The organism is Streptomyces sp. NPDC007905, from assembly GCF_042959345.1.
Classification (GTDB): Bacteria; Actinomycetota; Actinomycetes; order Streptomycetales; family Streptomycetaceae; genus Streptomyces.
In genome coordinates, this window is the sequence record NZ_JBIBKS010000018.1 from 114,325 (window position 1) to 154,701 (window position 40,377).

The 40,377-nt window shown below is 72.9% G+C and carries 33 protein-coding genes (1 of these 33 only partly in view); 14 read left to right on the forward strand and 19 right to left on the reverse strand.

Translation table 11 applies throughout. The features are described from left to right. From ACFZDC_RS29310 to fxsA, 3 genes are all read left to right on the forward strand, one after another. Positions 1 to 1,036: the 3' portion of an amidohydrolase family protein gene (locus ACFZDC_RS29310; RefSeq protein ID WP_391328687.1), read on the forward strand. It extends 578 nt beyond the left edge of the window; only the last 1,036 of its 1,614 coding nucleotides appear in the window; its start codon lies beyond the left edge, outside the window; its stop codon occupies positions 1,034 to 1,036. A 535-nt stretch (positions 1,037 to 1,571) separates the two neighbouring features. Next, positions 1,572 to 2,366 carry a glycosyltransferase gene (locus ACFZDC_RS29315; protein WP_391328689.1) on the forward strand — a complete coding sequence of 265 codons (795 nt, stop codon included), beginning with the start codon at positions 1,572 to 1,574 and terminating at the stop codon, positions 2,364 to 2,366. An 83-nt stretch (positions 2,367 to 2,449) separates the two neighbouring features. After that, positions 2,450 to 2,998 carry an FxsA family membrane protein gene (gene fxsA, locus ACFZDC_RS29320; protein ID WP_391328691.1) on the forward strand — a complete coding sequence of 183 codons (549 nt, stop codon included), beginning with the start codon at positions 2,450 to 2,452 and terminating at the stop codon, positions 2,996 to 2,998. 113 nt (positions 2,999 to 3,111) lie between these two features. On the opposite strand, the gene ACFZDC_RS29325 is transcribed toward fxsA, so the two are convergent. The 4 genes from ACFZDC_RS29325 to ACFZDC_RS29340 form a co-directional block, all read right to left on the reverse strand. Further along, complete coding sequence (locus tag ACFZDC_RS29325; RefSeq protein WP_003977404.1) at positions 3,112 to 3,486, reverse strand: RNA polymerase-binding protein RbpA; 375 nt, start codon at positions 3,484 to 3,486, stop codon at positions 3,112 to 3,114. A 267-nt stretch (positions 3,487 to 3,753) separates the two neighbouring features. Next, positions 3,754 to 5,100, reverse strand: coding sequence for an MFS transporter (locus tag ACFZDC_RS29330; RefSeq protein WP_391328693.1), 1,347 nt, complete (start codon positions 5,098 to 5,100; stop codon positions 3,754 to 3,756). A 61-nt stretch (positions 5,101 to 5,161) separates the two neighbouring features. Then, complete coding sequence (locus tag ACFZDC_RS29335; RefSeq protein ID WP_391328790.1) at positions 5,162 to 5,929, reverse strand: glycerophosphodiester phosphodiesterase family protein; 768 nt, start codon at positions 5,927 to 5,929, stop codon at positions 5,162 to 5,164. A gap of 5 nt (positions 5,930 to 5,934) precedes the next feature. Continuing rightward, complete coding sequence (locus tag ACFZDC_RS29340) at positions 5,935 to 6,588, reverse strand: YitT family protein (protein WP_391328694.1); 654 nt, start codon at positions 6,586 to 6,588, stop codon at positions 5,935 to 5,937. 102 nt (positions 6,589 to 6,690) lie between these two features. On the opposite strand from ACFZDC_RS29340, the gene ACFZDC_RS29345 reads away from it, so the two are divergent. Next, positions 6,691 to 8,199, forward strand: a complete 1,509-nt coding sequence (locus tag ACFZDC_RS29345; protein WP_391328696.1) for an aminotransferase class I/II-fold pyridoxal phosphate-dependent enzyme — start codon at positions 6,691 to 6,693, stop codon at positions 8,197 to 8,199. Between the two features lie 266 nt (positions 8,200 to 8,465). Here the strand turns inward: ACFZDC_RS29345 and ACFZDC_RS29350 are convergent, their stop codons facing one another. Next, a complete protein-coding gene (locus ACFZDC_RS29350; RefSeq protein ID WP_391328698.1) occupies positions 8,466 to 10,091 on the reverse strand; it encodes a hypothetical protein in 1,626 nt (541 codons plus the stop codon). Positions 10,092 to 10,124: 33 nt separating this feature from the next. After that, the gene (locus ACFZDC_RS29355; protein WP_073899278.1) at positions 10,125 to 10,319 is read right to left on the reverse strand and encodes a hypothetical protein; all 195 of its coding nucleotides are present in this window, start codon (positions 10,317 to 10,319) and stop codon (positions 10,125 to 10,127) included. 264 nt (positions 10,320 to 10,583) lie between these two features. Between ACFZDC_RS29355 and ACFZDC_RS29360 the strand changes: the two genes are divergently transcribed. The 5 genes from ACFZDC_RS29360 (at position 10,584) to ACFZDC_RS29380 (ending at position 16,177) form a co-directional block, all read left to right on the forward strand. Beyond that, on the forward strand, positions 10,584 to 10,976 hold the full coding sequence (locus tag ACFZDC_RS29360; RefSeq protein WP_391328701.1) for an ankyrin repeat domain-containing protein: 393 nt from the start codon (positions 10,584 to 10,586) through the stop codon (positions 10,974 to 10,976). Positions 10,977 to 11,274: 298 nt separating this feature from the next. Further along, positions 11,275 to 12,693 (forward strand): HEAT repeat domain-containing protein, encoded by a 1,419-nt coding sequence (locus tag ACFZDC_RS29365; RefSeq protein ID WP_391328703.1) that lies wholly within the window; start codon positions 11,275 to 11,277, stop codon positions 12,691 to 12,693. Positions 12,694 to 12,918: 225 nt separating this feature from the next. Then, positions 12,919 to 14,049: a glycosyltransferase gene (locus ACFZDC_RS29370; RefSeq protein ID WP_391328704.1), complete on the forward strand. Its 1,131-nt coding sequence runs from the start codon at positions 12,919 to 12,921 to the stop codon at positions 14,047 to 14,049. Next, entirely contained in the window at positions 14,046 to 15,224 is a 1,179-nt protein-coding gene (locus tag ACFZDC_RS29375; protein WP_391328706.1) for a glycosyltransferase, read from the forward strand. Before ACFZDC_RS29370 ends, ACFZDC_RS29375 begins: the two co-directional genes overlap by 4 nt. Next, positions 15,221 to 16,177, forward strand: coding sequence for a GDSL-type esterase/lipase family protein (locus ACFZDC_RS29380; protein WP_391328708.1), 957 nt, complete (start codon positions 15,221 to 15,223; stop codon positions 16,175 to 16,177). Before ACFZDC_RS29375 ends, ACFZDC_RS29380 begins: the two co-directional genes overlap by 4 nt. Here ACFZDC_RS29380 and ACFZDC_RS29385 read toward each other — a convergent pair. From ACFZDC_RS29385 to ACFZDC_RS29405, 5 genes are all read right to left on the reverse strand, one after another. Then, positions 16,078 to 16,947, reverse strand: coding sequence for a 5-oxoprolinase/urea amidolyase family protein (locus ACFZDC_RS29385; RefSeq protein WP_391328710.1), 870 nt, complete (start codon positions 16,945 to 16,947; stop codon positions 16,078 to 16,080). The two genes, ACFZDC_RS29380 and ACFZDC_RS29385, sit on opposite strands and share 100 nt — an antisense overlap. Continuing rightward, the gene (locus ACFZDC_RS29390; protein ID WP_391328712.1) at positions 16,944 to 17,561 is read right to left on the reverse strand and encodes a carboxyltransferase domain-containing protein; all 618 of its coding nucleotides are present in this window, start codon (positions 17,559 to 17,561) and stop codon (positions 16,944 to 16,946) included. Before ACFZDC_RS29390 ends, ACFZDC_RS29385 begins: the two co-directional genes overlap by 4 nt. After that, positions 17,558 to 18,316, reverse strand: a complete 759-nt coding sequence (locus tag ACFZDC_RS29395; RefSeq protein ID WP_391328713.1) for a 5-oxoprolinase subunit PxpA — start codon at positions 18,314 to 18,316, stop codon at positions 17,558 to 17,560. The genes ACFZDC_RS29390 and ACFZDC_RS29395 overlap by 4 nt, the downstream gene beginning before the upstream one ends. Positions 18,317 to 18,397: 81 nt before the next feature. Next, entirely contained in the window at positions 18,398 to 19,228 is an 831-nt protein-coding gene (locus ACFZDC_RS29400) for a putative hydro-lyase (RefSeq protein WP_391328792.1), read from the reverse strand. 5 nt (positions 19,229 to 19,233) lie between these two features. After that, positions 19,234 to 20,553, reverse strand: a complete 1,320-nt coding sequence (locus tag ACFZDC_RS29405; RefSeq protein ID WP_391328715.1) for an MFS transporter — start codon at positions 20,551 to 20,553, stop codon at positions 19,234 to 19,236. Positions 20,554 to 20,708: 155 nt separating this feature from the next. On the opposite strand from ACFZDC_RS29405, the gene ACFZDC_RS29410 reads away from it, so the two are divergent. The 5 genes from ACFZDC_RS29410 to ACFZDC_RS29430 all read left to right on the forward strand — a co-directional run bounded on the left by ACFZDC_RS29410 (position 20,709) and on the right by ACFZDC_RS29430 (position 28,746). Then, complete coding sequence (locus ACFZDC_RS29410; RefSeq protein WP_391328717.1) at positions 20,709 to 21,416, forward strand: FCD domain-containing protein; 708 nt, start codon at positions 20,709 to 20,711, stop codon at positions 21,414 to 21,416. A 69-nt stretch (positions 21,417 to 21,485) separates the two neighbouring features. Further along, the gene (locus ACFZDC_RS29415) at positions 21,486 to 23,015 is read left to right on the forward strand and encodes a hypothetical protein (protein ID WP_391328718.1); all 1,530 of its coding nucleotides are present in this window, start codon (positions 21,486 to 21,488) and stop codon (positions 23,013 to 23,015) included. Then, positions 23,012 to 23,146, forward strand: a complete 135-nt coding sequence (locus ACFZDC_RS29420; RefSeq protein ID WP_391328720.1) for a hypothetical protein — start codon at positions 23,012 to 23,014, stop codon at positions 23,144 to 23,146. The genes ACFZDC_RS29415 and ACFZDC_RS29420 overlap by 4 nt, the downstream gene beginning before the upstream one ends. After that, positions 23,143 to 24,021 (forward strand): hypothetical protein, encoded by an 879-nt coding sequence (locus ACFZDC_RS29425; RefSeq protein WP_391328722.1) that lies wholly within the window; start codon positions 23,143 to 23,145, stop codon positions 24,019 to 24,021. The genes ACFZDC_RS29420 and ACFZDC_RS29425 overlap by 4 nt, the downstream gene beginning before the upstream one ends. A 66-nt stretch (positions 24,022 to 24,087) precedes the next feature. After that, positions 24,088 to 28,746, forward strand: a complete 4,659-nt coding sequence (locus ACFZDC_RS29430) for a hypothetical protein (protein ID WP_391328723.1) — start codon at positions 24,088 to 24,090, stop codon at positions 28,744 to 28,746. A gap of 3 nt (positions 28,747 to 28,749) precedes the next feature. On the opposite strand, the gene ACFZDC_RS29435 is transcribed toward ACFZDC_RS29430, so the two are convergent. From ACFZDC_RS29435 to ACFZDC_RS29470, 8 genes are all read right to left on the reverse strand, one after another. Next, positions 28,750 to 30,300 carry a GMC family oxidoreductase N-terminal domain-containing protein gene (locus ACFZDC_RS29435; RefSeq protein ID WP_391328725.1) on the reverse strand — a complete coding sequence of 517 codons (1,551 nt, stop codon included), beginning with the start codon at positions 30,298 to 30,300 and terminating at the stop codon, positions 28,750 to 28,752. 26 nt (positions 30,301 to 30,326) lie between these two features. Beyond that, positions 30,327 to 31,895 carry an amino acid permease gene (locus ACFZDC_RS29440; RefSeq protein ID WP_391328727.1) on the reverse strand — a complete coding sequence of 523 codons (1,569 nt, stop codon included), beginning with the start codon at positions 31,893 to 31,895 and terminating at the stop codon, positions 30,327 to 30,329. A 78-nt stretch (positions 31,896 to 31,973) separates the two neighbouring features. Further along, positions 31,974 to 33,440, reverse strand: coding sequence for an aldehyde dehydrogenase family protein (locus ACFZDC_RS29445; RefSeq protein WP_391328729.1), 1,467 nt, complete (start codon positions 33,438 to 33,440; stop codon positions 31,974 to 31,976). Beyond that, entirely contained in the window at positions 33,433 to 34,563 is a 1,131-nt protein-coding gene (locus ACFZDC_RS29450) for an SRPBCC family protein (RefSeq protein WP_391328730.1), read from the reverse strand. The genes ACFZDC_RS29445 and ACFZDC_RS29450 overlap by 8 nt, the downstream gene beginning before the upstream one ends. 124 nt (positions 34,564 to 34,687) lie before the next feature. After that, complete coding sequence (gene solA, locus ACFZDC_RS29455) at positions 34,688 to 35,842, reverse strand: N-methyl-L-tryptophan oxidase (protein ID WP_391328732.1); 1,155 nt, start codon at positions 35,840 to 35,842, stop codon at positions 34,688 to 34,690. A 9-nt stretch (positions 35,843 to 35,851) separates the two neighbouring features. Further along, on the reverse strand, positions 35,852 to 38,377 hold the full coding sequence (locus ACFZDC_RS29460; protein WP_391328734.1) for an FAD-dependent oxidoreductase: 2,526 nt from the start codon (positions 38,375 to 38,377) through the stop codon (positions 35,852 to 35,854). A 56-nt stretch (positions 38,378 to 38,433) separates the two neighbouring features. Then, complete coding sequence (locus ACFZDC_RS29465) at positions 38,434 to 39,060, reverse strand: MBL fold metallo-hydrolase (protein WP_391328735.1); 627 nt, start codon at positions 39,058 to 39,060, stop codon at positions 38,434 to 38,436. Further along, on the reverse strand, positions 39,057 to 40,142 hold the full coding sequence (locus ACFZDC_RS29470) for an S-(hydroxymethyl)mycothiol dehydrogenase (RefSeq protein ID WP_391328737.1): 1,086 nt from the start codon (positions 40,140 to 40,142) through the stop codon (positions 39,057 to 39,059). The genes ACFZDC_RS29465 and ACFZDC_RS29470 overlap by 4 nt, the downstream gene beginning before the upstream one ends. Between the last annotated feature and the right edge of the window lie 235 nt (positions 40,143 to 40,377).

The following is a 40,377-nucleotide window of genomic DNA, read 5'->3' on the forward strand; positions in this document are numbered from 1 at the left end:
GCGCGCCGAGGCCCAGCGCACCGCCCTGGCGCACGCCGCTTCCCTCGGCATCGGCTCCGTGCACGAGTGCGGTGGCCCGCAGATCTCCTCCGAGGACGACTTCACCGGCCTGCTGAAGCTCGCCGCCGAGGTGCCGGGGCCGCGGGTCGTCGGCTACTGGGCCGAGCGGGCCGATGAAGGTGTCGCCAGGGCTCGCGAGCTGGGCGCGCGCGGCGCCGCCGGCGACCTCTTCGTGGACGGCTCGCTCGGCTCGCACACCGCCTGCCTCCACCAGCCGTACGCCGACACCGGCAGCACCGGCACCGCCTACCTGGACGCCGACGCCGTCGCCGCCCACGTCGTCGCCTGCACCGAGGTGGGCCTCCAGGCGGGCTTCCACGCCATCGGCGACGCCGCCGTGACCGTCGTCGTGGAGGGCGTGCGCGCCGCCGCGGAGAAGGTCGGCCTCGCCCGCGTCCGGGCTGCCCGGCACCGCGTCGAGCACGCCGAGATGCTCACCCCCGAAACCGTCGCCACCTTCGCCGAGCTGGGCCTGATCGCCTCCGTCCAGCCCGCCTTCGACGCACTCTGGGGCGGCGAGGAGGGCATGTACGCCCGGCGCCTGGGCGTCGAGCGGGCCCGCTCCCTCAACCCGTTCGCCGCCCTGCTGCGGGCCGGGGTGCCCCTCGCGTTCGGCTCGGACAGCCCCGTCACCCCGCTCGACCCCTGGGGCACGGTCCGCGCCGCCGCCTTCCACCACACCCCCGAGCACCGGGTCTCCGTACGCGCCGCGTTCACCGCGCACACGCGCGGCGGCTGGCGGGCCGTCGGCCGCGACGACGCCGGTGTCCTGGTGCCCGGCGCGCCCGCCGACTACGCCGTCTGGCGGACCGACGAGCTGATCGTCCAGGCCCCCGACGACCGTGTGGCCCGCTGGTCGACCGACCCGCGCTCCGGCACCCCCGGCCTGCCCGACCTGACCCCGGGCCGCGACCTGCCGGTCTGTCTGCGGACCGTGGTGGGCGGCCGGACGGTGTTCGTACGGCCGGGCGAGTGATCTCCCGGGGTGGCGCGGCGTTGATCGTCCGCCGCCGCCGCGACGCCCGACCTGCGCATCCTCCCTGCTCACCGTGGTCGGCAGGGAATCGGCGCAGCTCAGGAGGCTGTTGACAGTCGACGGCCGGGGGCCGGTAGGTTCGGCCGAGTCCACCACCGGACGCCCGACCGGGGAGTGTTCACGCAACTCGTCGCAGCGCTGCTGGGTCAGGGACGGTGTGCCGCACCGGGGCACCGCCACTGGGAGCCAGGCTCAGCGCCCGCGCCGACGAATGAACGCTCCGGCCGGTCGGCAAGGTGTGACCCGGGTGGGGCCCGGGCGCTCAGTAGACAACGGCTTTCGGTCGATCCGCAGCCAGCGGGTCCCAGGTCGGCCCGAAGGGCGCCGGGCCCCCATCCGTCGTGGAACGCAGGTGCCGAAAACGGTGTTCTTACCCCACTCTTGTGGAATCGACACCCCCGTACGAACGAGCGGTCACGTCATCCCAGGCCGGGGTCACTATGGTGGACCCTGCGGACGACATGAAGGGGCAGCAGTGAACGACGGCGACGGGACCCTCGCGGCCAAGGCCCAGGGGAGGCAGTTCGGTCCGCTCGGCACGGCCTTGGTGATCATTCCGACCTACAACGAGGCGGAGAACATCAAGACCATCGTCGGCCGGGTGCGCAGGGCCGTCCCCGAGGCCCACGTTCTGGTGGCCGACGACAACAGCCCGGACGGGACGGGCAAGCTCGCCGACGAGCTCGCCGCCGAGGACGACCACGTCCAGGTGCTGCACCGCAAGGGCAAGGAGGGCCTGGGCGCCGCCTACCTCGCGGGCTTCCGCTGGGGCCTGGAGCGCGGCTACGGCGTGCTGGTCGAGATGGACGCCGACGGCTCCCACCAGCCCGAGGAACTGCCCCGGCTGCTCACCGCCCTCAAGGGCGCGGACCTGGTGCTCGGCTCGCGCTGGGTGACCGGCGGCCGGGTGGTGAACTGGCCCAAGTCCCGCGAGTTCATCTCCCGCGGCGGCAGCCTCTACTCCCGCCTGGCCCTCGACCTGCCGCTGCGCGACATCACCGGCGGTTACCGCGCCTTCCGCCGGGAGACGCTGGAGGGCCTGGGCCTGGACGACGTCGCCTCGCAGGGCTACTGCTTCCAGGTCGACCTGGCCCGCCGCGCGGTCAAGGCCGGCTACCAGGTGGTCGAGGTCCCCATCACCTTCGTGGAGCGGGAACTCGGCGACTCCAAGATGAGCCGCGACATCCTCGTCGAGGCCCTGTGGCGGGTCACCGCCTGGGGAGTCGGAGACCGCGTCGGCAAGCTCACGGGCAAGGGCAAGCGGACCTAGGGCTTTTCCGCTCCGGGCTTTGCTCCGGTGGCCCGATGATCCCGCTTATCCCGCGCTGAGGCGCGTCCAGGCACACTGGAAGCATGACGAGCGCTCCCACCACTCCGTCCACCGCCCGGCCCCGGCGCTCCCGGCTGCGCAGGTATCTGCCGCTGGGGATCGCCGCGTGGCTGGTGCTGGAGATCTGGCTGCTGACCCAGGTCGCGGGCGCGGCGGGCGGCCTCACCGTGTTCCTGGTGCTGGTGGCGGGCGTGGTCGCCGGGTCCGTGGTCATCAAGCGGGCGGGCCGCCGGGCCTTGCGGAACCTCAACGAGGCACTGCAGCGCGGTGGTTCACCGGCGCGTGGCGGCGGCAACGGCCTGACGATGCTCGGCGGCCTGCTGCTGATCATCCCGGGTCTGATCTCCGACGCGGCCGGCCTGCTCCTGCTGCTCCCGCCGGTCCAGAAGGCCGTGAGCCGCTACGCGGAGAACGCCCTGGAGCGCGGGCTCCGCCTGGCCGCCCCGGGCAGCCTGGGCGACGCCTTCCAGCAGGTCCGCATGCACCGTCCCGACGGCAAGGTGGTGCCGGGCGAGGTCATCAGGCAGGCCGGCCCCGAGCCGGAGGAGCAGTGGCCGCCACTCACCCGTTGAGACCGGGTACTCCGGTTGAGACCGGGTACTCCGGGGCCGTCTCCGGACACACCGAACCGCGGGCGCCGTACGTCTTCACGTACGGCGCCCGCGGTTACTCGTGTGTTCGTGCGCTACGCGCTCTTGCGGCTGTCCCTGGGGTGAACCGCGATGTTCATCGCCCCCGAACGCAGAACCGCCAGACGCTCCTCGAGGACCTCTTCGAGTTCCTCGCGGGTGCGTCGCTCCATCAGCATGTCCCAATGGGTACGCGCGGGCTTGGCCTTCTTCTCCTCAGGGCCGTCGCCGTCCACCAGGAGTGCCTGGGCTCCGCAGACCTTGCACTCCCACTCCGGCGGGATCTCCGCCTCGACCGAGAAGGGCATCTCGAAACGGTGCCCCTTCTCGCATGCGTACTCCACGGCCTGGCGTGGAGCCAGGTCGATACCGCGGTCCGTCTCGTAGCTGGTCACTACGAGGCGCGTACCGCGAAGAGCTCGCTCACTCATGAATCGTGCCTCCCGGGCTTGTCGCCCACAGGACAGGTGTCGCTGTCGTCGTCATCCGGTCAACGTCCGGTCGGCGGTAAAGATTCCCGTTCCGTGTCCCGTTCCGGGTTATGCGTCGCCGTCGTAGCCGCCCCTTGTTCTACCCACAGGCACCCGGTTTGTCACATCTGCTAGCAGATGTCACCCAGCGCTTCGGCATCTTTGACGCGCAGTAACGGTACGCCTGACAGGCCAAACGCGTACACTACCGCCCTTTCGTGCCGAGCGCTAAATCCTGTCCGGAACCGGGTTGCCCGCCGCCTCGATCGCCCGCCGCACCGGAACCCGGGCGAGCAGGGCGAAGCCGATGACGAAGAAGGCCACCAGCGAGATGATCGCGGATCGATAGCTCCCGGTCAGCTGGTAGGTCACGCCGAACAGCAGTGGCCCGAGCCAGCTCATCCCGCGGTCGCTCATCTCGTACGCGGAGAAGTACTCGGCCTCCTTGCCCGGCGGCACCAGATGCGAGAACAGCGACCGGGACAGCGCCTGGCTGCCGCCGAGGACCAGCCCGATCCCGGCGGCCAGCACGAAGAACCACACCGGCGCCCCGGCGGGCAGGAAGTAGCCCGCCCCGAGCGTGACCGTCCAGGCCACGAGGGAACCGAGGATCGTCCGCTTGGCGCCATACGTCCGCGCCAGCCGCCCCATCGCCAGCGCGCCGGCCACGGCCAGCACCTGCACCAGCAGCACCGCCCCGATGAGGGTCGTCTGCCCCAGTCCCAGCTCCTCGGAACCGTAGACCGAGGCCTGGGAGATCACCGTCTGGATGCCGTCGTTGTAGACGAGGTACGCCAGCAGGAAGGCGAGCGTCAGCGGATGGCGGCGCATGTCCCGGACGGTCGCTACCAGCTGCCGCGGCCCGGGGGCGGTGGCACGCTCCACGCGCGCGTGTCGGTCGCGCAGCCGCCGCAGGGGTACGAGCGTGAAGGCGCCCCACCACAGTCCGGCCGAGGCCAGGCAGACACGGACCGCGGCGGTCGCGGAAAGACCGAAGGAGTCGTGCGCCGAGTACAGGACGAGGTTGGCGACGAGGACCAGCGAGCCCGCCGCGTAGCCGAAGGCCCAGCCCCGGGACGAGATCGCGTCCCGTTCCTCGGGCGGGGCGATCTGCGGCAGGTAGGAGTTGTAGAGCATCATCCCCACGGACTGCGCCGCGTTGGCCACCACGAGGAGCAGCCCGCCCAGCAGATAGCGGTCGCCGTCGAGGAAGAACAGGCCCGTCGTCGCGGCCGCCCCCGTGTACGCCGCCGCCGCGAGCAGCGGCTTCTTCCGGCCGGTGCGGTCCGCCGCCGCGCCCACCAGGGGCATCAGCATGACGGCCACGACCACCGACAGGGACACCGAGTAGGCGAAGAAGGACCCCGCACGGACCGGCACCCCCAGGGGGTGCACGTAAGCGTCGGCGTCCGCCGCCTTCTCGGCGACCGACGTGAGGTACGGACCGAGGAAAACGGTCAGGACGCTCGTGGAATAGACCGAGCACGCCCAGTCGTAGAAATACCAGCCGCGCTGCTCGCGCCGCAGTCCCGCGGCCTCCTCGGCCGTCTGTGCCCGCACGGTGCCGGTGCCCACCCGTGCCCTCGCTTCCCCGCTGAAGTGCCGTGCGAAGGCGCGGCCCGGTCGCTCCGGGCGCTCAGACCCAGACGCCGCGGTCCTCCATGACCTTGCGCAACATGTCGATGTGATCGGTCATGATGCCATCGACACCCAGGTCCAGGAGCCGGTGCATCCGCTCCGGGTCGTTGATCGTCCACACGTGCACCTGCAGTCCGCGCGCGTGGGCGGCGCGGACGAAGCGGTGGTCGACCACCGGGACGCCCGACTGGGCCTCGGGCACCTGCGCGGCGACGGCGGATCTGCGCACCGCGGCCGGCAGCCCCCAGGAGCGCAGGCGCAGGTTGAGTACCCCGCGCGTGCCGAACGAGGTGGCCAGGCGAGGCCCGGCCAGCCGCTGTGCCCGCAGCACCCGCGCCTCGGAGAAGGAACCCACGCAGATCCGGTCCCAGGCCTCCGTGCGCTCGACCAGCTCCAGCAGGGGCCGCAGGGCCGGTTCCGCCTTGACGTCCACGTTCCAGCGGACCTCGGGGAAGGTCTCCAGCAGCTCTTCGAAGAGCGGTACCGGTTCCCGCCCTCCCACGCGCGCGTGCCGTACGTCCTCCCAGGGCAGGTCGGCGATGCGGCCCGCCCCGTCGGTGAGCTGGTCCAGGGTCGCGTCGTGGAACGCGACGAGCAGTCCGTCCGCCGTCGCGTGCACGTCGGTCTCGATGTACCGGTAGCCCATCTCGACCGCGCGCCGGAACTGGGCCACGGTGTTCTCCAGCCCGTCGGCGGCCCCGCCGCGGTGGGCGAAGGCGATCGGGCCGGGGTGGTCCAGGTAGGGGTGGCGTACGGGCGGCGTCATGGTGCTCACGAACGCAGTATCACCCCTCCCGGTGGCCGCTCGGCAACGACCGTGCTGCCGCCCGATGCCGCGGGAACGGCGAACATGCGCAGGAACAGCTGGGCCAGCGGCCCGATGGACAGCGCGTAGAGGAGGGTGCCGAGACCGATCGTGCCGCCCAGGACGAAGCCGGTGACCACCACCGCGACCTCGACCGCCGTCCTCATCAGGCGGACCGAGCGGCCGGTGCGCCGGTGCAGCCCGGTCATCAGACCGTCGCGTGGACCCGGCCCGAAGCTCGCCGCGATGTACAGGCCGGTCGCCACGCCGTTCAGGACGATGCCGGCCACCAGCAGCGGGATCCGTACGGCGAGGCCGTGCACGTCCGGGAGCAGGGCGAGGGTGCCGTCCATGGCGAGGCCGACGACGAAGACGTTCGAGACCGTGCCGAGGCCGGGCCGCTGGCGCAGCGGGATCCACAGCAGCAGTACCGCCGCCCCCACGACGATCGACACCACGCCGATGGTCGTCCCCGTGAGTTCGGCCAGCCCCTGGTGCAGCACGTTCCAGGGCTCCAGGCCCAGGCCCGACGCCACGAGGAGGGCGGAACTCGCGCCGTACAGCGCGAGCCCTGCGTACAACTGCGTCAGCCGTCGTCCGAGACTGCCGGAAGCGGACACGACATACCCCCCTGGGTGGTGGCGGTGGCCTGATGCATGACACTCTGTGGCGTGGGATGAAACCACATCCAGGGCCAATTCTGGGAAGGTGGACTGATCGTCATGGCGCAGTGGACCTCGGCCGTGGGAGCCGCACAGCTCGCGCGGCAGCTCAGCTCCCAGCAGGACCGCCCGGCCGGCCCTGGCACGCGCCGTCCGCCCGCCTACCGCGCCCTCGCCGACGGCATCCGGCTCCTGGTGCTCGAGGGCCGGGTCCCCGTGGCCGCCCGCCTGCCCGCCGAACGCGAACTGGCCCTGGCCCTCTCCGTCAGCCGCACCACGGTCGCGGCCGCCTACGAGGCACTGCGCAGCGAGGGGTTCCTGGAGTCCCGGCGCGGCGCGGGCAGCTGGACCGCCGTGCCGGCGGGCAACCCGCTTCCCGCGCGCGGTCTGGAACCGCTGCCCCCGGAGGCCCTCGGTTCGGTGATCGACCTGGGCTGTGCCTCGCTCCCGGCCCCCGAGCCGTGGCTGACCCGCGCGGTCCAGGGCGCCCTCGAGGAACTCCCGCCCTACGCCCACACGCACGGCGACTACCCGGCCGGGCTGCCGGCCCTGCGCTCGATGATCGCCGAGCGCTACAGCGCGCGCGGGATCCCCACGATGCCCGAGCAGATCATGGTGACGACCGGCGCGATGGGCGCCATCGACGCGATCTGCCACCTGTTCGCGGGCCGCGGTGAGCGCATCGCCGTCGAGTCGCCGTCCTACGCGAACATCCTCCAGCTGATGCGGGAGGCGGGGGCGCGCCTCGTGCCGGTCGCCATGGCCGAGGGGCTGACCGGCTGGGACATGGACCGCTGGCGCCAGGTCCTGCGCGAGGCCGCGCCCCGGCTCGCCTACGTGGTCGCCGACTTCCACAATCCGACCGGCGCGCTCGCCGACGAGGACCAGCGGCGCCGGATGGTGGACGCGGCGCGTTCGGCCGGGACCGTCCTCGTGGCCGACGAGACGATGAGCGAACTGTGGCTCGACGCGGAGGTCGGGGACGGCGGGATGCCGCGCCCGGTGTGCGCCTTCGACCCGGCCGGCTCGACCGTCATCACGGTCGGCTCGGCCAGCAAGGCGTTCTGGGCCGGCATGCGGATCGGCTGGGTGCGTGCGGCCCCGGACGTGATCCGCAGCCTGGTCGCCGCCCGCGCGTACGCCGACCTCGGCACCCCGGTGCTGGAACAACTGGCCGTGAACTGGCTGTTCAGCACCGGTGGTTGGGAACAGGCCGTCGATCTGCGCCGCGCCCAGGCCCGCGAGAACCGCGACGCGCTGGTGGCGGCGGTACGCCGTGAACTCCCCGACTGGGAGTTCGAGGTCCCCAGGGGCGGCCTGACGCTGTGGGTCCGCGCCGGCGGGCTCTCGGGCTCGAGACTCGCCGAAGTGGGGGAGCGGGTCGGGGTCCGCGTCCCCTCGGGACCGCGCTTCGGCGTCGACGGCGCCTTCGAGGGCTACGTCCGCCTTCCGTTCACCGTGGGAGGTGCGGTGGCCGAGGAGGCGGCGGTACGACTGGCATCCGCGGCCCGCTTGGTGGAGACGGGCGCGAGCGGGGGCACGGAGGCGCCGCGGACGTTCGTGGCGTAGCGGTCGTGGCCGCGCCCGGCCCGCGCTTCGACTGCGGCCGGTGGTTGCTGGTCGGGCCGTTCACCAGGCTCCCGGGAGGTGCAGGGGACCGGCCGGCCGCCGCTGGTCGGCCGCCGGCCTCGGCCCTCCTCGACGAGCTGTCCGGGCCGGCCGAGCACCCCGAGGGGCGCGGCCACATCGTGGTGGACGAGGCGCAGGACCGCTCGCCGATGGAGCGCCGGGCGATCGGCCGCCGGGCCGCCTTCGGATCGCCGACGCTGCGCCGCTCACGAACTCTCGGCCGCCACAGCCCCCGCGGCCAAGGGCGCCGCCTCGACGGACTCGACCGGCGCCGCCTCGACGGACTTCACGGGCGCCGCATCGACGGGGGCCGTACGCGGCGGCAGCAACGACTGAACCGCCTGCCGATCCGCCTCACTGGTCGCGTCATCGTAGGGATCCGGAGTCGACGGCACCTGAAGCCGGTGCACCGGCCCCCTTCCCAGCCGCGCGTACCCCCGCCCGGGCGGCACCTGTGCCAGCGGCGTCGTGTGGGGCGGCGCCCCCAGCACCGCCCGCACCTGATCGGGCGCCGCCGGTCCCAGCACGACACGCGCGCGCGTGTGCTGCCGCACCGCGTCGCTCAGAACCTCCGCGCTGTCGAACTGCTCGGCCACGGCCACGGTCACGTTCGCCGCGCGCCCGTGCCGCAGCGGCATCTGCAGCAGCGTCTGCGGGTCCCGGCGCCCGTCCGCCGCGGTGAGGTGGGTGAAGACGGTCGGCCGGTCCAGGAGGAGCCACAGCGGGCGCCGGGTGTCCTCGGGCGGTGGGTCGCCCGCCTGCCGGGCCCGGTTGATGGCGATGAGCCGCCGCTCGGTCTCCTGCGCTGCCCACTCCAGGCTGGCCAGCGCACCGGCCGGCGAGCACTCCACGGCCAGCACGCCGTCCCGGCCGATCAGGCAGGTGTACTCGCCGGTGCCGCCGCCGTCGACGATCAGCACGTCGCCGTACTGGAGCGCCTGCAGGGCGATCGAGCGCAGCAGCGTCGAGGTGCCGCTGCCGGGGTGGCCCATGGCCAGCAGGTGCGGCTCGGTGGAACGCAGGCCGGTCCGCCAGACGACCGGCGGGATGTCGCGCTGTTCGTCCCCGTAGGAGAGGGGCAGCGTGCGCTGGACCTCGCTCGGGTCGGTGAAGCCGAGGACCGTCTCGCCCGGCGCGGTGACGAAGCGCTGGGCGGCGATGTCGGTGGGCAGGGGTGCCAGGACGGTCACCGTGAGCCGGTTGCCCTCCTCGTCCCACGCGAAGTGGTACTCGCGGCCCCGTCCGGCCTTCGCGGTGAGCAACTGCTCGATCCGCGCGCGGGCCTCGGGCTCGCCGTCCGGGAAGTACGCGGGGTAGCGGATCACGAGGTGGCCGACGCGCCCGCCGTCGTCGAACTCGTGTGTCTCGAAGGCCTTCTCCCACTCCCCGCCGTGCGCGTACAGCGGCGCCGGGTCCTCGGCGGTGGTGAAGTAGGGCACCAGCGCCTCGTACAGGGACCGGAGCCGCTCGGCCTGCGACTCGTCCGGCCCTTCGGGCGCCGGTGGGGTGCGGTCGCGGCCCTGCCAGGCCGCCGCCGCCATCAGGGTGATCGCGGCGAGCAGCGGTCCGTAGGGCACCAGTGCCACGACCAGGACCAGGGAGGCCGCCAGGAACAGCAGCGGCCCACGCTTGTCCTTGGGCGTCTCGGCCCACCTGCGCCGTCCGGCCGAGGCCAGCCGGCGCAGCCCGCGCGAGACGGTGATCAGCGGGTGCAGGACGTCGGTGGCGCTGTCGGCCGCCGTCCGGGCCAGCTCCCGGCTCCGGGCGATCTGCGTCCGGGCGATCTGCGCGCTGTCTTTGCTCAGAATGCGGGGGAGAGGGCGCCGGGCCACTGCTGTCTCCTGATGGTGCGTCGGGGGTGGGCGTCAGAACTTGAGGCCGCCGAGGAGGCTCGCCAGACTCTCGCCGCCGGCCTTGATGCTCGGAGCGATGGCCGTGCTCGACAGGTAGAACCCGAACAGGGCCGAGACCGTGGCGTGCGAGCCCTTGAGGCCGTCCTTGCGGAAGAAGAGGAAGACGATGACGCCGAGCAGGAACACGCCGGACAGGGAGAGGATCATTTGGGGCCTCCTGGTGTCGAAGGGGACAGTCACCCTGAGTTCTTCCAGGATCACAGCATGTGTCTATACGATAAAAGGTGCAACTGGGTGAATTTCTTTCTATTTCCGCCAGGTGGGGGAGTCCCTCAGTGGGCCGGTTGAGCAGGGCGCTTGCGTCCTGCGGGGTCAGCGATGATCTTTACCTCGGGCACATCGGGTCATGTGAGGCGCGAGCCAGTACCCTTGCGATTCACCTGAACGGTTGTAGGAGAGGTGGTCCGGCCGATGAGTGAAGCCCCCGACCCCGAGGTCGTGGAGCTGGCGACCAAGATCTTCGATCTGGCCCGGAAGGGGCAGACGGAGGAGCTCGTGGCGTACGTCGACGCGGGCGTTCCGGCCGACCTCACCAACGACCGTGGCGACACTCTGGTGATGCTCGCCGCCTACCACGGTCACGCCGACGCGGTGCGTGCCCTGCTCGCCCGGGGCGCGGAGGCCGACCGGATCAACGACCGGGGCCAGACCCCGCTCGCGGGGGCCGCCTTCAAGGGTGAGACGGAAGTGATCAAAGCCCTCCTGGAGGGTGGCGCCGATCCCGCCGCGGGTACTCCCTCGGCCGTCGACACGGCGCGCATGTTCGGCAGGACGGAACTCCTGGAATTGTTCGGCGCACACTGATGCGAACGTCCTGACCAGGTACGACAAGGAAAACGGGGGAGGCGGTAAAGGGCCGCCGGAAATACGGTCGCGGCAGCTCACAGCGCGGGTCATCATGACGACGTGATTCACGGACGCGATGGCCGGGCAGGTGTTGCCGCACCGCGCGGGCCGTGATGCGGTCCGCATGGGCCACCGACGAGAGGCAGAGAGATGGTCTACAGCAAGCAAGAGACGGCGGGCCCTCCGACGTTGTGTCACGCGGCCAGGTAATGCGTGTTTCCCGGTTGCGTCGACGCTTGATGTGAGGCTGTTTCCCATGTTCGATCCGGTCATAGCGCCCAGCGGTACGCTGCTCGGCCTGCTTCAGCGGGGCCGCGGCGACGGCACGCTGCACGCGCTCACCGCCCCGCGCGCGGAAGCGCTCGCGGCCCTGAACCACTGTGTGCTCCGCGACCCCCGCCACGACTGGCAGGTGGAGAACCGCTCCCTTTACTACGCCCGGCTCTACCTCGACCTGAACGGCGAGCTGGACGCCATCGAGGCGCACCTCTTCGACTCCGAGGACGTCCTCGACGACGACGAGTCCCGTACCGGTCTCGCCCTGGCCGTCCTCGGGCACCTCGCCTCCTACGGCAGGCGGGACGCGCTCCACATGCTGCGCAGGTACGCCGCCCACGGATCCAACTGGGCCTGGGCCCTGGACGAGCTGGCCCTCAGGGACGACGACGCGGGCCTGCGCGCCCTCGCCGCCCCCGTACTGGCCCGCTTCCCCACCGACCCCGAGGGCGAGGCCGAGCTGGCCGCCGCCGTACGCGACGCCTTCGAGCCGAGGCCCTGGCGGCTGTGGGCCGAGGATCCGCGCGAATCGATCGCCACGCGCGTGCGTGCCGCTCATGAAACCGGCTGTTTCGACCGCTGGCAGCGCCAGATGCGGCCCACCGGGCCCCGCCCGGGGTGGAGCGTGCGAGCGGTCTTCGAGTGGGCCCAGCAGGGCCTCGAACGCGGTGCCGCCCTCCATGTGCCGGCCGCCCGCTGCCTGGTCGCCGTGGCCGGCCCCGAGGACCGGCCGGAGATCCTCCTGGCCGCGAGGGCAGGCACCGACGGCGCCCGCTGCACGGCACTGCGCTACCTCGCCGACAGCAACGACCCCGGCGCCCTCCACCTGATCGAGGCAGCGGTCGCCGACGGGCCGACGGTCGTCGTGGAGGCCGCCGTCGACGCCTTCGAACGGATGCGCAGCATCGCCGCCGTCAACCGCGCGCGCGGCTGGGCCCAGCGCCCCGACGCCCTCGGCGCCGCCGCCGGACGCATGCTCGCCTGCCGCGGCGGAGCCAAGGACCGCGCCCTCGTCCTCGGGGCCCTGCGCGAGGCCGTACGCGGCGAGGGCCCCGATGCGCCCACCCTGTGGACGCTGGTCGACGGCACCGGACGCCTCGGCATCGCCTGCGCGGCCCCCGTGCTGCGCCACATCTACCGGGAGACGGCCTCCTCCCATCTCCGCGGCCGCGCCGCCCGCGCCCTGGCCGCCACCGACCCCTCCTTCGCCACCGGATTCGCCGTCGAGTGCCTGTGGGACTGCGAGGAGACCACCCGGGAACTTGCCGCCCGGCACGCCGAGACCGGTGACGCCCGGGTCGTCGAACGACTCCGCCGACTCGCCGCCGACCCGGCCGAGGAGGCCGAGGTACAGACAGCGGTCCGCAGCCGCTTCGGACCGGACGCACAGACCATGTGACCCCGGCCGGGCATCGCTCTGCCCACGTCTCGCACGTCTGCGCAGGCCAACGCACCCGGACGCGCCGGAGTCCGCCCGGAGCGTGAACACGGGGCGACCCGCAGGTCAGGCGGACATGGCGGCCGTCTGACCTGCTCGGGTGTGCAGTCCAACGCTCATGGGACGTTCCCCGTCCGGAAAGATCGACGTTGACGCGCCCACGTCCAGCGCGGCGACAACACCCGTATGCGTGTCGTCATAGTGACCGAATCCTTTCCCCCCGATGTGAACGGCGTCGCCCACTGCGCGCTCCAGACCGCCCGGCACCTCGTGGATCGCGGTCACCTCCCGCTCGTCGTCGCGCCGGCCACCGCGCCCGGCACCAAGGTCGACGCCCTCGAGGCGCCGTGCCCCGTCGTCCGTGTCCCCTCACTCCCGCTCCCCGGCTACCCCCAGGTCCGCGTCGCCCTCCCCAGCCGGCGCCTCGCCGCTGCGCTCACCGAGCACCGCGCCGACGTGGTCCACCTGGCCAGCCCCTTCGTCCTCGGCGTCCGCGGCATGGCGGCCGCCGCCCGGCTCGGCATCCCGGCCGTGGCCGTCTACCAGACCGACCTGGCCGGATACGCCCGTACGTACATGGGCGCCGGAGAGGCGGCCGCCTGGCGCCGGATCCGCTCCGTGCACGCCGCCGCCGACCGCACCCTCGCCCCGTCCAGCGCCGCCGTGCACGACCTGGAGGCGCACGGTGTGCCCCGGGTGCGGCTGTGGCCACGCGGCGTCGACACCGTCCGTTTCCGGCCGGACCACCGCGACGAGGCGCTGCGCCGCGAACTGGCCCCGAACGGCGAGCTGATCGTCGGCTACGTCGGCCGACTGGCCCCCGAGAAGCAGGTCGAACTCCTGGCGGGCGCCTGCGGGCTGGACGGCGTCCGGGTCGTGGTGGTCGGCGACGGCCCCAGCCGGGCCCATCTCACCGAGGCCCTGCCCGGCGCGGTCTTCCTGGGCCGCCGGACCGGAGACGAGCTCGCCCGGATCTTCGCCTCGCTCGACCTGTTCGTGCACACCGGCCCCTTCGAGACCTTCTGCCAGACCGTCCAGGAGGCCATGGCCAGCGGGGTGCCGGTGGTCGCGCCCGCCGCCGGCGGCCCGCTCGACCTGGTCGCCCACCGCCGCACCGGACTGCTCGTCCCGCCGCGCGACGCGGTCGTCGTACAGGAGGCCGTGGGCACCCTGGCCGCCGACCCGGCGCTGCGGACCGCGTACGGCGCCGCCGGGCGGGCCATGGTCGAGGGGCGTACCTGGGCCGCCGTCGGCGACCAGCTGATAGCGCACTACGACGACGTGCTCGCGGCACGGAGGACGGCGGTGGCGGCATGACCGGCGCATCCCTGCGCATCGTCCGGCTCGCCAACTTCGTCACCCCGGCCTCCGGCGGCCTGCGCACGGCCCTGCGCGAACTGGGCCGGGGTTTCCGGGCCGCGGGCCACGAGCCGGTGCTGATCGTGCCGGGCGAGCGGCACACCGACCGCGACACCGAACAGGGACGGGTCATCACCCTGCCCGGACCGGTGCTGCCCGGCACCGGCGGCTACCGCGTCCTGGCCGACAAGCGGCGCGTGGCCGCCCTCCTGGAGGACCTGGCCCCCGACCGCCTGGAGGTCTCCGACCGCACCACCCTGCGGTGGACCGGCCGCTGGGCCCGCCGCGCGCGCGTGCCCTCCGTGATGGTCTCCCACGAGACCGCCGACGGCGTGCTGCGCACCTGGGGCCTGTCCGAGAACCTCGCCCGGCGGACCGCCGACACCCTCAACACCCGTACCGCACACGTCTACTCGAGGGTCGTGTGCACGACGGAGTTCGCCGAGCGCGAGTTCGTACGAATCGGCGCGCGCAACGTCGTACGCGCTCCCCTCGGCGTCGACCTGATGGAGCGCCACCCCGCGCTGCGTGATCCGGGGCTGCGCGCACACCACGCGGGCGGGGACGAGGCGCTCCTCGTGATGTGCTCCCGGCTCTCCGTCGAGAAGCGGCCCGGCACGGCCCTGGACGCCCTGGAGGCGCTGCTGCGGCGCGGGCGGCGGGCGGTGCTCGTGGTGGCCGGGGACGGCCCGCTGCGGGCGCGGCTCGAGCAGCGCGCCCGGCAGCGCGGGCTGCCGGTGACCTTCCTCGGTCACGTCTCCGGCCGGGCCGTGCTCGGCGCGCTCCAGGCGTCCGCCGACGTCTGCCTGGCGCCCGGGCCCGCCGAGACCTTCGGGCTGGCCGCACTGGAGGCCCTGGCGTGCGGGACGCCCGTGGTGGCGAGCGCGTCGTCGGCGCTGCCCGAGGTGATCGGCTCCGCGGGGGCGGCGGCCGCCGACCGCGCCGAGGCGTTCGCGGACGCCGTCGAGATGATCCTGTCGCGCTCCGAGCACGAGCGCAGGGAGGCGGCACGCGCGCGTGCGGAGTGCTTCGGCTGGGGAACGGCGGTCGAGGCGTTCCTCGCGGCGCACGACGCGGAGGTCCTCGGGCGGCAGGACGCGCCGGCCCGGCCCGGCGCCCGGGAGGGCGTATGAGACCCGTCCGCTTCGTGGCGCTCGGGGACTCGCTGACCGAAGGCGTGGGCGATCCCGCCGGGGACGGATGGCGGGGCTGGGCGGTGCTGCTGTCCGGTGGCCTCGCCGAGGACGCCGGACAGGTGGAGTTCACCAACCTCGCGGTCAGCGGGGCGCAGACCCGCGACGTACTCGAACGGCAGACACCGGCCGCTCTCGAGCTGCGCCCGGATCTGGTGTCGGTGGTCATCGGCGTCAACGACACGCTGCGCCGCACCTTCGACATCCAGGCGGTGGCCACTCGGCTCGACGCGGTGTACGCGGCCGTCACGAGCCAGGGCGCCACTCTGCTCACCGCCTGCCTGCCCGACCCCGGCGCGATGCTGGGACTCCCCGGCGCCCTCGCCCGCCCGCTGGCCCGCCGGCAGCGGGCGGTCAACGCGGTCGTCCACGCGCTGTCCGACCGGTACGGGGCCGTCCACCTGCACGCCTCGCAGGGCGCCTGGCTCACCGACCGCGCCCTGTGGAGCGCGGACCGGCTGCATCCGGGTGAGCGCGGCCACCGGCAGTTCGCCGTCCGCTTCCACGCCCTGCTCACCGCGGCCGGCCTGGCCACCGGGTCGCCGCCGTCGTCCGAGCCGGAGTTCCCCGTCCCGACCCGCTCGGCGAGCCTGTGGTGGCTCGCCACCGCCGGCACCGGCTGGGTGGTCCGGCGCTGCAACGATCTGCTGCCACAGCTGCTGCGGCTGGCCGCCGACGAACTGCGGCACCGGGCGCGCGGCACCAGCGTCCGCCTCGACCTGCGCGCGTCCGCCGCGGTGTCCGAGGCGCTGGCCACGCTGTCGATGGCGGAGCCGGGCTCCGGCGCCGAGGCTCAGCGGCGCCGCACCGGCACGAACCTGACCGGGGTGCCCGGCACCGCCTGCGCGGCCGCCGGGAGGTCGGCGGTGCGGACCACCGCGATCACCGGGTAGCCCCCGGTGGTCGGATGGTCGGCCAGGAAGACCAGCGGACGGCCGTCCGGCGGGACCTGGACCGCGCCGAGCACCATGCCCTCGCTGGGGAGTTCACCGGTCCTGGCCCGTTCCAGGGCGGGCCCCTCGGTGCGCAGGCCGATCCGGTTGCTCGCCGGGGACACCCGGTACGGGCACGTGGTGAGATTCCGGACCGCCCGCGCCGTGAACCAGTCGTCGCGCGGTCCCAGGGTCACCCGGAGCACGAGTTCGGCCGGCGGACAGGGCTGCGGGACGGCGTCCACGCGCGCGGGAGGGCCGGCCGGGGCGCCGAGCGGCAGGACCGTGCCGTCCGTGAGCGGGGCGGGGCCGAGGCCGGACAGCAGGTCCGTGGCACGGCTGCCGAGGACCGGTTCGACGGCGATGCCGCCGGACACGGCCACATAGGCGCGTACGCCGGCCACGGCGGCCCCCACCTCCAGCAGCGCACCGGCGGGTACGGCGACCGGGGTGGCCCAGGCCGCCGGGCGGCCGTCCACCGTGACGGGGCAGGGTGCGCCCCCGACCGCCACGGTGACCGTCGAACGGGGGCGCAGGGCACAGCCGTTGAGCGTGGTCTCCAGAACGGCCGCGTCCGGCGGATTGCCGGCCAGCCGGTTGACGAGGGCCGTCGTGTGCGGGTCGAGCGCCCCGGAGCGGGGCACGCCGAGATGCGCGTACCCGGGCCGCCCGCGGTCCTGCACGGTGGTCAGCGCCCCGGCCCGTACGACGACGAGCGCACGGTCGGTCATGCGTGCTCCGCCGGTACGAAGCGCACGCGGGTGCCCGGTGAGAGCAGCGCGGCCGGTACGCGCGCGTGGTTCCACAGCACCGCCTCCGTCGTGCCGATCAGCTGCCAGCCGCCGGGCGAGGAGCGTGGGTACACGCCCGTGTACGGCCCTGCCAGCGCCACGGCACCGGCGGGGACGGAGGTGCGCGGCGTGGCCCGGCGCGGGACGTCGTAGCGCGCGGGCAGCCCCGTGAGGTACCCGAAGCCGGGCGCGAACCCGCAGAAGGCCACGGTGAACTCGGTGCCCGCGTGGATCCGGGCGGCCTCGCGCTCGGACACCTCCCAGTGGGCGGCGACCTCGGCGAGGTCCGGGCCGTCGTAGCGCACCGGCAGTTCGATCAGCTCCCGCGCGCGTGAGGGAGAGGGCGGAACCACGGAGGACGCCAGTTCGGATGCCCAACGGACCGGATCGGCCAGGCCGTCGAGCAGGACCGTACGCGCCGCCGGGACGATCTCGCGGACGGCCAGTGAGCCCTCCGCACGGCGGCGCAGCAGCTCCGCGTGCAGGGCCTGCGCCTCCGCGCCCGAGGCCAACTCCACCAGCAGCGCGTCGTCGCCGACGGGCAGCGCCCTCATGCGAAGGCCTCCACCCGCACGCCGGCCGCCACCAGCCGCTCGCGCACCCGGCGGCCCAGTTCCACCGCGCCCGGCGTGTCACCGTGCAGGCACAGCGAGCGGGCGCGGACCTCGATGCGCGCGCCGGAGTGTGCGATGACCGCCCCGGAGCGCGCGAGGCTCACCGAGCGCTCCACCACGGTGTCGGGATCGGTCACCACGGCACCGTCCGTGCCGCGGGGCACCAGCGTGCCGCGGTCGGTGTAGGCGCGATCGGCGAACGCCTCCGTGACGGCCGGCAGACCCGCCTTCGCGGCCAGCTCCAGCAGCCGCGAGCCGGGCAGGCCGAGCACCGGCAGCGAACCGTCGGCCAGGAGCACGCCGTCGACCACCGCCGCCGCCTGCTCCTCGTCTTCCACGACCCGGTTGTAGAGCGCGCCGTGCGGTTTGACGTACGCCACGCGCGCGCCCGCCGCCCGGGCGAACACCTCCAGGGCGCCGATCTGGTAGGCCACTTCGGCCGCCAGCTCGGCGGGCGGCACGTCCATCGCGCGCCGCCCGAACCCGGCGAGGTCCCGGTAGGAGACCTGCGCGCCGATCGTCACCCCGCGTTCGGCTGCCAGCTCGCAGACCCGGCGCATGGTGGCCGCGTCCCCCGCGTGGAACCCGCAGGCGACGTTGGCGCTGCTGACGACGGACAGCAGCTGCTCGTCGTCGGTCAGCCGCCAACGGCCGAAGCCCTCGCCGAGGTCGGCGTTCAGATCGATCGCGGTCATGGTCTTCCGTGTCTCCGGTCCTCGTGTGCTGGGTGGTGCGCGGTCGGTGTCAGTCGACGCCGACCACGCGGTATTTGCTCGTCAGTCGACGCCGACCACGCGGTACTGCTCGTCGCGCGCGTCGGTCAGGAACATCTGGCCCGGGGCGTGGGTGATGGCGAACGGCGGCCGGGAGGCCATCACCGCCGCCTGCGGGGTGACCCCGCACGCCCAGAACACCGGGATGTCGTCGGGCGCGGCGTCGACCGGGTCGCCGAAGTCGGGACGGCCGAGGTCCTCGATGCCGAGGGCCGCCGGGTCGCCGCAGTGCACCGGGCCGCCGTGCACGGCCGGCAGCAGGCCGCTCTCCCGGATCGCCGTGCCCAGGTGCTCCGGCGGCACCGGGCGCATCGACACCACCATCGGACCGTGCAGCCGGCCCGCCGGACGGCACTGTCTGCTGGTCACGTACATCGGCACGTTGCGGCCCTGCTCCACATGCCGGATCGGCACCCCGGCCCCGGCCAGCGCCCACTCGAAGGTGAAGCTGCACCCCAGCAGGAACGACACCAGGTCGTCGCGCCAGTGCGCACGCACGTCGGCCGGCTCCTCGACCAACTCGCCGTCCCGCCACACCCGGTAGCGCGGCAGATCGGTGCGCAGGTCCGCGCCCTCGGCGAGGACGGTGGTGGCGGAGCCCGCGTCCGTGACGTCCAGCACCGGACACGGCTTCGGGTTGCGCTGACAGAACAGCAGCATCTCGTACGCCCAGTCGGCCGGCACCGAGATCAGGTTGGCCTGAGTGTGGCCCGCCGCGACGCCGGCCGTGGGACCTGCCAGGCCCTCGCGGAAGCGGGCCCGTGCGGTTTGGGGGCTCCACGCGTGCGCGTGCTCGTGGACAAGGGTCACGGGCCGGTCCTCGGTACGGTGCACCCGCGTCACGCCAGCTCCTTCCCGCGCGTCTCCGGCAGCCCGAGCAGCGCCAGTGCCGCGAGGCCGTAGCCGATCGCGCCGAAGACCAGCGCACCGCCCACGCCCCAGCCGTCGGCCAGGAAGCCCACCAGGGTGGGGAACACCGCGCCCACCGCGCGGCCCGTGTTGTACGTGAATCCCTGCCCGGTGCCGCGCACCGCCGTCGGGTACAGCTCGCTGAGGTAGGAGCCGAAGCCGCTGAAGATCGCCGACATGCAGAAGCCGAGCGGGAAACCGAGCACCAGCAGCAGCGTGTTGGCGCCGTGCGGGATGTTCGCGTACGCCAGGACGCAGACGGCGGAGAGCAGGGCGAACAGCCAGATGTTGCGCCGCCTGCCGAGGCGGTCGGTGAGGTGGCCACCGGTCAGATAGCCGAGGAAGGCCCCGGAGATCAGGAAGGTCAGATAGCCGCCGGTGCCGACGACGGACAGGCCGCGTTCGGTCTTCAGGTACGTCGGCACCCAGGTCGCCAGCGTGTAGTAGCCGCCCTGCACACCCGTGGACAGCAGGCCCGCGAAGACCGTCGTGCGCAGCAGCCCCGGGTCGTCGGCCGTGCCGGGCCGGAAGATGGCCGCGAACGAGCCGCGCTGCGGGCTGCGTTCGCGGGCCGCGGCCGCCTCGGGCGCGTCGTGCACGCGGCGGCGCAGCCACACCACGAGCAGCGCGGGCAGCGCTCCGGTCCAGAACATGATGCGCCAGGCCAGGTCGTCGCCGGCGAAGGAGAAGACCAGCGTGTAGACGATCGCGGCCAGCGCCCAGCCGACCGCCCAGGAACTCTGGACCGCGCCGAGCGTACGGCCCCGGTGCCTGGCGCTCGCGTACTCGGCGACCAGGATCGCCCCGACCGCCCACTCGCCGCCGAAGCCGAGGCCCTGGAGGGCGCGGAAGACCAGCAGCGTCTCGTAGTCGGGAGCGAAGCCGCACGCCACGGTGAAGACGGCGTACGTGACCACGGTGATCATCAGTGCCCGGACCCGGCCCACCCGGTCCGCGACGACGCCCGCCACGGCACCGCCGACCGCGGAGACCACCAGCGTGACGGTGGTGAACAGGCCGGTCTGGCCGCTGTCGAGGCCGAAGTGGGCCGCGAGCGCCACCATGCTCAGCGGCAGCGTGAAGTAGTCGTAGGAATCCAGGGCATATCCGCCGAAAGCTCCGGCGAAGGCGCGCCGACCGCGCGGGCCGAGGGCGCGCAGCCAGCCGAACGCGCCGTCCTCGGCGGCGCGTTCACCTGGTGCGGGGCGTACGCCTGGCGGAGCGGACCGGGGCGGAGGAGTCGTGCTCATGGGCACCTCGCAGAGAGGGGACGGAGGGTGCGGGGAACTGAGCAGTGCCGTGCGGAAGCCGGCAGGTGTGCCGTGCGGAGCACCGTAGAGGATCGTTCAACGATCCTTCAATACCCACGTTGTTTCGTTCCTGGGTCTGCGATTGAATTCCGGGCATGGCAGAGCAGCTGTCGGGACTGGCCGACGACCGCGCCCTCCTGGGTCGGACCAGCACCGCCGAACGGGTCTCCGACATCCTCCGCAGCCGTATCGCCGAGGGCTATTTCCCGCCGGGGACCCGCCTGTCCGAGGACGCCATCGGCGGCGCGCTCGGGGTCTCCCGCAACACCCTGCGCGAGGCGTTCCGGCTGCTCACCCACGAGCGGCTGCTGGTCCACGAACTCAACCGCGGTGTCTTCGTCCGGGTTCTGACCGTGGAGGACGTCGAGGACATCTACCGCACCCGGGCCCTGGTCGAGTGCGCGGTCGTCCGGGGCCTCGGCGAGCCGCCGTACGGGCTCGACGGCCTGGCCGCCGCCGTCACCGAAGGACAGCTGGCCACCCATGAGAATGACTGGAAAGCACTGGGTACGGCCAACATCCACTTCCACCGGGAACTGGTCGCGCTGGCCGGCAGCGAACGCACCGACGAGCTGATGCGCAGTGTCTTCGCCGAGCTGCGGCTCGCCTTCCACGTCGTGGACGACCCGCGCCGGCTGCACGAGCCGTACCTCGCCCGCAACCGTCAGATCCTGCAGGCCCTCCAGGCCGGGGACCGGCGCGGGGCGGAGCGGCTGCTGCAGACCTATCTCACGGACTCGCTGGAGCGGGTCGTCGAGGTGTACCGGCGACGGGTCGGTGAGGACGGCGCCGGCGCCTCCTGAGCCTCTGTGACGACCGTCGCTTCTGCGTCGTTTGGGTCGTTGTCAGACCGAGGACCTAGTCTGTGCACCGTGACTTCGCCTGCATCGACGGACAGCGTTCCGCCCCAGCTCAGCGCGGGGCCGCGCCCGGCGCCGGGCCCGGCCGCCGACGAGGGGCTGGCGCGGCGGCTGCGCGCGCTCGCCTGCACCGCGCCGCTGCACGACCTCGACGCGCGCAAGGCCAACCTGGCCGGCGAGTACTCGGTGTACGGCATGGCCGAGGTGGCCCTGGCCGCCATCGACCTGGTCACGCTGAACATGGACTTCGACACGGGCGCCGACCACGAGCAGATCGTCGCCCGGCTGATCCCGCGCATCGCCGCCCAGGCTCCGCACCGGCCCGTTGCCGAGCACGAGCGCGTGGCCCGCTGGGTCCTGGAGAACCTGATCAACGTCGGCAGCGTGGACCGGGGCTTCCGCGCGGTGTACGGCACGTTCGAGCCGGACGGCACCTACGTCCGCCGTGACTACGACTTCAAGCTCATCGAGGAGGTCCCCGGCCCTGGCGGCACGGTCTACCTGCGAACGACGGACGAGGCGGTCAACGTCCTCGTCGGCGCCCTGGACACCGACGTCACCAGCGCGCAGATCGCCGCCGAGGTCAAGCTGGAGGTGCTGATCAACCGCGGCCGCCTCGCCGACGCCCAGCTCGCCGCCGAGCAGGCCCGGTACCGCACGGTGCAGTACTCGGAGACCCTGCGCCGCGCCCTGGAGGCCACCCGGCGCAACGTCCGCGCGGTCGACTGGCTCAACGCCGTGCCCGACATGATCGCCGAGGCCCTGGACCACGTGGCCGACCGCTACCGCCACGAGAACGCCATCCTCACCAACATCCGCAGGGCTCGCGACGAGACCGAGGACCCCGAGCACAAGCGCCGCGCCGCCGAACTGGTGGACATCGTCAAGGACTGCATCCGGCGCCACACCCAGCTCCAGTCGCGCCTGCTGGAGGCCGGCCCCCTGTTCCGCGCCGAACAGGACCGGCAGGCCTTCGCCACGCCCACCACGACCTCCGGCATAGACCTGTACGGCCACCTGGTCGCGCCGGTGCTCCCGCTGCCCCTGGAGCGGGCGATCCGGGTGACGGACGCGTTCTTCACCCAGGGCACCGGGCTGCGGACGCCGGTGTCCGTGCGGGTCGGCGACCTCGTCGAGATCCTGCTGACCCCGCCGGTGGAGCGCGAGCACCTGGGCGCCGAGATGCCCGAGCCCGACCTGATCGCGACGCCGGACGACAGCCGGTTCAGCGAGGAGCAGCTGGCTGCCGCCATGGAGCTGCTGGACCTTCCGCCGGACGCGCCGCGCAGGTTGTCCGGGCTGTTGGCGGAGGCCCGGCGGACCGGCGACCCGGATCTGGCCTACCTGGTGGCCCTCCTGGCGGTGCACGCGGCCAGCCCGGCGGTGGGCACCGCCTACCGTCAGGGCGAGGAAAAGCTGCTGTTCGCCGTGGACGACGGGACCGAGCTGGACGATCCCGAGTTCGGTGGGGCCGACCTGATCGTGGGGACCGCTTTGCTGGATGCGGCCGGGATGACCGCGGATCGGACGGAGGCGGCGTGACCCGGTCAGCCGAGTGCGGGTCCGTCGTGGCCGGTCGCGCCCCGCGGCGGGACCGCACCGGGATGCGGCTCCGCGCCCCCGAGGGAGTCGCCCACCCCCACCCTTCCGAGACCGAGGAGTTGCAGTCGTGAGCGAGCACGTCGAGTGGAGCGAGGCCGAGGCCCCGGCCCCGTCGGTGACCAGCGCGGTCACCCCCGCCGACGCCGCCGACGCGGCGCGGCTCGTTGCCTTCGGCTTGCAGCCCAAGCTGCAGCCCGCCCGCGACCAGGAGTACACGGAGCTGCTGCGCCGCTACCGTGACGACCCGGCGTTCGCGCGGCTTTGCGACGCCGTCGCCGCCGGGCTCGGGCTGGTGGTGCTGGAGGTGTCCCCGCGCGCGGGGATGGCCGTGACGGCCGCCGAGGACTCGGTGTTCGCCGTCCGCATGGGCGACTACGCGCGTCGCACCGCCGCCGACTCCGCAGACCGGTTCCTGCACGGGCTGGCCCATCTCGCCCTGGCCGCACTGGCGTTCCCGCGCCCCGAGGACCTGGCCGACGACTCCTACATCGGCCGGATCACCGTCAACGGCGTCGACGCCTTCGTACGGCAGGCCTGCCGCCGTCTGGAGGAGCGCGCGGAGGAGCAGGGCGAGAACACCGATCCGGCGACCGACGCGCCCGGCCTGGAGGCCGCCTGGCGGATCTGGGCCAGACGCAGCGCGACCGGCGCCACCAAGGACGCGCGCCGGCCGGCCGCTTCCACCACAGGCATCGTGGCGAAGGCCGCGGCCTTCCTCACCGACTCGGGCTTCCTGCAGCGCACCGGGGACGACCACGGCGGCACCTACCGCACCACGGCGCGCTACCAGCTCCAGGTGCGCGACATGGCCGGCAGCGCCGCGATGGCCGAGCTGCTTGAGCTGGGCGTCGTCCCGGTCACCGACGGCACGGCCAGCCTGCTGGCCGCCGAGGACACCGAGGACCTGGAGCTGGTGGCCGACGCCGGGCTGCCGTTCCACTCCTGACGCTCCGAAGCCGCCACCGTCCCTGAACCACCGCACACTTCCGAAGACTTAACGCGAGAGTCCGCCATGTACGAGCTGTCCCGGGTCCGCCTCTACTCCATCGGGCCCGCCGGTGCGCGCTACGCCGACACCGTGCTTGACCTGCGGGGCGTGGGCGAGCCCGTGCCCGACCCGGCACCCACACAGGCGGAGTTCTTCGAGGACGAGCCGGCCGGCCCGCCGCGTCGGCCCGCGCCCGCGGGCGTGCTGTTCCTGGAGAACGGCGGCGGCAAGTCGGTGCTGCTCAAGCTGATCTTCTCGGTGATGCTGCCCGGCCACCGCAACACCCTCGGCGGCGCCAGCTCCGGCGTGCTGCGCAAGTTCCTGCTCGCCGACGACTGCGGGCACGTGGCGCTGGAGTGGCAGCACGTGCAGACCGGCGAGTGCGTGGTCGTCGGCAAGGTCAGCGAGTGGCGCGGACGCCAGGTCTCCAACGATCCGCGAAAGTTCGCCGAGGCCTGGTACTCCTTCCGGCCCGGTCCCGGCCTGAGCCTGGACAACCTGCCCGTCGCCGAGTCCACCGCCGTACGGCCGTCCGTGGAGGGCTCCTCGGGCGCCCAGGGCCGCCGCCGCACCATGAAGGGCTTCCGCGACGCCCTCACGGAGGCCGGCAAGGCGTACCCGCATCTGGAGGTGCACTGGGAGGAGATCCACGACCGCTGGATCGAGCATCTCGGCGACCTGAGCCTCGACCCCGAACTCTTCCGCTACCAGCGGGAGATGAACGCCGACGAGGGCGAGGCGGCCGGTCTCTTCGCGGTCAAGAAGGACGCCGACTTCACCGACCTGCTGCTGCGCGCGGTCACCGACACCCGCGACACCGACGGTCTCGCCGACCTCGTCAGCGGCTTCGGCAACAAACTGGGCCGGCGCGCCGAACTGATCGCCGAACGGGACTTCACGGCCGGCTCCGTGGACCTGCTCGGGCGCATCGTCGAAGCCGCCGACGCACGCTCACGCGCGCGTGACATCCACACCGGTGCCGAGCGTCGCACCCGCACACTGGCCCGGCGGCTGTCCGCACGGGCCGTGCAGGAGCGGGTGCGGGCCGCCGACCTGGCGCAGCGCGTCACGGCCGCCGCCTACGCCGTCACGCACTGCGAGGGAGCACGCGAGCGCAGCGCCCTGATCGCCGCCGAACTCGCCTACCGGCACGCCTCCCTGGCGCTCGCCGCCGCCGAGAAGTCCGCCGCCGCGCAGAAGCGCGAGCTGGCCGACGCGCGCACCCTGCACTCCGCCTGGCAGGCCGCCGAGGCCGTGCTGCGCCACCGTGCCGCCGCCGACCGGGTCGCGCGCGTGTCCGCGGCCATCCAGGAGGCCGAACGGGACGCGGCCCCGGCGCTCGCCGCCCGCGCCAAGGCCGCTTGGGACCTCGTACGGGCCCTGCACTCGGCCGCCGAGAGCGCCGAGGCCCTCGCCAACGAGGAGGAGGAGCGCTCCGCCGCGCTCCAGGAGGTCGGCGACTCCGCCTACCGCGACTCCACGGCCGCCGCCACCGAGGCCCAGCGTGCCCGCAGTGACAGCGGGCATCTGCGCCAGCGTCTCGCCGAGGTCGAGCAGGAGACGGCCGAGGCGGTGCGGGCGGGCTGGCTCGACGACAGCACGCCGGACGCCGACCCGGCCCGTGCCGCGCTCGCCGCGAGCGACGCCGAGAAGACCGCCGTGGCCGCCTGGGACGCGGCCCGTGAAGCCGCCCGCAAGGCGACCGAGCACGCCCGTGAGGCGGCCTCAGCCGAGTCCCGCGCGGAGCTGACCGCGGCCCGCGCGGCGGACGCGGCGACCGCGGCCGAGCGGTCCTACGAGGCCGAGCGGCGCCTCGCCGAGGCTCTGGCCGCCGAGGAGCGGCTCGCCGAGCTGCTGAGCCTGCCGGGCGCAGCCGCCACGGCACGGGCCGGCGTGCCGGGACCCAGGACGGCGGACGCCGACGCCTCGCCCCCGCGCGCGTCCGACTCCGCCGGGGGCACCCGTTCCCTCGCCGAGGGCCCGCTCGGCCCGGAGGAACTCGACCGTTTCGCGGACGAGTTGCGCGCACTCCTGGACGACGCCGTCTCGACCGCCGAACGCCACCTCTTCGAGCTGCGCACCGCGGCCGCCGACGACGCCCGCATCCTCGGCGCCCTCGGTGACGGCGGGCTGCTGCCGCCCGGCCCGGACGTGCTGGCCACCGTGGAGTTCCTCGGCGAGCACGGCATCCCCGCGCTGCCCGGCTGGCGCTACCTCGCGCAGGCCGTCGACCCCGCCGACCACGCGCGCGTGCTGGCCGCCCGCCCCGAACTGGTCGACGGCGTGATCATCACCGACCCGGACACGCACGCGCGGGCTCGCGAGGCGCTCCGCGACGCCGCCCTGCTGCCGCGCTCCGCCGTGGCCGTCGGCACGGCCGCAGCCCTGCTCGCCCCGACCCCGGCGCCCGACGCGACCCCCGGTGACGTCTTCCTGGTGCCTCCGAACCCGGCCATGCACGACGAGCACGCGGCCGACGAGGAGCGGCAGGCGCTGCGCGCGCGGGCCACCGAGCGCGACGAGGAGATCCGCGGTCGCGCCGCCCGCCTCGGCAAGGACCGGGAACTGGCCGCACGGCTCGCCTCCTGGCGCACCGGCTGCCCGGCCGGACGGCTCACCGAACTCGCCGAGGCCGCCCAGGCGACCCGGGAGTTCGCCGAGGAGGCCGAGGCCGAGCTGGCCGAGGCGCGCACCACGCGCGCGGAGGCCGACGAGGCCGCCGCCGAGGCCACCCGGGTCCGCGACGAGCGGCAGGAGGCCGCGCAGAAGGCCCGCCGTGCCGCCGACGCCCTCGCCGGGCTCGCCCACCGGCTGCGCGAGCGCGCGGGCTGGCAGGCCAAGCTGCGCGAACTCGCCGACGAGGCGGCCGAGTCGGAGGCGCGCGCCCAGGTCTGCCTGGACCGCGCCCGCGCGGCCGACGAGGACCGCCGCGCCGCCCAGCGCGCTGCCGACGACTCCCGCCGCACCGCGCGCGCCCTGCGCGCCGAGCGCGCCGAGATCGCCGGCGCCCCCGACGACGTACCGCAGGAGGAGGTGGACGCCCCGGAGGCGTCCCTGCCGGCCCTGCGCGAGGCCTACCGTGCCGCCTCCCAGGTGTACGAGAAGGTCGGCGTCGGAGCCGACCTGCGCGCCGAGCAGGCCCGCGCGGAGAGCGACGAGAGCGCGGCCCGCGCCGAACTCGACCGGCTCAGCAACAAGGTCCGCACCCGCGCCGAGCAACTGCTCCAGTCGCCCGAGGGATCGGACGGCCCCTCCCGGCAGGCCGCCGCGGCGCGCGCGGAGGAGCTGGTGCAGCTGCTGGAGACCCGGATGTCGACGGCGAGCGAGCAGCTCGGCCGGCTGCGCGGCGAGGTCGAGCGGCACGCACCCGAGGACGGCGAGGCCCACACCGAGCTGCCCGAGGAACTCGTGCCGCGCGACGCCGAGCACGCCCAGGCCCTCCTGCGTACCGCCACGGCCGAACTCGCCGCCCGCACCGAGGCGCTGGCCGAGGCCCGGGAGGCCCATGCCGAGCTGCTGGAGGCCCACCGGGCCGCCGAGGACGCGGCCGGCGGGTTCGACGAGATCGCCGCGATGCTCCGCGACCTGCTGCGCGAGCACATCCCGGAGGAGGAGCAGGAGCAGCCGGAGCCGTACCCCGGCAGCCTTGAGGAAGCCAGGCACTCGGCCGCCGAGGCCCGCCGATCGCTGCGCGGCTGCGCCGCCGACCTGTCCGCCGCCGAGGCCGCCGTGCGCGAGGCGAGCGACGTGCTCGTGCGGCACGCCAACTCCACGCGCTACGAGCAGGTCCGCACGCCCGCCCGCCAGCAGATCCGCGAGCTGCCCGCCTCCGCGCTGCCCGAGCACGCGCAGAGGTGGGCGGACGCCTTCGCGCCCCGACTGCGCGTCCTCACCGACGAGTTGGCGCAGCTGGAGCGCAACCGGGACTCGATCGTGGACCGGCTCAGGGGTCTGGTCGAGTCGGCCCTCGCCACCCTGCGCTCCGCCCAGCGGCTCTCCCGCCTCCCGGAAGGCCTCGGCGAGTGGTCGGGACAGGAGTTCCTGCGCATCCGCTTCGAGGAGCCCGACCGGGCCACGCTCACCGAACGGCTCGGCGAGGTCATCGACGAGGCGACGCGCGCGGCCGTCAAGAAGAACTCCGACCTGCGCCGCGACGGCATGTCCCTGCTGCTGCGAGGAGTCGCGGCGGCGCTGCAGCCGAAGGGCGTGGCCGTCGAGATCCTCAAGCCCGACGCCGTACTGCGCGCCGAACGCGTGCCTGTCGGCCAGATGGGCGACGTGTTCTCCGGTGGCCAGCTCCTGACCGCCGCCATCGCCCTGTACTGCACGATGGCCGCGCTCCGGTCGAACGACCGGGGCCGTGACAAGCACCGGCACGCGGGCACGCTGTTCCTGGACAACCCCATCGGCCGCGCCAACGCCACCTACCTGCTGGAGCTTCAGCGGGCCGTCTCCGACGCCCTCGGCGTGCAGCTGCTGTACACCACCGGCCTGTTCGACACGACTGCGCTCGCCGAGTTCCCGCTGGTCATCCGGCTGCGCAACGATGCCGACCTCAGGGCCGGGCTGAAGTACATCAGCGTGGAGGAACACCTCCGGCCCGGGCTGCCTCAGCAGCCCCGGACCGGAGAAGCGGTGCACAGCGAGATCACGGCGACACGGATGTACAAGCGGCCGGCCTGACCGTCAGGCGTCCTCCTTGATCAGGTCGGCGCACTTCTCGCCGATCATCATGGTCGTGATGCACGGGTTGACGGCGATCAGGTCCGGCATCACCGACCCGTCGGCGACCCGCAGCCCCTCGACCCCCTTGACCCGCAGTCGCGCGTCGAGCGGGGCCGAGGGGTCGTCGTCCCCGCCCATCTTCACGGTGCAGGACGGGTGGTAGACCGTGTTGTGCGTCCTGTGGATGTAGTCGAGGAGATCCTCGTCCGTCCGGACGTCCGGACCCGGAGCCAGCTCCGCCCCCGCCCAGCCGCTCAGCGCGGGCTGCGAGGCGATGCGGCGCGCCAGCTTCAGCCCGTACGTCATCACGCGCACGTCGTGCTCGTGCGTGAAGTACCGCGGATCCACCTTCGGCTTGTCCCGGTAGTCGCGCGTCCGCAGCCGCACGGTGCCGCGCGACTTCGCCTTCGTCACGTTGGGCGTCAGGCAGAACGCGTTCTCCGAGGTCGGGTAGCCCCACCGTGCGGTGTTCATGTCGAACGGCACCGAGCCGTAGTGGAACATCAGGTCGGGTCGGTCCAGGCCGGGTTCGGTGTCGTAGAAGATGCCCGCCTCCCACCACTGGGTGGACGTGGTCGTCATGGGCTGCTTCGCCTCCCACATGATCACGCCCTCCGGGTGGTCCTGGAGGTTCTCGCCGACCCCTGCCGAGTCGACCACGACGTCGACGCCGACCTCGCGCAGATGCTCGGCCGGGCCGATGCCCGACAGCATCAGCAGCTTCGGGGAGTCGATCGAGCCGCAGGAGACGATCACCTCGCGCCGGGCCCGTACCGTGCGTGTGTGCACCAGGTCGGGGTCCAGGTACTCGGCGCCCACGCACCGCCGCCCCTCCAGCACCAGCCTCTTGGCCCGCACCCCTGTCCGCACGTCGAGGTTCGCCCGTTTGCCCAGGACCGGGTGCAGATAGGCCACGGACGACGACTGGCGGACGTTGTTCTCGTCGGAGTTGATCTGGAACCAGTTGGCCCCGCGCACCACCGTCCTCCCGGCGTTGAACGGGACCGTGGGTATGCCCGCCTGCGCGCACGCCTCCAGCAGGGCCGTGCCGCACGGGTCCCCGCCCTTCAGGGTGCGCAGTTTCACCGGGCCGGTGCGCCCGTGGTGCTCGCCCGGGGCATCGTTGTTCTCCAGCCGCCGGTACAGCGGGAACAGGTCCGCCGCGCTCCAGCCGGTACACCCCTGGGCCGCCCAGTCGTCCAGGTCCTCCGCCGGAGCCCAGAAGGCGATACAGGAGTTGTGCGACGAACAGCCGCCCAGCACCTTCGCGCGCGCGTGCCGCATAAAACTGTTGCCGCTGGCCTGGGGTTCGACCGGATAGTCCCAGTCGTAGCCGGACTCCAGCAGGCCCATCCAGCGCTCCAGTTTGAGGACGTCGTCGTCGCCGACGTCACTGGGGCCCGCCTCCAGGACACACACCGTCACGGACGGGTTCTCGGAGAGCCGCGCCGCCACGACGTTGCCCGCGGTGCCGCCGCCGACCACGACGTAGTCGAACTCATCGATGCTCATGAGCAGTGACCTCCTTGGTGCCGGGATCAGTCGGCCGCGGGGGCGGCGAGGGGAGCGGCCGGGGCGGGGACGGCCTCCAGACGGTGCTCGGCGAGCACGCCGGTCCGGTGCCGCTGGACGAACCAGTAGTAGGCGTAGCCGCCACCCGCGATGACGGCGACGAACAGCACGGCGCCCCAGCGCAGGTACCAGTGGTACGGCGCGCTCGCGTTGTAGACGGCGGCCCGCGGCCAGATGAGGTTGATCGTCATGGCCGCGCCCCACACCACCGCGACGATGTTGACGAGCAGGCCCCAGCGGCCGAGCGAGAACCTGCCCGCGCCCGCCGGCTGCCACTTCCCGCGCAGCCGGGCCACCAGCATCGGCGCGGTGACGCCCAGGTAGGCGAGGTAGATCATGATGATGCCGATGCTGGTGACGACCGTGAAGATCTGCGGCTGGCGGATGTTGACCACGAGGATCGCCAGCGCCAGCACGCCGATGATCACGGCCGGCAGGACCGGGGTCTGGAAGCGCGGGCTGACCCGGGCCATCAGCGAGGACGCGGGCAGGTTGTTGTCCCGGGCCATCGCGAAGGCCAGCCGGATCGCCGCCGTGTGCACGGCCAGCGCGCACACCGTGACGGCGATGAACACGCACCACAGCATCGCCTTGCCGGCCGTCGGGCCGAGCACGTCGAGCACGATGTACTGCAGGCCGTCCGTGGACAGTTTGTCGCCCTTGAGGCTGGAGACGCTCATCAGGGCGAGCAGCAGCACCAGTCCCCCCAGGACGAAGGAGGCGACGATCGCGCGGATGATGGCTCGCGGTGCGTTGCGGGACGGATCCAGGGACTCCTCGCCGAGCGAGGCCGCCGTGTCGAAGCCGTACATGACGTACGCCGACGCCAGGGAGGCCACCAGGAACGCACCCAGATAGCCGGCCCCGTAGCCCGTCCCGGTCCCGTTCGTCTGCATGACGACCTGAGGGCCCCGGGTGATGTGGACGGCGAACAAGACGATCAATACAACGGTGGCGATCAACTCGATGAAGACGCCGGCCGTGTTGATCGTGGCCATCAGCTTGACGCCGAAAGCATTGACGAGCGTGGTGAACAGGATCAACACGGCCGCGAGGATCACCGCGTTGGTCGCCACGTCGTACTTGCCGGTGCCGTCCCCGACGAACTGGAAGGCGGACGAGATCTGCGGCAGCGTCAGCTGGTAGGCGAGCGCTACCGCCGAGATGGACACGATGGACGCGATCAGCATCATCCACCCGGCGAGCCAGCCGAGATGCGGATTGCCGATCTTCTTCGACCAGTTGTAGACCGATCCCGCCACCGGGTAGCGGGCGGCCAGTTCGGCGAAGCACAGGGCCACCGTGAACTGGCCGACGAACACCATCGGCCACGACCACCAGTAGGCGGGGCCGCCGCTGCCGTAGCCGAAGTAGAACAGCTGGAAGGTGCCGGTCAGGATCGAGATGTAGCTGATCCCGGCGGCGAAGGTGTGGAAGTTGCCGAGGGTGCGCTTGAGTTCGGGTTTGTAGCCGAACTCGGCGAGTTCGGCGTCGTCGTGGTGATGTGGACCTGGCGATTGCTCGGTGGTTGTCATGAGCGGACTCCTCGTGGGCCTGGGGGAGGGAAGGGAGTGGCTCGTGCGGGTGCCGGGGTCAGAGGGACATGCCCAGGGTCAGTCGAACCAACCCTGTGGCGACGGCGCGGTGTTGCGCCAGATGTGCTTCGTCTCGCGGTACTCGGCGAGCCCCGAGGGTCCGAGCTCACGCCCGAACCCGGACTGCTTGTAACCACCCCATTCGGCCTGCGGCACGTACGGGTGGTAGTCGTTGATCCAGACCGTGCCGAGCCGCAGCCGCGCCGCGACCCGGGCGGCCTTGCCCTCGTCGCTGGTCCACACGGCGCCGGCGAGGCCGTAGACGGTGTCGTTGGCGAGCCGGACGGCCTCCTCCTCTCCGGTGAACCGCTCGACGGTCAGCACGGGCCCGAAGGACTCCTCCTGGACTACGGTCATGCTGCTCGTGCACTCGTCCAGAACGGTCGGCAGGTAGTAGAAGCCCTCGTCGTGGCCGGGGCCGGAGGGCCGGGCGCCGCCGCAGCGCAGCACCGCGCCCTGCGCGAGGCCCTCGGCCACATAGGCCTCGACCTTCGCCCGGTGCGCCGCCGAGATCAGCGGCCCGGTCTGCGCCCGCTCGTCGAACGGCCCGCCCAGCCGGATCAGTCGCGCCCGGCGTACGACCTCGTCCACGAACCGGTCGTGCAGCGCGTCCTCGACCAGCAGCCGGGCCCCGGCCGAGCACACCTGCCCCGAGTGCAGGAACACGGCGGTCAGGGCCATGTCGACGGCCGCCTCGACGTCGGCGTCCGCGAAGACGATGTTCGGGTTCTTGCCGCCCAGTTCCAGCGCGACCTTCTTCACCGTGCCGGCGGCGGCCGCCATCAGCCGGCGGCCCGTCTGCAGACCGCCGGTGAAGGAGACCAGGTCGACGTCGGGGTGGTCGCCGAGCGGAGCCCCCGCCTCCGGACCGGCACCCAGCACCAGGTTGGCCACGCCCGGCGGCAGCCCCGCCTCCGCCAGCAGGTGGACCAGATGGATCGCGGTGTGCGGGGTCAGCTCGCTGGGCTTCAGGACGAAGGTGTTGCCCGCCGCGAGGGCCGGGGCGACCTTCCACGCGGTCTGCAGGAGCGGGTAGTTCCAGGGCGTGATCAAGGCGCAGACGCCGACGGGCTCGTACACCACCCTGCTGTCGACCTCCTCCCGCCCGGTGTCGACCACCCGCCCGGCCTCGCCCGCGACCAGTCGTCCGAAGTAGCGGAAGCAGTTCACCACGTCGTCGATGTCGTACGCGCTCTCCACCAGCCGCTTGCCCGTGTCCAGGGACTCGGCACGGGCCAGGGCGTCCTTGTCGCGGGCGAGGAGGCCGGCCACGTGCAGGAGCAGGTCACCGCGCTCCTGCGGGGAGGTGAGCGGCCAGGGGCCGGAGTCGAAGGCCCGGCGGGCCGCCCCGATCGCCTCCACCGTGTCCTTGCCGCCCGCCTCGTCCACGGTCCCCACCAGGGAGCCGTCGGCGGGACAGCGGATCTCCCGGGTGCGCCCGTCCAGGGCGCCCCGCCATGCGCCGTCGATGAACAGATCAGGCACGGCCGCCTCCGAGCTTCTCCAGGAGCCACTCGTGGAAGATCCCGATGTGGTGCTCGTTGGGGACGAGGACACCGCCCTGGCGGTACGCGCGCGAGGACATCGCGGGCTGCGTACGCTCACAGGCGTCGAAGTCCTGGACGTTGACCCGGTGGAACAGCTCCACGGACTTCGACACGTCGGCTCCGGAGGCCACCACCTCGGGCGCGTACAGCCAGTCGCACTCCACGACCGTCCGGTCCTCGGCGAGCGGGAACATGCGGTGCAGGATGACGTGGTCCGGTACGAGGTTGACGAACACGGTCGGCTTGATCGTGATGGCGTAGTAGCGGCGGTCCTGGTCGGCGCCGACCTCCGGGAGCTTGGCGAAGCCGGCGCTGCCGTCGACCGTGAAGCCCTTGATCTCCTCGCCGAACTCCGCGCCGTGGCCGACGTAGTACTGGGCCGCGTATCCGTCCGCGAACTCCGGCAGCACCTCGGTGAGTTCGGGGTGGATCGTCGCGCAGTGGTAGCACTCCATGAAGTTCTCGACGATCAGCTTCCAGTTGGCCTTGACGTCGTAGGTGACGCGCCTGCCGAGCGCGAGCGTCTCGGTGCCGTAGTGCTCGATGGCGGCCGCGTCGCCGAGCCGTTCCACGGCCGCGTACATCACCGTGTCCTCGAAGGAGGGCGGTGCGGCCGCGAGGCACACCCAGGTGTAGCCGAGCCATTCGCGCAGGGCTACCTTGATCAACCCGTACTCGACTCGATCAACATCGGGCATCTTGATCAAGTTGGGCGCGGCGATCAAGGTGCCGTCAAGGCCGTACGTCCATGCGTGGTACGGGCACTGCAGACTGCGGCGCACCGCGCCGGACTCCTCGGTGCACAGCCGCGCTCCGCGGTGCCGGCACACATTGAGGAAGGCGCGCAGTTCGCCGGTGCGGGCGCGGGTGATGAGGACGCTCTCGCGGCCCACCTGGACCGTGCGGAAAGCGCCCGGCTTGTCCAGGTCGGCGCTGCGGACCGCGCAGAACCACATGGACTCGAACAGCAGCTCCTGCTCCTGCCGGAAGACGTCCGGGTCGGTGTAGTAGTGGCCCGGCAGCGTCGCGATGAGGCTCGGGGAGGTCGGGGTCGTCGTCACGGGCGTGCTCCTGGTGTGATTGAGTTCGCCTCCGGGGCGTTCCAGCCGGTGTAGGAGACCGACCGTGCTCAGCCCTTCGGGCCTCCGCGCGCTCGGTCTCTCGACACCGGCGCGCCCCTACGGCTCAGGCGGGCGCGGTGGCGAGGCGGGCGGGGTCGAACAGGCCGATGGGGTGCGCGGTGGAGCCGGTCAGGGCCAGGTCGGCCAGGACCTCGCCGACGACCGGCACGAACTTGAAGCCGTGCCCGGAGAACCCGCAGGCCACGGTGACCGAACCGGGGTGCGCGGGGTGCCGGGCGATCACGAAGTGTTCGTCCGGGGTGTTGGAGTACATGCAGGTGGCGGCCTTGAGGAAGGTACCGGGCAGATCCGGGATGCAGCGGGACATGTGGTCCGCCATGGCCTGGATCTCGTCTTCGTGCACGGTCCGGTCGATGGTGTCCGCAGTGGTGACCCGGCCCTTCCTGAAGAAGGCGACCTTGGCGCCCAGCTCCGGGCCGTCGATGGCCGGGAAGCCGTACACCTGGACGCCGTCCGCGTCCTCCCAGATGTAGATCGGGTGGTTCCGCGGCAGGAACGGCTCGGTGCCGCCCTTCGGCTGGAACCAGTACATGACCTGCCGCTCGATGGTGAACGGCACCCCGAGATCGGTGAGCAGCTGCGGCGCCCAGGCGCCGGGGCACATCACCAGCTGGGCGGCCGTGTAGGTGTTCTCGGCCGTATGGACGCGCACACCGTCCCGGTACGGCTCCCAGCGCAGCATCGGCTCCTCGAAGTGCAGCTCGGCGCCCTGCCGCGTGGCCAGCTGGAGGTGGGCGGCGACGGTGTTCTCGGGCCTGAGCAGACCCGCTTTCATCTCGTACAGCGCCACCTCGTCGTCGTCCGGGTGGAGCGTCGGGAAACGGCGCCGGATCTCCTTCGCGTCGAGCATTTCGTGCGGCAGGTCCCACTCCTGCGCCGAGCGCAGCGAGCCGGAGACGGTCCGTGAGTCGGGACGGCCGACCATCACCCCGCCGCTCAGGACGGCGATCTCCCGGCCGGTGGCCCGCGCCAGGTCCTCGTACAGCTCGTAGGAGCGCAGCAGCAGCGGTACGTAGGCCGGGTCCTCGAAGTACGACTGCCGGGTGATCCGCGAACCTCCGTGGCTGGAGCCCCGGTTGTGCACCGGGCCGAACTTCTCCAGGCCGAGCACGCGGGCGCCGCGCGCGGACAGATGATGGGCGGCGGCGCTGCCCATGCCGCCGAGACCGATGACGATGACGTCGTAAGACGGTGACACGGGTGCCTCCTAGCGGCGGATACGGGTCATCTTCGGGTCGAACAGCGGCTCGTCGGCGACGGTGGCCGGGACCTTCTCGCCGAAGTACTCGATGTGCACGCCGGTGCCGGTGGCGAGGCCGGCCGGGAGCCAGGCGTAGGCGACGCAGCGGCCGAGCGTGTAGCCGTACGACGCGCTGGTCACGTAGCCGGCCGGGGTGCCGTCGACGTAGACGGGCTCCTTGCCGAGGACCACGGCGGCCGGGTCGTCGAGGAGGAGCGGGGTGAGCCGGCGGGTGGGCTCGGTCAGGCCCCGCAGGGCCTCCTGGCCGACGAAGCCCTGTTTGTCCATGCGGACCGCGAAGCCGACGCCCGCCTCGAAGGGCGTGTGCTCGTCGGTCATGTCGGCGCCCCAGGCGCGGTAACCCTTCTCCAGCCGCAGGGAGTTGAAAGCGGAGCGGCCGGCCGCGATCACGCCGAGGCCCTGCCCGGCCTCCCAGAGTGTGTCCCAGAGCCTGAGGCCCAGGTCGGCGGTGGTGTACAGCTCCCAGCCCAGCTCGCCGACGTAGCTCAGGCGCATCGCCGTCACCGGGACGTGGCCGAGGTAGGTCTGCTTCGCCCGGAAGTAGCCGAAGCCCTCGTGGGAGAAGTCGTCGCGGGTCAGCGGCTGTACGAGGTCGCGGGCGAGCGGCCCCCAGACGCCGACGCAGCAGGTGCCGGAGGTGATGTCCCGGACCTGGACGTCGGCCGGCGCGTGGCGCAGCAGCAGGTCGAGATCGGAGGGGGAGTTGGCGCCGACCTGGAAGCGGTCGGGAGCCAGGCGGGCGACCGTGAGGTCGGAGCGGACGCCCCCGGTCTCGTCCAGGAGCAGGGTGTAGGTGACCGCGCCGGGCCTCTTGCGCAGGTTGTTGCTCGTCATGCGGTCGAGGAAGGCGAGGGCGCCGGGCCCTGCGACCTCCAGGCGGCGCAGCGGTGTCATGTCGTACAGGGCGACCTTCTCGCGGGTCGCCCTGGCCTCGGCGGCGGCGACGGGGGACCAGTAGCGGGCCGACCAGGCGTCGCGTTCGGGGAGGTCTCCCAGGGCGTCCACGAGCGGGGCGTTCGCCTCGTACCAGTGCGGGCGCTCCCAGCCGGCGCCCTCCAGGAAGAACGCGCCGAGTTCCTGTTGGCGTGCGTAGAAGGGGCTGACCCGCAGCGGGCGGGGCTGCGCCATCGGCTGGAGCGGGTGCAGGACGTCGTACACCTCGACGAACTGCTGCGAACCGCGCTCACGGACGTACGACGGTGAACGCTGCGCTTCCTCGAAGCGCGTGAGGTCGCACTCGTGCAGATCGATCGACGGCCGTCCTTCGACCATCCACTCGGCGACGGCCTTGGCGACTCCGGCGGAGTGGGTGACCCAGACCGCCTCGGCCAGCCAGAAGCCCCGCAGCTGCCGCGCCTCCCCGAGGACCGGCATGCCGTCGGGCGTGAAGGAGAAGACGCCGTTGAAGCCGGTCTCGATCTCTGTCTCGCCCAGGGCGGGCAGCAGTCGTCGGCAGTCCTCCCAGCTCGGCGCCCAGTCCTCGGTGGTGAAGGGGTACGAGGACGGCATCTCCATGTCCTGGGCGCGCGCCTCGTCGTAGGGCGGGACCGCGAACGGGTCGACGGGCATCGGCCGGTGCGCGTACGAGCCGATGCCGATGCGGTCGGTGTGCTCGCGGAAGTACAGATCCCGGTCCTGGAAACGGAGGATCGGCCTGGAGGCCTCGGTCGTGGCACCGCTCAGCTCGGCCAGCGTTTTCGTCCGCGCGTACTGGTGGGCGAGGGGCTGCAGCGGTACGTCGATTCCGGCCATGCGGCCGATGACCGGGCCCCAGAATCCGGCCGCGGAGACGACGTGGTCGGCGGGGAAGGCGCCCCGGTCGGTGACCACGGCGGTGACCCGGCCGTTCTCCTGCTCTATGCCGGTGACCGTGTGCCGGTCCAGGAAGCGTGCGCCGCGGGCGGTGGCCCGGCCCATCTGGGCGCGGGCGGCGAGCAGGGCGCGGGCCAGGCCGTCGTCGGGGGTGTGGAAGCCGCCGAGGACGACCGAGTCGTCGAGCAGCGGCCACAGCTCCTTGCACCGGGCGGTGCTCACGATCTCGCCCCGTATGCCCCAGGCCGCGGCGTACCCGGCCCTGCGATGCAGGTCGGCCAGGCGCTCCGGGGTGGTGGCGAGTTCCAGGCCGCCGACCCGGTTGAAGCAGGAGACGCCGTCCGCGTGGAGCGAGCCGAACTTCTCGACGGTGTACTTGGCGAACTCGGCGAGGGTCTTCGAGGGGCTGGTCTGGAAGACGAGGCCGGGCGCGTGCGAGGTGGAGCCGCCCGGGACCGGCAGCGGCCCCTGTTCGAGGACGGTGACGTCGGTCCAGCCGCGGGCGGTCAGCTCGTCGGCGAGTGAGCAGCCGACGATGCCGGCGCCGATGACGACCACACGGGGGCTGGTGGGGCGGGTTTCGGGCGTGCGAGAACGGTCTTCCTGCGTGCCAGAGCGGTCTTGAGGTGTGCGAGAGCGGTCTTCGGGCGTGCTGGACATGCCCCTCCTTGTGCTGGCGGGGATGGCAGGGACGGGGAGGTCGCGTGCGACGTCGCTCAGGCGGAGGGCACGTGCGGCCGCTCGGCGGCGATCGTCGTGTCCTGGCCGTGCCCGGTGTGGACGACGGTGTCGCCGGGCAGGGTGAGGAGCCGGTTGCGCAGGGACGCCTCGATGGTGGGACGGTCCGAGTAGGAGCGGCCGGTGGCGCCGGGGCCGCCGTGGAAGAGGGTGTCCCCGGTGAACACGGCGTTGAGGAAGGGCGCGTGGAGACAGCAGCTGCCCCAGGTGTGGCCGGGGGTGTGCAGGACCCGCAGCTCGATGCCGGCGACGGTGAGGACGCGGCCGTCGAACAGCTCGCCGTCCGGCTTGCGGGCCGGGTGCGTGTGGGACCACAGCTCGTGGTCGCCGGGATGGAGGAGGACGGGCGCGCCCGTCAGGACGGAGAGTGCGGGCGCGGCGTCGACGTGGTCGTCGTGGGCGTGGGTGCACACGATGGCGGTGACCCGGCGGCCGGCTGTGGCGCGGTGGATCGCTTCGGCGTCGTGGGCGGCGTCGACGACCAGTACCTCCTCGTCGTCGCCGACCAGCCAGACGTTGTTGTCGACGTCGAAGGTCTCGCCGTCCAGGCTGAACGTGCCCGAGGTGACGACGTGTTCGACGCGAACGCTGCCGTGGACGCTCACAGGACCACCACCGAGCGCAGCACCTCGCCCCGGTGCATCTTGCCGAACGCCTCCTCCACCTGATCCAGGGCGACCGTCTCCGACACGAAGGCGTTGAGGTCGAGCAGGCCGTACAGGTACTGGTCGACGAGGAACGGGAAGTCCCGGCTCGGCAGGCAGTCGCCGTACCAGGACGACTTGATGGCGCCGCCGCGCGAGAACACGTCGATCAGCGGGAGTTCCACCTTCATCTCCGGGGAGGGAACGCCGACCTGGACCAGTAGTCCCGCGTGGTCGCGCATGTAGAAGGCCTGCTTGAAGGTCTCCGGCCGGCCCACGGCGTCGATCGCGATGTCCACCCCGAAACCGTCGGTGAGTTCGCGTACCGCCTCGATCGGGTCCGTGCCGCGGGAGTTGACGGTATGGGTGGCACCGAACTTCTCCGCCTGGTCCAGCTTCTGGTCGTCGATGTCGACGGCGATGACCTTCATGGCGCCGTTCAGGCAGGCGCCCGCGATCGCCGCGTTGCCGACGCCGCCGCAGCCGATGACGGCCACCGAGTCGCCGCGGCCGACGTTGCCGGTGTTGACCGCCGCGCCGTAACCGGCCATCACCCCGCAGCCGATGAGGCCGGCGGCCTCCGGACGCGCGGCCGGGTCGATCTTCACCGCCTGGCCGGCCGCGACCAGCGTCTTCTCCGCGAAGGCGCCGATGCCCAGGGCGTTGGTGAGCGGGGTGCCGTCCAGCAGGGTCATCGGCTGGGCGGCGTTGCGGGAGTCGAAGCAGTACCAGGGCCGGCCGCGTCGGCAGGAACGGCAGCTGCCGCAGGGCGCCCGCCAGGCCAGCACCACGTAGTCACCGGGCTTCAGGTCGGTGACCCCCGGCCCGACCGCCTCGATCGTGCCCGCCGCCTCATGGCCGAGCAGGAACGGGAAATCGTCGGTGATCGCGCCCTCGCGGTAGTGGAGATCCGTGTGGCACACCCCGCACGCCTGCACGTTCACGAGCACCTCACCGGGGCCCGGGTCGGGGACGACGATCGTCTGCACCTCGACGGGGGCGCCCTTCTTCACAGCGACTACGGCACGGACCTCGTGTGGCACGACAAGCTCCTCTGCTGTTGCGCATTGCACGATGGGTTGCGCGATGGGGAACATATTGGGAACGGCTTCCTGGAGCCGTCAAGAGGTGCGCGTTAACCCTTGGCAAGAAGGAACCTGTGGGGCGAAACCTGTCGGACACACGGCGGCGGGGGGGGGGGGGGGGGGGGGGGCGCCCCGGGGGGGGGGGGGGGGGGCGGGGGGGGGGGGGGCGCGGGGCGGGGGGGGGGTGGGGCCC

Coding starts and splice junctions, on each gene's coding strand:
- fxsA (WP_391328691.1), top strand. CDS start 2,450: ATGACGAGCGCTCCCACCACTCCGTCCACCGCCCGGCCCCGGCGCTCC.
- ACFZDC_RS29325 (WP_003977404.1), bottom strand. CDS start 3,486: ATGAGTGAGCGAGCTCTTCGCGGTACGCGCCTCGTAGTGACCAGCTAC.
- ACFZDC_RS29335 (WP_391328790.1), bottom strand. CDS start 5,929: ATGACGCCGCCCGTACGCCACCCCTACCTGGACCACCCCGGCCCGATC.
- ACFZDC_RS29345 (WP_391328696.1), top strand. CDS start 6,691: ATGGCGCAGTGGACCTCGGCCGTGGGAGCCGCACAGCTCGCGCGGCAG.
- ACFZDC_RS29355 (WP_073899278.1), bottom strand. CDS start 10,319: ATGATCCTCTCCCTGTCCGGCGTGTTCCTGCTCGGCGTCATCGTCTTC.
- ACFZDC_RS29360 (WP_391328701.1), top strand. CDS start 10,584: ATGAGTGAAGCCCCCGACCCCGAGGTCGTGGAGCTGGCGACCAAGATC.
- ACFZDC_RS29365 (WP_391328703.1), top strand. CDS start 11,275: ATGTTCGATCCGGTCATAGCGCCCAGCGGTACGCTGCTCGGCCTGCTT.
- ACFZDC_RS29370 (WP_391328704.1), top strand. CDS start 12,919: ATGCGTGTCGTCATAGTGACCGAATCCTTTCCCCCCGATGTGAACGGC.
- ACFZDC_RS29375 (WP_391328706.1), top strand. CDS start 14,046: ATGACCGGCGCATCCCTGCGCATCGTCCGGCTCGCCAACTTCGTCACC.
- ACFZDC_RS29380 (WP_391328708.1), top strand. CDS start 15,221: ATGAGACCCGTCCGCTTCGTGGCGCTCGGGGACTCGCTGACCGAAGGC.
- ACFZDC_RS29385 (WP_391328710.1), bottom strand. CDS start 16,947: ATGACCGACCGTGCGCTCGTCGTCGTACGGGCCGGGGCGCTGACCACC.
- ACFZDC_RS29390 (WP_391328712.1), bottom strand. CDS start 17,561: ATGAGGGCGCTGCCCGTCGGCGACGACGCGCTGCTGGTGGAGTTGGCC.
- ACFZDC_RS29395 (WP_391328713.1), bottom strand. CDS start 18,316: ATGACCGCGATCGATCTGAACGCCGACCTCGGCGAGGGCTTCGGCCGT.
- ACFZDC_RS29405 (WP_391328715.1), bottom strand. CDS start 20,553: ATGAGCACGACTCCTCCGCCCCGGTCCGCTCCGCCAGGCGTACGCCCC.
- ACFZDC_RS29410 (WP_391328717.1), top strand. CDS start 20,709: ATGGCAGAGCAGCTGTCGGGACTGGCCGACGACCGCGCCCTCCTGGGT.
- ACFZDC_RS29430 (WP_391328723.1), top strand. CDS start 24,088: ATGTACGAGCTGTCCCGGGTCCGCCTCTACTCCATCGGGCCCGCCGGT.
- ACFZDC_RS29435 (WP_391328725.1), bottom strand. CDS start 30,300: ATGAGCATCGATGAGTTCGACTACGTCGTGGTCGGCGGCGGCACCGCG.
- ACFZDC_RS29440 (WP_391328727.1), bottom strand. CDS start 31,895: ATGACAACCACCGAGCAATCGCCAGGTCCACATCACCACGACGACGCC.
- ACFZDC_RS29460 (WP_391328734.1), bottom strand. CDS start 38,377: ATGTCCAGCACGCCCGAAGACCGCTCTCGCACACCTCAAGACCGCTCT.